This window comes from Lysinibacillus sp. FSL M8-0134 (assembly GCF_038069745.1).
Taxonomy (GTDB): Bacteria; Bacillota; Bacilli; order Bacillales_A; family Planococcaceae; genus Lysinibacillus; species Lysinibacillus irui.
Map to the genome: position 1 here is coordinate 2,075,062 of NZ_JBBPAJ010000001.1, position 55,552 is coordinate 2,130,613.

The following is a 55,552-nucleotide window of genomic DNA, read 5'->3' on the forward strand; positions in this document are numbered from 1 at the left end:
CAAAATAATTCATTTTACTAAAATAGCTATGAATTAAACCTGGCATTGTGACATGCTCTACGGTAACACCAGCGTCCATTAGTTTTTGTGCATAGCTTTGGCCTTCATCAAAGAGCACATCTGCCTCGGCCGCAATAATCATTGTCTTGGGCATACTACGAACATCCTCTAGCTGGAGCGGAGATACAAATGGGTTTGTAAAATTGGATTCATCTGTATAATGCTGTGAGAACCACTTCATGCCTTGAATATCTAAGCCAAAATTTTCACCATATAAGTGATAAGAATCCGTAGTAAAATTCACATTTGTCACGGGGTAAATAAGTACTTGGGCTTGTAGTGTTGGGCCTCTCATTGTAGAAGCTAAGTAAGCAACAACTGTCGCTAAATTACCGCCAGCACTATCCCCAGCAACAGTCAATTGACTAACATCTCCACCAAACGATTCCATATGGTCATGCACCCATAGTAAGCTATCATAGGCATCATGCAATGGAATTGGGAAGGCGAACTCAGGTGCTAAACGATAATCAACGGAAACGACAATAGCCTGTGCCCGATCTGCTAATAGCTGACAGCCTGCATCAGCCGAATCTAAATTGCCGTAAACCCAACCACCGCCGTGGTAATAAACAATTACAGGTAATGGTTGATCGTGGAAAGGAGTATAAATTCGAAGCGTAATTTTCGCTCCATCTCGCACAGATATTTCTTGATCCTTAATCGACGCAAGCTGTGGTTTCTTTGGTGATTGCCACTGTGTCACCGTACGCGCTGCTCTTGCTTCCTGTGGCGTTACTTTGTAATAAGGCGTACCATGATGCTGATCTTCAATATAATGAACAGCTTCTTTTCGCAATGTAGTCATCTTTATCATTCCTTTATTGTGACATTTGTTAATTCTATTATAAACTATTCATATAATTTTACTAGGATTTAGGAGTAGAAAAAGAAAATTCTTTTAGAAATAAGGTGAAACAAGCGAAATGTGTTTATAATAAAAGAGATGAACGTATTTGGAGGGACAGTATGATTTCTTTAATTGTGGCACATGATGACAACCACGTCATCGGGTATAACAACGGCATGCCTTGGCATTTGCCAGGAGATTTGCAGTATTTTAAACAGAAAACAATGGGCAAGCCGATGATAATGGGACGAAAAACATTCGAATCCATTGGTCGACCGCTTCCTGGACGTCGCAATATTGTTATTACGCGTGATAAAAACTATCATGCCGATGGTATTGAAGTCGTGACAAGCTTGGAGGAAGCATTAGCACTAGCTAGAGATGTACCTGAGATTATGATAATTGGTGGCGAACAAATTTTTCGTTTAGTCATGGAGAAGGCTGATCGTTTATACATTACAAAAATCAATCATTCCTTCCAGGGAGATACCTATTTCCCAAGCTATGAGCAGGATTTTGTTCAAGTATCTTCAGAAGAGCCAGAAACAGCACCAGAAGGCTATACATTCCAATATCAAATTTTTGAACGTAAATAAATGAAAAAGCAATCGCTCATTGTGATCGGAGCGATTGCTTTTATTATAGATAAAAATATACACACGCATACATAGAGGCACAACCAGCTAATACAAAGAGATGCCAAATGGCGTGGTTGTAAGGCAGTGAGCGCCATGCATAAAAGATAGCACCAATTGTATAAAAAAGCCCACCTGCTAGCAATAAGGCAAAACCATAAAATCCTAAGAAAAGATAAACAGGCTTAATGGCGAAAATAATTAACCAACCCATACCGATATAAAAAATCAGTGAAAGAACTTCAAAGCGATTAATAAAGAAACATTTAAAAAGTACACCTAGAACAGCCAGTGTCCAAATAATGCATAGTAAAGTCAAACCTAAAGTGCCACCAACGGCAATTAATAAAAACGGCGTATAAGTGCCAGCAATTAAAATATAAATGGACGAGTGGTCTAAAATAGCGAAAAAGTGTTTATATTTTTCTGGCATACTGTGTAGCAATGTAGACATTAAAAACAGGATGATAACAGACGCACCAAAAATACTAAAAGTGGTAATATGTAGGGCATTTCCTGTTTGAATGGCTGCTAACAGTAAGACAACTAGTGCCGGAATACTGGCAATGAAACCAATACCGTGTGTAATGGCATTCCACAGCTCTTCCTTCCACGATTTATAGTCAAATGAATCGATCATTTGAAACACTCCTTTCGTTTATATGTTTACTATACTCCAATAATTTATACATGAACATTTACATTTGTCATATATTTCATCTCTAAAATGTCATAAGGCTGTCATATTCTCTGAGGGGCATTGATAGACAAGAGGTAGGCGAAAACGCTATAGTATCCAAGGTAGCGTTTACATGCTAGAGAAGACAAGGTTTTGCCTAATGACAAATGTCATGTTTACATAATGATTCATTAGTCTATATAATAAATTTTAATGAAGTAAAAGGATGTGTCAAAGTGGGACGAATTCATATAGTAACGGACTCAACTTGTGATTTAACGAAAGAAGAAGTAGCACAACATGGTATACATATCGTGCCTTTAACGATTCAAATTGATGGTGCAACCTATACAGATGGTGTGGATTTAGAACCGCAGCCATTTTTAGGCTTAATGAAAAATGCGAAAAATTTACCAAAAAGCTCTCAGCCAGCTCCAGGAAAATTTAAAGAATTGTATGATGAGCTTGGTAAAGATGGAGATCAAATTATCTCTATCCATATGACAGGTGGCATGAGTGGAACGGTTGAATCAGCGCGACAAGCCGCACAAATGACAGATGCGGATGTAACGGTAATTGACTCGCGTTTTATTGCCATTGGTCTTGCCATTCAGCTTCGAGAGGCGATTAAAATGCGAGATGCAGGTGCTACAGTAGCGGACATAGTGGCTCGCCTTGAAAAAGTACGCGAAAACACACATTTGTATGTTATTGTAGATACACTTGAAAACCTCATTAAAGGAGGTCGAATCGGTAAAGGAACGGGCTTTATCGGTTCACTCTTAAATATCAAAGTCATTGCCAACCTAGAAGGCGGCGTTTACAATCCGGTTTCCAAGGTACGTAGCCATAAGCAGGTAGTCAATTTCTTATTTAAACAATTCCAAGCAGACACTGCCGGAAAAACGGTCAAGGCAGTTGGTATCTCTCATGCAGATGGCCTAGTCACAATGGGGAATCCATTAAAAGAATTAATCGAAGGCACAGGCTTTACCGATGTAGAAATTGCCTTTACATCCCCAATCATCTCGACACACACGGGTCCAGGCGCCATCGGCTTTATTTATTTTGCAGAATAATAGCAAGGAGCCACTACATAAGTAATTGTAGTGGCTTTTTTCATGCTTTGCTTATTTTGCCATGATCATTTTAGTGGTAAGGAAGAGCGGTTTCGAAGCGATAATGATCACCTTAGTGTCAAGAAAGAGCGGTTTCGAAGTGATAATGATCACTTTAGTTTGAAAGAAGAGCGGTTTCGATATTAAGATGATCACCTTAGTGGTAAGGAAGAGCGGTTTCGAAGTCATGATGATCACTTTAGTGTCAAAGAAGAGCGGATTCGAAGCAAAGATATCACTTTAATGTCAAGAAAGATCGGTTTCAAAGTCATGATAATCACTTTAGTGGTAAGAAAGAGCGGTTTCGAAGCAAAGCTGATCACTTTAGTGTCAAAGAAGAGCGGCTTTAAAGCAAAGCTGATCACTTTAGTGTCAAGAAAGAACAGTTTCGAAGCGATGTTGATTACATCCTTAGTGAAGAAATTTGGCAAGAACACAAAATTATGGAGAACTGAGGGTAAGTCACTTTTCATTGCGGTATGAACTATTCTATAATAGAAGTAATAGAAAGGGATGGAAGGTGGTCAAATGGACATTTGGCGATTTATGTTGTCATGTTTGACCGTCTTAGTACTAAGTGGTTGTGCAATATCAATCGATGAACCGAATCCGCAAGCAGAGCCAGACGGTGAGCAAGCAGGAACGGAGCAAGATATGACGCAGGATGAGCAACAAACAGAAGATGAGGAAAAAGCCTCTAAGAATATGTTGACGCAAATTTTTGAACATTTTTTTGAGCCATCAGCAGAGGATTTATCGCAAATTGATGAAGAAAACGCAAAGCAACTACATTACTTGGCACTGGGAGATTCGTTAACAGATGGTGTCGGTGATGAGTATAGTCAAGACGGTTATGTTGGAAGATTAGCAGATTCATTGCTGGCGTGGCCCTCGATTTCGGACGTAGATGTCGATAATCGTGGAAAACGTGGTAGGCGCAGTGATCAACTTCTAAAATTAGTGAAAAAAGGGCATTATGATGAAGAGTTGCAACAAGCGCAGCTCATTTCATTAACAATGGGCGGCAATGATGTCATGAAAGTTGTCAAGCAGGATTTGTTTAATTTGAAGCGTGACGCATTCGACAAGGAATTGAAGGCCTATAAGGAGCGCTACAGCAAAATCGTAGCAGGCATTCGCGCAAAAAATCCAACAGTGCCTATTCTACTCATTGGCTTCTATAATCCATTTTCGATTGTGACCAATGAGGCGAATGAATTTGATACAATTATTACAGAATGGAATAATGTAATTGAAGAAGTAGCGAGTGAAGATTCAAATGCTTGCTACGTTTCAGTAGAAGATTTATTCGATTCAAATGAAGAGCTCGTCTATCATACAGATTTTTTCCACCCGAATGCAAAGGGATATGAAAAAATGACCGAGCGAATACTAGCAGCAATGGAGCAGTGTGGCATGGAAAAGAAGATTAACAAGGCAATAGGCTTCGAGGAGTGACAAAATGAATAAATGGAAAGTCGCATTTTTCGCCTTAGCGGGCACAGTGCTTTTTGCAATCCTCCTCGTCGTTTTTTTAGCAACTAGACCAGTGGATGACGTCAATGTTGCGAAGAGTTCTGCAGGTGAAAGTGAAAGCAAAGGAAATGTACTCGTTGTGCAAACCACAACAAAGGAATTAGAATCGATATCGAAAAAATATTTAAAGGATGCAGCGAAGGGCTCTCCTTTACCGCTTGATTTTACAATCGGTGATGATATTCAATTAAGAAGCACATTAACCGTGTTTTATACGGAAATCCCAATTTCGATGAATTTTGATCCGATTGTGGATGAAAAGGGTAATATTATTTTAAAACAAACGGGCATGAATGTTGGACTATTGAATATTCCACCGGAGACGACAATGAAAATTATGCGTGATTCGGTGGAATTTCCCTCATGGATTACAGTGAATCCGAATAAAGCAGAAATCTATATTGATTTATCGCGTATTAACATCGCTTCAGGATCACGTGTTCGTGCCAAAGAGTTAGACTTACCAAAGGATAAAATATTATTAGAAATTATTGTTCCTGGTGAATAAGGAGTGAGATGAATGGCAAAGCAATATGCAACATTTGCGGGAGGCTGTTTTTGGTGTATGGTCAAGCCCTTTGACGAAACACCTGGTATTGACTCGGTGATTTCTGGCTATACGGGTGGACATGTTGTCAACCCCACATACGAACAAGTATGCTCAGAAACGACAGGACATGTAGAGGCTGTTCAAATCGTATTTGATGATGAATTATATAGCTACGAGCAATTACTTGCAATTTATTGGACATTGATCGATCCAACAGATGCAGGGGGTCAGTTTTATGACCGTGGAGAATCTTACACAACGGCCATTTTTTATCATAACGAAGAACAACGTGAATTAGCCGAACGTTCGAAGGCAGATTTAGAAGCATCTAAGAAGTTCGATAAGCCGATTATGGTCAAAATCTTACCAGCTAGCACGTTTTATCCAGCTGAAGATTATCATCAACAGTATTATAAGAAAAATCCAATGCACTATGAGCGCTATTCGATTGGCTCAGGTCGTCGAGCGTTCCAGGAGCATCACTGGGGGAATAAACATGAATAAAGAACAACGTTTAAAAGAACTAACAGATATGCAATATTATGTCACGCAGGAAAATGGCACAGAGCCACCATTCCGCAATGAATATGACGAGCATTTTGAGGAAGGCATCTATGTAGATATTGTTTCTGGAAAACCATTATTCAGCTCGTTGGACAAATACAACTCTGGCTGTGGTTGGCCAGCATTTACAAAACCGATTGAAAAAGAACAAGTCACAGAGCACTTCGATACATCTCACGGCATGCGTCGTGTAGAGGTTCGCAGTAAAGAAGCAGACTCTCATCTCGGACATGTCTTCCCAGATGGTCCAAGTGAATTAGGAGGCCTGCGCTACTGCATTAATTCAGCAGCCCTACGATTTGTCCCAAAAGAGGACCTAGAAAAAGAAGGCTACGGCGAATATCTTTCATTATTTAAATAACGGCACCTAGCAGGAGCAATCTTGCTAGGTTTTTTTGTTGATCATCGGGATGGATATCCGGAGCGAAAGCTGCTATTGGAAATGGAGGATAGCAATGTCAAAATTGAAGGAAAGCCGTACAAAGCGAGGAGTTTAAAACTCTTGTTGATGGATAAAATCAAGAAAGTGGTGGATAGAACGCGCAAAGTGAAGGATAGCGCATAAATCGGTGGATACAACGCGCAAAGTGAAGGAGTGCCGCATAAAGCGGAGGATAAAATCCTCTAATCGAAGGATAAAGCCAGGAAAGTGGTGGATACAACGTGTAAAGTGAAGGATAGCGCATAAAGCGGTGATAGAATCCTCTAATCGAAGGATAAAACCAAGAAATTGGTGGATAGAACGCGCAAAGTGAAGGATAGCCGCATAAAGCGGTGATAGAAACCTCTTATCGAAGGATAAAGCCAGGAAAGTAGTGGATAGAACGAGCAAAGTGAAGGATAGCCGCATAAAGCGGAGGATAGAATCCTCTAATCGAAGGATAAAACCAAGAAAGTGGTGGATAGAACGCCAAAAGTGAAGGATAGCTGCATAAAGCGGAGGATAGAACCCTCTTATCGAAGGATAAAAAAGAAAGTGGTGGATAAAACGCCCAAAGTGAAGGATAGCCGCATAAAGCGATGGATAGAACTCTCTAATCGAAGGATAAAACCAAGAAAGTGGTGGATAGAACGCGTAAAGTGAAGGATAGCCGCATAAAGCGGAGGATAGAATCCTCTAATCGAAGGATAAAGCCAGGAAAGTAGTGGATAGAACGCCCAAAGTGAAGGATAGCCGCATAAAAAGGTGGATAGAATCCTCTAATCGAAGGATAAAACCAAGAAAGTAGTGGATAGAACGCGCAAAGTGAAGGATAGCCGCATAAAGCGGAGGATAGAATCCTCTAATCGAAGGATAAAGCCAGGAAAGTAGTGGATAGAACGCGCAAAGTGAAGGATAGCCGCATAAAGCGGTGGATAGAACTCTCTAATTGAAGGATAAAACCAAGAAAGTGGTGGATAGAACGCCCAAAGTGAAGAATAGCCATCCATATTTGAAGAATAGCCACACAAAGCAATCAGCGAGTACTACTAGGAAACTCAAAAATAAGAGGGAATCCCAAAACGAAAGGATTCCCTGGAAAGCTTAAAGTATATTTAAACTTTAAACTCACTCACTAAATTTCGGAGGCTGTCTGCTTGTTGGGCCAGTTCAGTGGCTGCTGCGTTGATTTCCTGCATGGATGCAGAGCCTTGTGTTGCTGCTGCAGCAGATGTTACGGTGTTGGCTGCGGATTGTTCTGCATAGGCATTGACGTGAACAAAGTCATTTGCCACGGCATTGCTAAAGTCTAGTGTCGTCGCAATTTTATCTACCATGGCTGCGATAATGGATGTTGTTTCTTCTGTATGCATTAAAATATTGGCTAATGATTGGTTCGTTTCATTGGTTACTTCCACGCCTCGGATGACAGTAGTGACGCCTTCATGATTTTGGGCGATGATTGACATGACTTCATTTTGAATAGAAGTGACAATGGCAGTTACTTCTTTCGCTGCACTTTGTGATTGTTCAGCTAATTTGCGAACCTCATCAGCCACCACTGCGAAGCCTCGACCATGCTCGCCAGCTCGTGCTGCTTCTATGGCCGCATTTAAAGCGAGAAGATTGGTTTGCTCGGAAATGGCCGTGATGGTCCCAATGATGGAAGTAATGTCGGCAGATTTACGACCTAATGCCTCCACAGTTGATGTTGTGGAAGCCATTGTTTCTTCAATGGACTGCATAACGAGCGAGGATTGTTCCACTGAACGGCTCCCTTCATCGGCTGCTTGCTGCATGGCAACAGAGGCGCGATGGACGGCACTAGCTTGTTCTGTAAGCTGATGCATAGAATGCTCCAGATCACTCATTTTTTGCTGGGCACTATGCATACTGGAAATGGTATTATCACTATCACTCGCAATATCAGCTGTTGCATCCGCAATATCCTGAATCGTACGGGCATTTTCATCTGCTAGCGACATTAGCTCCTGGCTACTACTTGATACATGATCAGCTAATTCACTCACACGACGTATTAAATTGGAAATCGATTCGATTAATGTGTTCGTCGAAGCGGCAATAATCGAGAATTCATCATGATTACGAACTTTTACACGTCTCGTCAAATCGCCTCCTGCTTGTGCTATATCAAGGATAGAATCGTTAATCGTCAGGGTATTACGTTTTAAAGATTTAAAAAGCATGAAGCCAAAAATGATAATAGCTAAAAAGCCTATGATAGATACGATAAAGAATGTAGTAATCGAAATATTGACCTGTTGATTAAGCTTGTCCAATTTGGTTTTATTGGCATCATCCATGACCACATTAATGGATTCAATATTATTATCAATATGTGTTTTCATCGTTTCCCCAGCAGCACCCATCATCAGCTTACGAGCCTGCTCAAGACCTAGCTCGTCGCGCATCGTCATCACTTTTTCGGAGTAATCAAGATAATTTTTATAATATTGTTCGATGGCCTGCATATGACCAAGCTCTAATTGCCGATCTTTAAATTGTTCTTTTAATGCAGCTAACTTTTTATTAATGGTATCAATTTTTAAATGATAAGAAGTAGAATAAATGCCATTACCTGTAATTAAATAGGATTGTTCTAAGTTTGTCAGTCTAGCAATTTCATAGGCAAGTTGATTAACGGTTAGTTGTTCCTGGACATTTTTCTTAGTGAAATCTTCCATTTGCTGCTGCAAATTCTGTATATTGACATACGACAATATACCCATAACACCGTTAATCACAATAAGTAGTGCAAACATAATAAGCACTTTGCCCCGAATTAAATGATAAAAACGTTGTCGTTTCTCTTTAATAGGAGGGAGATCGTTCCCAAGTGTCTCTTGTGTTGAAGCTTTCTTTCTTTTAAAGAGAGACGGGCGTTTTTTCACTGTATTTCGCGCTTTTTTAGTCTTTTTCATCGCCATCACCTTCCTATTTTTTTCAATAGTCGATTTCAATTTTATCTTATTTTACTAGATATTTCTATTGTTATTTCTAAAAATTAAAATTTTTCAGATAAAAAGAGACTATGACAAAAGTCAGGGTAGTCCAAGAATATAGTGCTAAAATGCTGGATAGGTAAAATATCTTAGTAGTAGGAATTATGACGAATCCTTATTTTTTTGATACACTAGCAAAAGCTAATGTATAAAAGGGGAAATGTTTGATGAAAAAAAGTTTCTATTTGTATGTCCTCACATATCGTGGTGGTGATTGGACTGACCCTAAAGTACGCTTTGCAGAGGAAATGTTCCATGAGCATAATTTTCCAAAACAAAGCACAGACTTTCATGAGCTGTCCGACTATATTGAGTCCTATGCTACGGAAAACTTAACAATTGAAACATTTGATACTTTATGGGCACTCTATGAAGAGCATGCCTAATTGTATGAATACTATAAATAATTTTTCAGTTGCTAGACGTCTAGCATTGCGTAAATGACAGAAACACAGTATTATTTATAGTGATAACTGACAGAAAAGAGGGATTGCAGTATGAGTGTTCATATTAATGCAAAAAAAGGTGAAATTGCTGACACAATTTTACTTCCAGGAGATCCATTACGTGCAAAATACATCGCGGAAACATTTTTAGAAGATGTAACTTGCTACAATGAAGTACGAAATATGTTTGGTTATACAGGTACGTATAAAGGTAAACGTATTTCTGTACAAGGGACAGGTATGGGTGTGCCATCTATTTCCATCTATGTAACAGAATTAATGCAAGAATATGATGTTCAAAAATTAATCCGTGTAGGTACTTGTGGTGCAATTCAAAAAGATGTAAAAGTACGTGACGTTATTTTAGCGCAAGCAGCAACATCGGATACACGTATGAACCAAATCATTTGGGGCGGCGCTATTGATTTCGCACCAATCGCAGACTTTGATTTATTATTAAAAGCATACAATGCAGGAAAAGATGCTGGTCTTAACTTACAAGTAGGGAATATCTTCACAGCTGATATGTTCTACTCAGACGAGCACCAAAATGAAAAATTAGCTCAATACGGTGTACTTGCTGTAGAAATGGAATCAGCAGCTCTTTACACATTAGCTGCAAAATTCGGTCGTAAAGCACTTTCTGTACTAACAGTAAGTGACCACATTTTAACTGGCGAAGTAACAACAGCAGAAGAACGTCAAACAACATTCAATGACATGATTGTTGTAGCGTTAGACGCAGCAATTCAAGACTAATCTAATAATTCATCAAAGCAACCGACCAACAGCCGACCATTTTTATGGAAAGGCTAGGTCGGTTGCTTTTTTTCTGGAGAAATTAAAAGGACTTTTCATAATTCCAAGAGAATAGGTAATTATAAAAATCGTTAGGGGTGTATACAAGTGGCATACCAAATTCTTTCTAGAACGTTTAAAGTAGTTGGGTTAACTGGGAAAGGAGCATTTGAAAATTTTGATAAGGAAGTTCCTGCTCTTGCAAAACAATTATTAAAGCGATCTCAAGAAATAAAAAATCATACAGGAATTGAAATGGCTTTGTTTGAGCCTAAAAGAGATAAGAACCATCGCGTAGGGGAGTATTATGTAGGATTAATGGTGGATCAGGCATCTAGTGATGTGCCCCAAGGGATGGCGTTTATGGAAACAACTCATCAATATGTTACAACAAGAGGGAAAGTATCGAAAATCGGTACGCTCCATTTAAATTTATTACAGTGGGCTAATGAAAAAAATTATACAAGAAATCTAGATTCATATATTGTGGAGACGTATCACCCAATGGAGGATGGGGAAGAAGAGGTGCAAATTTATTTACCGATTCATTAAAGAAGAAGCGTGTTTTGTCAAACACGCAAGATTATAGATTTTTTTTGAATATTCCTATTAGAAGTGTAACCAGTCCGCTTAAAAATAGTATGGGAAACAAAATTATCAGTAGTCCTACTGCCGCAAACCCATCTCCTTCCGATATTCCATAGGGTATAGCAATAAGCCATGACAGTAAAGGAGCTATTACAATCATAATTGTTATTCCCCAAATGATACATTTCGTTTTTTTAGATTTACCAAGCCCAATCATAAATACAATAGACATTACCAACAATAAAGTCACAATAACCATTCCAATTGCCAACTTAAACCCTCCTATTCTTTAAAAATAAAAGATAGTCGTGTTTTCAGTGTAACATATTCCCATGTAAACATAACGATGAAAAAAGGGACAATGGTTATTATGGTATTATTTTCTATTGTTGTTAATAATCATCAACAACAACCAAAAAATAAATTTTAACTAAAAAGTGGTCTGAATCAGTATCTAAATAGTTGAGAAAAAGACTACTCCATAAGGGTAGTCTTCATCTAATTAATCAGAAAGTAATGCGACAACCTTATTTACATCATTCCACTCATAAACTAATTCTTCTAAAACTTTCCCACCAATAGTAACCTGCAGAGATGTATTGAGCGTTGCACCAAAATGTTCGTAGAAATATTTAGTATTATTTTCAGCCAGTACTTCTACAAATATAGTTTGATCATTTTTCAGACGAAAATAGACGAATAAATCTTTCAATAATTGCTTTCCAATTCCTTTTCCTTGGTACTCTTCTAATAGATAGAGCGTTTCTACATAATTTGAATTTGGAAGGGGATTGGTGTCTCTTTTACTCGCAGATGCAAAGCCAATGATGTCACCCAAGTCATTTTCTGCGACAACTATATACTTATTACTATCTGCAAGCTGTTGTGCCCATAATTCTGTTCTTTGTTCATAGGATAAATTATTTAAATAGTCATGTGGCACGATATGTTTATAGGTAGTCCGCCAACTATCCACATGGACTTTCCCAATGCCCGTTGCATCCTTCAAGGTAGCCTTTCGAATGATCATTTTATCACCCCATAGTAAATCTTATTAAACCAGATTATAACATAGTATACAGTTTATTTACTTAATAGGGTAAAATATGAAAAATGACTACGATTGTTGAGATTGATGTAGGATGATACTGGAGGAGGGTTCTAAATGCAATTAGGCAGTGCAAACTATCAACTAACAGATAGCTATTTTTTTATTATCGATCCATTGACAGTCATACTTTTAGGATTCCTTTTATTCTTTACTATGGTCGTTGGTTTTGTTTTATGGAAGAAAAGAAAAAAGCCCCGTTTGAACGATAGGTCTCACAAAGGGCTTATGTAGATAAGAGCTTATTGGATTCTTTTTTTATCCATAAAATGAATAATGGCCAGTTGCATGAGTTGGAAAAGTATAACAAACAGGAATACTACGGCTAAAATACCGAATGACAGCATTTTGATTTCAGGCGTTTGAACGGCTCCTGCTCCATCGACTTTCCTCACGCCAATAAAAACTGCGCCAGCAGCAAAAATAATGAGCCAAACGATATTTAGTAACCACCATATTTTCATCTTCAATTGAATCAGCTTCTTTCGCTAGAATTTACATTAATTACAATTATATCATATAATATGGAATTTTAATTAGTTTAGAATAACTTTTTGGGAAGGTGACAAGATGAAAAAGTTGGGTATACTGGTTGCGCTACTTTCAGTTGGTGCAATCATTATCTTTAGTAATAAGATCTATTATCCGTCACTGCCCATAGACTCTATTACACAGAAGGAAGCTATTCGAAAAATAAATACGTCATCGAATGATCTAGTAGAACTTTCTAAAGATCATAATGCTACTTGGTACATCACAGCGATTTCCACTATGGGCATACAAAAGGTTGATGCGGATATTCAACAACTGATGGAGAATGAGGGCTGGGTATTTCTTGAGAAGGAAGGGAGCGGGTTATTTTTCGAAAAAAATGAAGAACGGACGATTATCACGACAGAAATGTGGACGAAGCAATATGTGCTTATTCAAGTTCCTGCACCAATAAAACAATAGCGTATGAGGTGTCAAGAAAATGGCATAATTCCTTTTCAACAGGACAACATATACTAAAAAAGATAGAGGAGCGTTTAAATGAACAGGCGTATGCTTATAGGACTACTGCTCTCTGTTGGATGTCTGTATATTGCATCAACGGACTACGTTTATGCCAATGAAAGTGATTCTCCACAACCTCTTGAAGAGTTTCTGCCTACAATCGGCTATAAAACGGTAGAGGCTGCTTTAAAAGAGTTCGAACAGTATAATAAAACAGAGCTGAAGCTACCTTTAAAGGTTCCACCAATTAGTTTTACACACCGCTTTGGACGATTTAATCAAATGAATGGCCATACTAATCTGGAAATAGTAATGATGAATGATCAATTGCCACAAAATCATTTTAAAATTGATATTCGACCTGTTCAGGATAAAATGCCTTTTGAAAAGTATGTGACCGATGTCTTTCTTTTAAAGAATGGTAGGGAGGCAGCCTATATTGAAAATCCGCGAATTGGTTTTCATTTGTTGGTGTTTGAAAGAGATAATTGGCAGTATGTCTTCAGTATTGACAGTGATGTCGCAGATCAGGTACCAGTAGATGTGCTTCTCGATCTAGCTAATTCAATTAATGATCCAAAAAGTAATTAGTACGCAAGATCACTTTGCAGAAGTGGTCTTAATTTTTTTGCTTTCCTGTATCTCCTCCCGTAACCGTTTTATTTCTTCAGTTTGCGCCAAAATATTTTTATTAACTTGTCTAATGGAATCATAGATCGCAATAATTCCAGCAATGATAAGAATGACAAATAATAAACCCATGATGACACTCCTTTCTTTTTTACATTTTATTGTATCATATAGAGGATTTTCCAAATATATGAAGAATTATAAGGTCGGAGGTGTTTTTTATGCAGAGATATTTATATCATATGGTTCCGCGAGAAATGGTCGGTCAAGAGCTGATGCCATTACATCAGCTTAGGGAAATATCCCCGCATTTATATGAGCGATACACAAGAAAGTATTCTGATCATCCCGAGCGAATGAAACTGTTAACGAGGAAAATCCCTCACTTAAACTGCTTGTGGAACGATGTTGTACATTTCTTACCAATCCACCCTTTTCACATCTATAGCTTGTTAACTAAGCTAGCAATTGACATCAAAGAAAATTTAACGTTTTATCGAATTCCAATACAAAAACTAGCGCCTAATCAAAATGTCATATACCTGTATTCAAAAGACAACTATCAAGGGCCAGCGGGAGAAATAAAGGCAGAGGATATAAAAATATTGATGACGGATGATTATAGAGAGCTGACACAACTGCCAACTGCAACCATTGACTATTTTATAACGGAGAAGGAAAAAGGCAAGAACTTTGGGCTGTTTGCATATATTCCACATATTTTAAGCTTAGGCAAAGTGCGCGTGGATGATGTGGAAATCATAACATGGAATCAGATGATAAACTAGGAGAGTCGTATAGGCTTTTATGTCTTGTTAAATACTTTTTGAAGCAAATACACAATCAGTCGGATAATAAGTACGTAAATAAATGCCTCAATTAAGCTTGTTACTAGTACCAGTACATATCGACCGAAATCCTCTAATTCATTAAATGAAAAATTTTGTATATGCCAATCAAAAAATAATGCTTTGTAACTTATCAGTAAAAAGGTTGGTATTAAAAGTAACCAGTAAAATAGCGGTAGCTTAAATTGATATCCTTTTACTAGCATACTACTTCCTCCTAAATTTTCCTTTAACATCTATAGTATAGGTCAAGTATTTGACAATCACAAGAAAGGAGAAATTCTATGAAAGTTATTCAATCAAAGACCATTCAACCAGAAGTAAAAACATTATTATTCTATGCCACAAAAAAAGTGGATAGCGAATATGGTCTTTATATCGAATGTCCCGAAAGAGTGCTATATGGCTATTTCATTGAAGAAAATATTGTTGGATGTATAGGAATAGCAAAAATAGACCAAAAACAATGTGAACTGAAACATATTGCCGTATCCCCAGCTTATCGTGACAAAGGAATTGGCCGTGAAATGGTCCAGTATATTAGAGATCGCTATTCCTTTTCTTCAATTTGTGCTGAAACAGATCAAGATGCTGTGAATTTTTATAAAAATATAGGCTTTCAAATTACCAGCTTAGGAGAAAAATATCCAGGTGTCGAACGTTTTACTTGTCTAATGAATTGTTGTGAATAGCTCACATGTGAAAATTGCCCACTTGTTTACTTTGTACAACCACTTGTTTGTTTATGTAAAAAAGTCATTCATTTCAATGGTACGCTAGGAATGAAAGGAGCTACAAATATGAAAAAGAACATGTGGATGATCAGCATTCTGGCATTTTTTATAGCGGGCTATTCAATCATTCAATATTTTCTATTCGATGCACAACAAGCAGGCTTTGTTCAATTAAAGCGTATGTTCAATGCTACTCTGAATTCAATGTGGTATATCATGCTATATATACATATTCTTTTTAGTGTATTCGCCTTAGTAATCGGCCCATTTACACTATCTTCAAAGATAAGAGAGAAAAATGTGCAGCGTCATAGAAGATGGGGGACGATTTATATCGTCAGTATTTTATTTGGTGGGGTTGCTGGCCTTTATCTAGCCTATTACGCCACAGGGGGATGGTTAGCGCAGCTAGGCTTTGCTATATTATCAATATCTTGGTTAATCACGGTATGTCTTGCACTAACAAAAATTAAACAAAGAAACATTCAGGAACATCAAAAATGGATGCTAAGAAATTATGCCTTAACTTTTGCAGCGGTGACATTACGAATATGGCTCCCTTTATTCACGGTAGTATTTGGCTTTGATCATTTTGAAACTAGCTATGCTATCATTGCCTGGCTATGTTGGGTGCCTAATTTAGTCGTAATGGAATGGTTCATCCAGCGGAATAGAAGGTGTAAAGCTTTACACAACGTATATTAATAAAGAAATACATGTAATTTATTATGTTGATCAATTGTAGCTAATAGGACATCCTTTAAATCAACTTGATAAGTTGACGTTAATTGATCTGTTAACCAATCTTCTGTAATTGTTGTTTGATCTAATTCATGGTAATCAATCTTTCCTTCTTTAATAAGGATTTTTGGTAGAAAAAAGGGTTCAGGTTGTAATTTCAAATCAGCTCGCGTGGGTGCTTGATATTGTGTGTTTAAAAAGCAAGAAATCGATCCATCTGGTTCCCATAATGCCAGCGCTACATTTTGAATCTCTTCGATTTTTTCCTTTCTTAATTCAGATAAAAGAAAATCAACAGAAATCCTAGCCTTCCGTAAGTTGTTATTAATAATTTCTCCATTTTTAATTAGTGCAATGGGAGGAGAGTCAATAAAATGTCGAAACGATATCCATTTTAGGCTCAAATAAACACCTATGAGGTATAAAAAAACTAAAACTGCCATGGTGATCATGGAACCCTTCATTCCTAATCCTTCATCAGATAAGGGATGGGCAATAATATTCCCAAGCGTAATGGCCATAGCAAAGTCCAATAATCTTAGCTGGGAAATAGAACGCTGCCCCATAACTTTTGTAGCAAAGAGTAAGAAGAAAAAGGCGACAATTGCACGAAGTATCCATTGAATGGCAGTAAGTGATTCTTGACTATGTAGGAAATCCACGATGACACATCCTCTTTTTTCTTATTGTTCCCTTACCTTACATGATTATGCGAATCTGCACGATAAATTAAGCTGTAGGAAACTAAATAGACTTGTGAAAATGCAAGTAAATGGCTATTGTTTTAATAGGAGTTGCTTTTAGAAATTTAAGGAATAAGGAGGAAATTTATGCAGACAAAATTACAAAACATCGTTATGGAAATTCACCAGAAGAATGAATTCTCGGGTACGGTACTGGTGGAAAATCAAGAGAAGGTTGCTTTGCTCAATCAAAGTTTTGGCTATGCTAATCGCTCAGAACAAATCAAAAATCACGCAAACACTCGTTTTGGGATTGCCTCTGGTTGTAAAATTTTTACGGCAATCGCTATTTGTCAGCTTATTGAAAAAGGAATGCTTTCTTTTGACACGAGATTAAGTGAATGTCTACATCATGATGTTAAAAATTTTGATGCAAAAGTTACCATTCATCATCTACTAACCCATACTTCGGGGATACCGGATTATTTTGATGAGGAAGAAATGGAGGATTTTGAAGCATTATGGGTTGAAAATCCAATGTATCAACTTCGAGAATTGAGTGATTTCCTACCTTTATTTCAGAATAAGCCTATGAAAAATGAAGTAGGTGAAAGATTTCATTACAACAATGCTGGATATATTTTATTAGGATTAATTGTTGAGCGTAGATCAGGAATGGTTTTCTCTGATTACATTCAACAAAATATATTTAATCAATTAAATATGACGGAATCTGGCTATTTCTCATTAGATTCTCTTCCAGCTAATACGGCATTAGGATACTTAGACAATCCAGACGGTTCGTGGAAGACAAATATTTACTCATTACCGGTAAAGGGAGGTTCTGATGGGGGAGCATTTGTAACAGCAACAGACATGGCGACATTTTGGCATGCGCTCATGAACTTTGAACTTTTAAGTGAAGATTTAACAAAGCTTTTACTTTCGCCTCATATTGAAATTAATGAAAGCGATTGTTATGGGTATGGTGTATGGATTAAGCGTAATAGTGAACGTGCTATTATAAAATATCATGTTATGGGGTACGATCCGGGAGTTTGCTTTCACTCAGCATTTTATCCAGACAGCTCAGTCAAGGCGGTTATTTGCTCAAATCAATCAAATGGGGCTTTTGACATCATGAAAGGAATAGAAGCGGAATTGTTTGCGAGCAAAATCTTGTAAAGGAAAGAGAGCTTGTGAGTACACAATGTTATACACAAGCTCTTCCTTAATTTCTCCTTATCGTCACAATGGAACAAATCCATGAGTTTGCTAATAGCTTGCATGCAGAAGTTATGAATTTGGAAGACGCCTAGTAGAGGATAGTCATTCAGTCTCGGTTTCTATCACAATACTATGGGAAATATTGAGTCGATCACTGACCCAATTCTTAAATATATAATCAATTTGTTTTTTCATTTCAATGTCCGATAATTGTTCATCAATCCCTAATTGCTCAAACGTAAAAGTTTCTTGTATTGGATCGTTATATTTCGTATCAACTGCAAAAGTAATTGTTTTATACATGACAGTTACCTCCGATTTTAAAAGTGATTACTGCCTAGGAATAATAGTGAATTTCCTACAAAAAAGGCATATTTTATACTAAAAATATTCGTATTTAGTATATGGTTATGTGGGAAAAGGTGCAAGTTTAGAACTAGATCCTGTCTGCATGCACATATAAACTCACACACAAAAAGGACAGGGTCGCATGGCCTTGTCCTTTATTCTTGTATAGTCTCACTAAATGTTTTTCGACCCGGATTGATTTTTGCTACTTCCACATTAATTTTACTAATAGAATGCTCATCTAATGGAATTTTCCCATCCTTCTCAAGCCTTTTCCATGTCTTTACATTGTCTCGATACAGAAACTCAGACAAACGAAAGATATCAACATCCAATGTTAAGCCCTCATGAAAAGTTTGTTGGATTTCTTTTTTGATCTCTGTCGAAATTTGATGTTTCAGTTCTTGTTCGGATATTTTTCCTCTAAATCCATTGATTGTTGCATTGATTTTTAGTTCAACCTCAAATGTCACAATCTCTTTTTTGACAAGTGGTTTCACATCGATATGAATCTTTTCTATACTAGCTGTTAATGCTTCGTCACTATTTGCGTTTATTTGAACAGTGATTTCACCTCTTTTTGTTCTATTATGCATCCATTGATTGCCTCTTGCCGCATTGTCCTGCAAAAAGCCTTTAAAGCCGTCTTTCGAGAGAATTCCGACCCCTGAAAAATAAGTTTCCTCCAACTGTTCTTCAGCTGTTTGCCAATCTTCTTTAATGGACACATAGGGGATGGTTACTTCATGACTTGGTTCATTTAACCCGATGATAATATCTCTTAAATCTTTCGGCTCAATAAAGGTTTCCTGTTCAGTTGGATTGATGGGGTTACTTAACTTAGATGAGGATAGCGAATTTCTTAGGATGGGTGTGACAAGCAGCACTTCATTAACAGGATTTTTTGTACAGTACACCCAAATTTGGTATCTGGTATCCCGAAAACGGATAAATGTATCAATAACAGGAATAATATGTTCATTTTCCATAACCCGCTCTGAAAAAACTAAATAGCGCATATGACCCCAAAAAACCTCCTGATCCAACGAACGATACAATTTATAAATAGCTTCTTCTATTGTTTTTCCTGTGGCACGCCCCACTTCAGCAGGCGCTACATCTGTACTGGTTTGAATAGATTTTGCAACGTCAGCAAAATTAATGATTTGTAAATACACTACGTATTCATTATCTTCAAAGTCTACGCCTACTGCATTGATATAGTACATTCTTTGTGGTTCGGTCATATCCAAGCACCCAGCGAGTAAGGTCGTCAATCCAATAATAGTTAACAATTTGATATATATTTTCATCGTTTCTCCACTCGAATAGCTTTGACATTGTATTTTATATTGATATTGTTAGCTTAGACAAAAGACGGCTTTTTTATAGTATTGGGTTTGTAGAAGATGGCAAAAAAATGAAGGGGGTCACTGGATAACTTTTTCTTCAAAATTCATTTAGGTATGCTTGGTATACAGGGGGAGATGTATTGAAGGCTACAAAACTAGTTTTACTCGCTGTTCAGTTAATAGTATTGGTTCTATTCATGGGCATTCATTTAATGACGGCAACACCAGGCAGTTCCTCTGGCAATGGGAATCCTGCCTTGCTGCTCCTTATGATCGTCGTTCCATTATTTATCATTATGGTTTTGTTATGGCAAAGGATTTTTCGCTATTATAAGCTAACAAAACAGGTGGTTATCATTGGGCTCCTTTTCACATCTCTTCATATTATTGCTGGCATTATGTATCAAAGAATGGAGCTTGCTAATTATCGAGGGGTAATAGAGAAGGCGTTGATAAAGCAATACGGGTATGCAGATCAACAATATTTATTGGATATCACGTCTGGGCTAACGATTCATGTTAACAATCAATATTTTAATCTTAACACCTTCTTCATGCTAGTAAGTTTTTCTGTTTTTATCGCCTTATTGTGGTTAGTAGTACTAGAAGAAAAAAACTAGAAAAATTTTTTTAGTTTTTTGTAACCTTTTGAAACATCAAGCGACTACTCTATTAGTAGAATACAAAAAACTAAAGCAATATAGTAACATTCACTTTTCACAAAATGACCAGGGCTCAATTGTTGAGTACCTGGTCATTTTGTTGGTTTAAAAAGATATTATTCGCTTAGCATAGCTTTTAATGTTCGTTTTTGCCAGCCTAACTTGAAGTACGCATATTGCATGATGAAATGTACGCAGAAGGTAATTGGATAGGCTAACCAAACACCATTTAATGCCAGTGACGTATGGTGGGATAGCAGGAATGCTAAAGGCACTTGAACTACCCAAATCGTAATAACTAAAAAGATAGTTGGCCATAACACCACACCAGTAGCACGCATTGTAGCAGAAACAGTTTGTGTATGTCCGAAAATTAAGTAGCTCCAAAAGGCGATATATAAATAATCCTTGGCGATGAGCACCGTATCATGTGAATCAATAAAGAAAGCCAAAATCGGCTCTGCAAAGAGATACATCAAAATAATGATGGCGCCACCTAGAAGATAATTAATACGCACACCCATTTGACGAATTTTTTTGATCATTTCCGTAGAATTCGCACCTAATGCCTGTGCCACGAAGACAGAAGTAGCAATGGCAATACTCATTGCAGGTACTTGTGCATAGCTAGCTACCTGATTGACCACGCCATAAGCGGCAGTGGCATCAGAACCATAGACGTTGACAAACCCAATAACAGCAATTTCCGCAACAGAGATGGCAACCATACTAATGCTTGATGGAATCGCGAGCTTTAATAGGGAAGCTAAAATATCTTTCTTTAATTTAAAATGCTGTAAGATCGATTTGTCTAAACGCAGTAAATGCTTTGTCTTATGCAAATAAGCCAGTAACAAGATCATCGTTACAAGGTTGGATAACACAGAAGCATAGGCAGCGCCATTTAAGCCGAATGCTGGCAAGCCAAACCATCCGAAAAGTAGCGGTGGAAGGAAGGCGATATTTAACACGACACTGATGACTAAAAATAAAAATGGTGTTTTCGAATCACCGACGCCACGCATAAAGGTTGTATACACCATATACCAAAACATAATTGGTAAGGTGAAGAATAAAATTTGTGCATAGCTTATACTCATGTCTAAAATATTAGCTGGTGTTTGCATAAAGCGTAATATCCATTCAATAAAGAAGCCACCAAAGATTGCCACGACAATGGATAAAATGGTTGTAAAGGCTAAGGTTACCCCAACGACTTCCTTCATTTTCTCATGTTGGCCAGCGCCAAATGTTTGCCCAACTAAAATTGAGCTACCTGACCCAATACCTATCGCAAAAGCCATTAAAAAGAAGAAGAATGGGAAAAATGCAGAAATGGCAGCGAGCGCATCGACTCCTAAATTGCGACCAACTAAAAACATGGCAAAAACTTGACCAACCGACTGTAGCACATTCGCTAACATAACGGGAATTAAAAAATTAAAAAAAGCTTTTCTCAGTTTTGTATCTTCCTGTAACATTTGTTCATTCATTTTAAAGTTCCTCTTGAGTTTTAATAACCCATTTCTTTTAAGATTCGAGATAGTGTGCGAAGGCGCTCACCAATCAGCTCACCATCATTATTTAATGCCTGTTGAAAAAGCTGTATATCCTCTTTAATTTGTTCATTTTCAGTACAAACCTCTACAGTCATAGCGTCTCCTTGTAAGCCTACACGATTAATAATAGGGTTTTCTTCATCATATAGATGCTCGTGACGATACGCCTCCTTAAAATAAAGTTGTGTTTCACATACTAAAATAGCCAGGTCAAGAACACGATGCAATGGAAGCTCCTCTGATTGACGCGACCATTTGCCACCTGTATGTCGCCAAACCTTCGCAGAAATATCAACCTTTCCTCGATCATTCCATTGCGCCAAGCCAAGAGAAAGCCCTTGAGCATCTGTTTGATAAGCTGTACGCCCGTCAATATTAGCGTAGTTTTCAGCAACGATAACAGGTTTATGTTTTAAATGTGTTGGGATTTTCATTTTCCGTACTCCTCGTCATGCAGATTTAGTAATTTAGTAAATTACTGCTTTAGTAAATTTAGCATCCAATGAAATAGAAGTCAAATCAAAAAAATGTAACGTTTTCTTCAATTGTCAGTCTAATAAGTAAAATGATGGAAAGGGGGGTATGCATGAAGCCTTATCTACGTATGGTTTCCTTCTGCTTATTAATAATGATAATAATACCTGCCAACGCTGTTGCAACAAGCTGGGTTTATCCCTTTGTTGTTTGGGATGGTTATATGTATGAAGTGACTGATGAAAAAGTAACAACGATTGAAAATAAAATTGGAGCGGTCACGAAGTATTCAGATATGAAGGAATATGGAGGGAATTTTTCAAATGCTTATCCAAAAGGAACAAAATATTTTTCTATAAAGGGGATAGATACGGAGATTGCCATTGCGGTACAGGTTGATAAAGGGACCTACCTGAAAGCCATTAGAGACGGAGAGTATACGTATCATCAATTCAACATTGCCCACAATTTATTTAAAGCTTTAGTAGTAATCGGCCTTTTTCTTATTCTTTTCCTATTGTTCAATGCTTTGCGTAAGAGGTAAGGAGTCTAGTTATACCTCCCGATCTGCTGTATTTGTATTTTTCAATTAGTGTTTGAACGGGCTACCTTAAAACGGTACAACGTCTAACAGGAAAATGGTAAACAGGATGATTAACATTTTTTAAAATTCTTTCGAGAAACCTGTAACCTTTGCAAAGCTGATACGACTAATGTAATAGTAGAATACAAAAAACTAAAGCAACCTAGTAAGTTTCACTTTTCACAAAAAGACCAGGACTCTAAATATTTGAAGAGCTCCTGGTCTTTTTGTGTTCTGGAATCAAATGGGAAGTGATGTTAAAATAAGATCAATACTTTCGAATTTTCTTGAAATGATATCAAGTCACCTATAAATGAAAAAATAACGTCCCCCATTGTTTTTTCAAATAGGCATATAAAGGAGTTAGCCAATGCAAAACGGTCCAATTTAAACATCCCCATAAAAAGCTAAAATTTTTTTATGGGGGATAAAAAGTGAATAAAAAAAACCGTTCTTTTTCAATTTTACTGACAGGTCAATCTCTTGCGGATATAGGAGATATCCTCTATATCGTAAGTGTTATTAGTATCATTTATCGTCTAACCAATTCCGCTATTTCAACGGCATTGGTGCCATTTATTATTACTTCCAGTATGTTGATTTCAAGCCTACTGACACCAATCTTTACTACGAAGTGTCCTTTGAATCGTTTGCTAACTATTTCTCAAGGCTGTAAAACAGCTGTCCTCGTTGGTCTTGCATCCTATGTAGAATGGGTAGGTGCTAAGCCAATCGTTGTCTATATTTATGTCATGATTGCGATAATTGCCTTACTGGATGGGTGTGCCAATCCCATTCGTCAATCCTTGTTACCTCATTATGTGGAGGAAAAGGATTTGTTGCGAGCAAATAGTATAGCTGAATCGGTTATTCAATCCATTCAAGTGGGTTCTTGGTTCGTTGGAAGTTCCTTGCTTATTCTTTTTACTCCATCTCAACTTTTATGGGTTGTTGTCTTTCTTTTTTTCTTGGCAACAGTTCTTTTAAATCTTTTACCAGATGTCCCTTGGAAACAAAGTCAGCAGACAAAAAAGCGGCAATTACTAGTCGAAGGCTGGCAAACCATTCTGCAAAGCCCTGTGCTAAAAATAGCGGCACGTATGGATTTACTAGAATCTATTGCAGGTGCAGCGTGGGTCGCAGCTATTTTGCTTGTCTTTGTTGAGGAGGCTTTGCAGGTTTCCTCTCAATGGTGGGGTTATCTCAATGGCATTTTTTTCATTGGGATGATTATAGGGAGTATGATATGTCTAAAATGGACTTCAGTTGTCGATCGTAAAAAAGCAGTGTTCATTTGTGGAGGTGCTTTGTTATCAGCTATTTTCACATTGTTCTTTGCCTTTAGTCCGACAGCACTTTTGGCGTTACTTTGCTCGTTTATGATTGGCATTTGTGGACAATTAAAAAACATCCCACAACAGACCATCGTTCAAATAAGTGTCACCAAGGAAAAATTACCAACCGTTTATACCTCTTTAAATGTCATTGTTACTGGGGTATTTGGCATTTCTTCGTTCATTTTGGGCATCTTATCGGAATGGTATGGAGTAAGAATGGTTTTTGTCGTGTCTTCCATGATGCTACTTGTCGTTAGCCTCATAGCTTATAAAAATAAAAAGTTTTTCACGTAAATTAGTGGCCCCTCCTTTCACGGTTGGGGCTATTTTTATAATTTTTATTATGGTTATGAATCACTAGAGGACGGTACGAAATAAATTAATTATGAGACAGCTTTAACACAATTGGACCAATCATCGACAATTTTTGAAGCCTATAATGGGGTAAAATATTAATTTTTGGGCATTGTGGTGTGGCCCATGTCAACAGGAGAGTACCTAATTTAGAGGTATTCTATCAACGCAATTAATGCCACAGCCTATGATAGTCTTGCGAAGGCCGTAGTATGCGATTTTTATAGACAAAGAGGGGATACTACAAAAAAGCTTTGTAGTGATGAATTATCCAAGTACTTTTATTTTTGATGAAGAAGGAAAACTACAATTCAGCAAGAAGGTGAAATCAATCAACAGAAACGAATACAATTAGAGGATGGCATTTAAATATCGAAAAAAGACCGATAGAAATGACAATAAATTCAGAAAAAACGAAACTTTTCCCATATATACGACGTAGAAGTAGTAATTAACGGGAAAGGGGCCCTTAGAATGCGTAGGAAACACGTCATTATTATGGTCATTGCATGGATTGTGGAAATAGTGTTAACGTATTTGATTGCCACTATGTTCACGGTACGATTTATTGAAGTGATGTTTTTCACTGGTGTTGCCTTTACTCTAGGGACATTCTACTTTTCTAGTAGTGGTGGAGCTATGTCTAGACTTTTTGCATCCCAAGTGAGTGCACAAACAGGTATCATTCATGAGCGAGAACGGTTCCAGGTTCAACTTGGTCCGACCTTTTTGGCGTCTCTGCTATTTTTCCTTATTGGATTGGTTTTCTTTATCTTACTTGTAATGGGTATCATTCCACCACAAAATATGTAAAAACTACTTAGTTACGGTGGAGTGCCTTGTTAAAGTCATTCAAACATTCACCCATAAAGAATCAGCTATTCTCAAGAAGGAATAGCTGATTTTTTATGTTAAAATGAATAATTTTTAATTGATACAAGCTTACCTTTATACAGGAGGAACATTTTGGTGGACGTAGTTGATTTCTATCTCTTTCAAGAAATTGACACGGAAGAATTTGTTAGAATCGCAAAGTATTATTTTAACCTAGAAGATGCGACTGAATTTGAAAGTTAGTTGGATATATAATGATGATATCTTATTCAACTAACACCAGTTAGTTGAATAAGAGTTCTTTATGTTATACCGGAGAAGCCTGTGGTATTTTTGTTTTAAAATGAGTGAATAAATAGCAGCCGATAATAACGATCAGTCCTCCAGCTCCTTGCAACCAAGACAGCTTTTCTCCGATAAACAAAAAGGCAAGCAGGGCAGTGAAAATAGGATTAAAGTTTAAAAAAATACCAGAGGCTGTTGCCCCTAAATTCTGTACCCCAATATTCCAAAATACCATACACAAAACAGTAGAGATAATGCCTGTATAGAGGAGTGAAAGAATGAAAGCCGAATCCATATTAGAGATGGTAAAATCCATCCTTGTAAACGGTACAAGCATGAGCACACCGAATATACCTGCGTATAATGTCGCCATTAACGGAGAAGTAGTTTTCATAGCCCATTTACTACAAACCGAATAAAGTCCCCATACACAGACTGCTGCAACCATCCATAAGTCCCCAGTATTCAATTGGAAATCCAGTAATAGCTGCCATTCTCCTTTCGAAAGAACAAGAACCACACCGAATAAAGAGATTGTCATTGCCACAAGTTGCATGCTATTTATTTTTTCTTTTAGCAAAACAAACGAAAAGAGGGCAATTGAGATTGTATTCATCGTTGAAATTAGACCTGCATTAGTGGATGTTGTCCGTTCTAAAGCTAAAAATTGAAAAATATTAAATAAGGCCACACCTGTTATGCCCATTAAGAATAAGGGCACAAGAGCTTGTTTTGCAGGCACTAATTTCTTTTCTTTCCACCAGACGAATGGTACAAGGACGACGACTGCTATTAACCATCTTGCTGTGGTTAATGTCATAGGAGAAGCGTGTGCGACAAGCGTTTTAGCCACGACAAAATTTCCTCCCCAAAGTAGACTCGTGATGAGCATTAAGCCCATATAAAACTTAATCAAGGCATGTAACACTCCTTTCAATAATATGTATACTAAGAATCATAGCATTATTGGATATTTAGCTGTATAATATTTTGTTGAATTGAGTAAATTCAAAATAATTAAAAGTTATTGTAGTTTTTACAAAAAAATCTTCTGTATTTAAGCGTTATATGTCAGTTGTAAGAAATTATCGAAAGGGGGGAAATTGTGGAGGAGATTAAAAATAAGGCGTTAGATAGCGTGGACCTTCAATTATTAGATATTTTGCAGAGAGAGGTTCAACTCAGTAATGCAGAATTGGCTAGACGAGTCAATCTATCCCCGCCAGCAACACATACGAGGGTCAAACGTTTAGAAAATGAAGGATATATCGATCAGCAAGTCGCGATTTTAAATCAGGAGAAATTAGGTTTTGATTTACTGTGCTATGTTTTTATGAGTACAAATATTCATCAAGCAAAGGAACTAGAGGAATTGGAGAACAGCTTGAAAACAATGACCGAAATATTAGAATGTCATTGTTTAACAGGTGCCTATGATTATCTGTTGAAGGTTGTTATACGAGATCGCAAGGAATTGGATTTATTTATTCGAAAATTAAATAAGCTCGGGATTTCTAGAATTCAAACGAACTTATCCTTACGTGAAATTAAATCTTCTACAATATTACCAATATAAAAAAACAGCAAGTTTGAGCAGCGAACGCTCACTTGCTGTTTTTCAGTTATCATGATGACCTTTATTCACTTCATCTATATAACGGTATAAGGTAGATTTACTTATGCCTGTTTCGTTTTTAATGTCCATAAGTGAATAATTTTTACTTTGATACATCGCAAATGCTTTTCGTAAATTATCATCTGATTTTTTGGGTCGTCCAATCGTTTTTCCCGCTTTTTTTGCTTCAACCAGACCAAATGTTGTGGCATGGCTCTTCAGCTGAGTTTGTAGATTAGTAAAGAGGGTGACGGACTCTAATAAATCTAGCTGGAGCAATGATGTATTGGAAATCTGCTCCTCTAGGAACGTAATCCTGACACGGTCTTTTGCAAGGACGTGAAGGACATCTAATAATTGATGAAAGGAGTCTGCTAGCACCACTAGATTTTCAACAACAATTTCATCGCCTGGTTGGATTGTCATTAATAGATCCTCTAGGACATGCCTTTTTTTCGCAAAGGGATGTGCTTCTACAAATAATTGATCTACTTGTCTATCTACTAGCTGTTGTTCTCCTGATTCATCACCAATTATTGGCCGCTTATAGCCGTAAATCATCATTAATCCTCCCAAAATCATTCCTTTTTGGGAATGAGTATGTTATGCTACTTCTTGCTCGTCCCAAATAGGTATCTTTTGGTACGATTTATTCTACTATAACTAAGGGAGTTTATTTATGCAAACGTTAAAAGAACAATGGTTTGGCAATGTCCGTGCTGATCTATTATCAGGTATAGTTGTTGCCCTTGCACTTATTCCCGAAGCCATCGCATTTTCTATTATTGCTGGCGTTGACCCGATGGTAGGTTTGTATGCTTCATTTTGTATCGCGACCATCATCGCCTTTGTAGGGGGAAGACCGGCCATGATTTCCGCTGCTACAGGTGCGATGGCATTGGTGATGACGAGCCTTGTAAAAGATCATGGTCTTCAATATTTATTAGCAGCAACGATTTTAACAGGTATTTTCCAATTGTTATTTGGGGTACTAGGTATTGCTAAGCTAATGCGTTTTATACCTAATGCCGTTATGATTGGCTTTGTCAATGCGCTGGCTATCTTAATTTTTATGGCACAAGTCCCTCACTTTTTAAAAGAAGGGCTTTGGACATATGTATTTATTGGCATAACATTGTTGATCGTGTATATTGTACCTAGATTTTTCAAAGCAATCCCAGCACCATTAATTGCTATCGTTGTCTTAACAATTGTGGCCTTCTCAACAGGTGTGGAATTAAAAACGATTGGAGACTTAGGTTCCATTGAGCGTGCATTACCGTCATTCTTCATTCCAAACGTGCCATTTACAATGGAAACGCTAATAATTATTTTGCCTTATTCATTAGCTCTCTCTATCGTTGGATTACTAGAATCCCTGTTAACCTCGCAAATTGTCGATGATATGACAAGTACGAAAAGTGATAAAAACCGAGAAGCACGTGGGCAAGGTATTGCCAATATTGTCAATGGCTTTTTTGGTGGCATGGCCGGCTGTGCGATGATCGGTCAATCAGTCATTAATGTTAAATCTGGAGGGCGAGGACGTCTATCAACACTAGTGGCAGGGGTCTTTTTAATGTTCCTCATCATTGTCCTTGGCGATTTAGTGGTAGATATTCCAATGCCGGTTTTGGTTGGTATCATGATTATGGTAAGTATTGGTACATTTGACTGGGATTCATTCCGTTATATTGTGACAGCTCCTCGGGCAGATGCATTTGTCATGATTGCTACGGTGCTCATTGTTGTATATACCGATAACTTAGCTATTGGTGTTGTCATCGGTGTTATTTTAAGCGCCCTCTTCTTTGTAGCGAAGGTATCGAAGGTTTCCATCCAGCAAGCAGGTACGACCTTTATCATCGAAGGGCCCTTATTTTTTGCCTCAACGAAAAGCTTTATGCAGGCATTTGAACATATTAAAGCTTCCAGTATTACTATTGATTTATCAAGTAGTCATCTATGGGATGAATCGGCCGTTGGAGCACTCACGAAAGTCAAAGCCCGTCTAGAAGCACAACAAATTGATGTAAACCTAGTAGGCTTAAATCCTGCAAGCCAAGCGTTATATTATCAATTAAATGGCATCACAACCAACCATTAGGAGGTAAGCGTGTATCAGCGTATTTTATTAACAGTAGATGGCTCTGATAATGCGTTTCGAGCAGCACAGGAAGCTATAAAATTAGCCAAGCTGTCCGAAACCTCCACAATCGATATTGTGTATGTGGTGAATGTAGATAAAATAAAGAATGAACTGCTAATCGCTGGCACTATCGACAACGTGGAGCTAGCCCGTCAGCGCAAAATCGCCCCAGTTGAACAGGCATTACAAGAAGCAAACATTTCTTATCAAACAACATTTTTAAAAGGAGACTCTGGTCCCGAAATTGTACGCTATGCCAATGAACAACAAGTAGATCTTGTGGTCATCGGTAGCAGAGGATTAAATAGCTTACAGGAAATGGTCCTTGGCAGTGTTAGCCATAAAGTCATGAAACGTGTACAATGTCCAGCCTTAATCGTAAAATAAAACCAGTTGTCCCAACACCTTGTCAGAAACGACAACACGGTTGGGACAGCTTTTTTTATGCAAGGTTTTTTTGAACTGCTCAACAAAACGTCGGACCCTTTTCCGCGATGAGGAGGAAGAGTCCAGGAAAAGTGATGGATCTCCTTTAAGTGATGAGATAAGTGTTCAAAAAAGTGAAGGATCCGCTCCAAACAATAAGGGAAGCGCTCAAAAAAGAGAAGCCTCCGCTCCAAATGATGGGAAAAGCGCTCAAAAAGTAAGGAACCCGCTCCAAACGATGAGAAAAGCGCTCAAAAAAGAGAAGCTCCCATTCCAAGCGGTGCGAGAAGAAGCGGCTATTTATAATATAATAATGTTTGAAAAAATCAACTCGTTAGTTAGTCTTGAGGTGATTATTTTTTTGGATATTTATGTTAAAATTAATTTTAAGTAAATCATCGAATTCCCCTTTATGCTATGTTGATATGTATCATCGACAAGCGGTGTTTCCTTATTGAGCTAGCTGCGTATTTTGGTAGAAAAGAGTGATGTGGAATGACTAAAGATAAAAAACAATCTAAGAAAAGAGGTAGTAAAGTCATATACGGTACGACGCCTGAAGAACGATTTAAAGAAGTACACGGAATGACAATAGAGGAATGGCAAGCAAAAGAAGTAGAAATGTTTAAAGCTAAAACAGGTATGAGTTCCGACGAATGGTATAGACAACAGGTTAATTCTTCAACACCAATTGATTATTTAATAAAAAGTAATGGCGGTGTTTCTCAGGATGATATCGAACTGGTGCGAGATTTACAAGAGTTGGGATTAAACGATAGCGTTATAAATGTATTGTTAGATTATGTAAAAATTGTTAATAGAATTGGTTTTATTCACCCGTTAGTAAGAGAAATGGGGGAATGTTGGCTCAAAAAAAATATCGTAACTATGGAAAGTGCAATAGCTTTTGTCAGAGAAGAGTGGGATAAATAAGGTTCGCGGACCCTTATTAAACTAATGGTGCAAAATTGTCCACCTATAGTTTTTATAATAAAAATATAAGGAGAGCTAAATGGATTATTTCTTCATAATTCTAATGGGCTTTTTTATCGTTATTGCAAATATTATTGGGTTTATCTCATACAGAAAAAAGAAGAATCTCTATTTTTCTGCTTTTACAATATTACTACTAGCAATCTTTTTTGGTGCGCTCGGTGGAACATTAGCAATAATAATTATTCGAGATCCTTTCGCGCTGTTTTATGGCATGCAACTTGGGTATTATTTAATGATAAATAGTGCTATCGTTTTTATTATTGCCATTTTAGCAACTGTTGTAAAAAAATATAACAGCAAAAACATTTGATTCGCTACTTTACTTTAAAAAGAGTTTTGCGAAATGATATGTTAATGAAAAAAGAGGGATGACCATATTCATTTTATTTGGATTATTCATTTCATTTATTACGGTTATTTTATTTCTGATGTTATGTGCGAACATAATGATTTCTACCATTACAAAGAAAGCTTTTCCTAAAAAAATGCTCATTGCAACATTGTTAGGCATTGTTCTGACATCTTCAATCTTTGTATATAAAATGTACTTTTTTTCATTCAGTAATATTGATAGAGAATTTATTCAAAAAGGACCTGGACCTGTAACATCCCCTACAGAAAAGTATGATGCTAATGCTTATTACGAACCATATGGTGGAGCTGCAGGTGGTGTAAATGTATGGGTTGAAATTACAAATAATATGGAGAAAAGTAAGGTCAAAACAGTTTATTATAGTGATGCTAAGAGTAATTTTGCGATGGAATGGCTGGATGAGGATACGCTGTACATAGTAAATGATGACCCCAGCTATCCAAATTCAAATAGAAGCATCCAATTAATAATTGATAAAGAGATTTATCATGAAAATGGATTGGCTTGTAAAAGTTTGTTAATGAAAGATGAATATGAAACTTGCTATCAAAACTTCAGGAAAGACCCTTGATTCTCAGTGTTGTAGGGTGGTTTTGCATTACCTATACTTAAATCAAAAAAATAATTCAATTTTGAACTTTTTTTAAAGTGGAGTTTTTTTGTTTGCTATAAATTATTTATTAATATTAGGTATTGATTTAAAGAGATAAGAACGTATGGCAATGTGTGAAAACAGCTCAATAAGTATAGAACCCGCTCCAAATGAAGGGCAAGCGCTCTATAATGTAAGGAACCCGCTCCAAATGAAGGGAGAAGCGCTCGAAAAACAGAAGTCTCCGCTCCCCAAATGATGGGAAAAGCGCTCAAAAAAGTAAGGAACCCGCTCCAAATGAAGGGAGAAGCGCTCAAAAAAGAGAAGCCCCCGCTCCAATGGATGGGAAAAGCGCTCAATAAAGTAAGGAAGCTGCTCCAAACGATGAGAGAAGCGCTCAAAAAAGAGAAGCCTCCGCTCCAAACGATGATAGAAGCGCTCAAAAAAGAGAAGCCTCCGCTCCAAACGATGATAGAAGCGCTCGAAAAAGAGAAGCCTCCGCTCCAAACAATGAGAGAACCGCTCATAAAAGAGTTATCCCCGCTCAAACTAATAAGGCAACCGCTCAAAAAAACTAAAACCCGCTCCAAAATGTAAGAAGCAATCCCCACAAAAACAAATCGTTCCATCCTATCCTATACATGCAACTGATTAGTTGCTTCTAATTGACGTGCAACCAAATAGTTGCATATAATCGATGTATGAATTGGGATAAAGACGCTATTTTTAAAGCACTTGGGGATTCGACACGGAGACTTATATTAGACGAACTAGCCGAACGTGACGAGATGACGTTGTATGAATTGACGGTTCGCCTTCTCATGAAGTATGAACTTTCTATTTCGAGACAGGGGATTGCCAAACATCTTTCAGTGTTAGAAAATGCAGGACTCGTCACATCACAACGTAAGGGAAAATATCGAGTGATGATCTTCAATAAAGAACCACTTCAAGATTTGCTGAAAGGATGGGTAGAGTAAAGGAAGAGACGGCACTGGCACTACACCACAAAGACAAGGAGGAAAATATATTGAATATCATAGTAAGCAGTATATTTGTACAAGATCAGGCGAAGGCACTGGCATTTTATACGGAGAAGCTAGGGTTTGTAAAAAAGGAGGATGTTCCTATAGGTAAATATAGATGGTTAACGCTTGTTGCGCCTAATGATCAAGAGGGTCCGGAGCTTTTGCTCGAACCAGATGAGCACCCTGCAGCAAAAGATTATCAAAAGAGGATTTTCGCAGAAGGGATTCCCGCAACGATGTTTGGTGTTGCAGATATAGAAAAAGAGTACGCGAGTTTGCTGGAGAAGGATGTAAAGTTTACTATGCACCGACCAAAACAGGGGATGTCACAATAGCAGTTTTCGACGACACTTGTGGGAATCTTATACAGATTATACAAAGATAGTCCAAAATAGAAGCGTGTTTTGATGGTATTTCATCAAAACACGCTTTTCCTATTAGTCATCAAGTACCAAAACACTTTGATGTTCTTTTGGCTCTGCATTGACGGTCTGTTCTTTGGCTTCGGCTTCCTCACTAGGCGGAGCTTGTTCCGCGGAGCAGGCAGCCAGGAAAAGTAGCACAATACTTAGTAACAGTAATTTCTGCATGTGACAAACCTCCATCGAGCAAACGTTGATAGGAATAGTTTGCGCAAATTCATACAGAATATGTTAAGCATAAAAAATTTAAGCTACTGTATTACTAATAACGGTACTAAAGCCATTTTCTGATGCATTGTTGATAAGCTGTTGGATCGAATTCACGGCTTGCTCTGAGAAGATATACCAGCTATTTTCGGAAACATCATGTAGAAGTACCTTAGGATAGCCTTCTAGTAGTTCTTCTGGGAACGGACCGTTTAATGAATAAATATCAAATTGCTTGATACTCTTATTGTCATGAGTCATAAAATCATACTGGCCAAGCTTGTAGTAAGACCCAGGTTCATCTAAATTAAAGTGCCAATAATATTCCTTTGGAGCTTCTACTTTGTCGCCTTTCTTTTCTTGGAAAATTTTATAAATAGCGTTGTGATAGGCATTGCCCTTTATCTCCTGAATGATACCACCCATTGTCATATGGTATTCATATTGTAGGGCCTTTATTTTTTCATTTTCAATCAGCAATGGTTTAGTGGCAATAGACACTGTTCCTTGCTTGTAATCTACTTGGCTGCCAAATGTTTCGGCAATAAAGCGGAGCGGTACATAGGTACGGTTATTTTTAATGTAAGGTTTTACATCTAATTGCTCCTTTTTGCCATTTTTAATGACTGTTTGATTGTTGACATTTAAAGAAACCGTTGTTTGATTCATCGATAGGGTAATTTTCGAATCTTTCCAATCAACTTGGGCACCAAGGTTTTCGCTGATTACACGTAAAGGTACCATTGTTCGATTGTTTTTTTGCTCGGGTGCTGTATCCGTTTTTACTACAACATCGTCAATCTTAATTTGAGTCGTGGCAGCTTCAGCCGGTGAAGCCATCCATAACATTGATGTTATACAAAGTCCTGTGAAAATTTTCTTCATGGTAATAAACCTCCTATATATAAAAAATTGCCACATATACAATTTTACCATAATATTCTTCTGTTTTTAATAAAATTTTTGTATAAATACCGTAGCGTATAATCCGATTATGTTATCTAATACTAAAACTGAAAGGAGGTTATTCTGTGAAATTTTTAACTTGGGGCATTGTAGGTGTGGCGCTTTTTGCAGCCATGAAAGGCTATGGGAAATCAAACCAAGGACAGAAGGAAAGCTTTCAGCAAACGACAACACCTGTTCAATTAGTTGCAAATGCTAATCCACTGACAGCCAATACACCGAAACAATAACATGAAATATAGGCTTATAGATTGATTTTAATCTATAAGCTTACTAAATTTTACATAAATATCCCATTGGTATAATAGATTGCGAGAAAATGGGTGTAGATGCTTCATTTTAAAAATTATCATGATGACGATTTAGAAGTAATCAATTATTTTATGTACATAATGTCAACGCTCAAGATTATTCAGAGGCACAATTGGGGGCTTGAGCACCTTCAGAAATGCAGCAACAAAGTTTATTGGTTAGAAGTTGAAGACGTTCGGACAAGAATATATCGAGCCTTAGAAATAAATAAAGGTGGAAATTGTCTACCGCAACAAAATGGTTAAATCTTATTTTGATTTGCATCTGATAAAGGTAACTTAATAATTAGCAATGAATAATGAAGCAAAAGACCCGAATTAGTTCAGGAATCGATGAATGGTTAAAATCGCTTGGAAATGCAACCCTTCATGAAAGATAGTGCGTAGCAGTACTTGTTCAATGGTTTGCATGCCCATGTCAATAGGGGGAAATTCTTCAGCCAATCGTTCACCATATCGTTCCTTGACTTGGTCAGGCTGCCGAGCCAAGTACTTTTTTAATTCCTCAAAGGTTGGCGTTTCTTTGTCAAAATGATTCGGCGATGTGCCAAAACCAAACCATTTCATGAAAACGTCTAGCTCCGCATCCTTTTCTTTTGTTAATGCTTCTATCCATAAATATTGATCGAGAAAGAGATGGCCCAAATTCCAGCGAATATTATTATGAAAACCAGTTGGAATGATATTTGCCTCTTCTTCAGACACATGCTCTAGGAAGTGGAGCAACTCGCTACGGTAATGAGCTAATTGCTCAAATAAATTTTCTTGACGTTGATTCAAGTTAAACCCTCCTTTTTAGTATGTATTGGCTAACATTCTTCATTTTCCTGCAAAAAAAGAAGAACACATATCGTGTTCTTCTTCAAATTATCTACTTTGTGTCTGTAACGCTAAACGGACGCCGAGACCGATATAAACGAAGCCAACAGTCTTTTCAAGCCAACGTGAGCTACCACTCGTTTTCGTAAAGATTTTCTCACCGATGAAGCTTGTAATAATTGCTAGTAGGATAGTATACAAGGCACTCATTACGACAAATGTAATCCCCAGCGTTAGCAATTGGCTTGTGACAGATTGTTCATTGTGCTGAATAAATTGTGGTAGGAAGGCAAGGAAAAATAATGCCGTCTTCGGGTTTAAAATTTCTGCCAAAAACCCTTGGCGGAATGACGTACTAGCAGGGCTTTGTTCCACAGTTGGTTGTTCGATTTTCTTTGGTTTTGTGAGGAGCATTTGAATACCTAAATACACAAGGTAGGCTACCCCTATATATTTCACCACTTCAAAGGCAGTGGCTGATTTCATTAAAATAGCAGAAAGACCTAAAACAGCCGCTAATGTATGCACTAAATCTCCAAGACCAATGCCTAAAGCTGTATAGATCCCATTCTTTTTACCACTTTTTAATGTTTGTGTAATCGTGATAATGACAGCAGGACCTGGAATTAAAAATAATAAAAGAACTATTGCAATAAAAGATAACATGCTAAACCATCCTATTCTAATAAACTAATCATTCTAGGGTGAATGCATGGAATATTATATTCTAGCTACAGTGCGGCTGTCGATAAAGAAATATTGAAAAAGTAATGAAAAAATATTCAGAAAAGTAATTTAACGGGGGAGTGATTGCAATGAGCAGATCTTTAGGCTTACAACTACTATTTGCTGTGGTCATTATTATGATTAGCGTTTATGGTCTCGTAACAAAGGATTTTACGTTTTTACCTGTTACGTTTACCTTATTAGGCTTAACATTTGTACTTATCGGGGTGAGAGAGTGGCGAAAGGAGAAAAAATCGGCAATGAGCATCGTATCATTTGGCACAGCTTGTTTTCTATTTTTGGTTGTAGCACTGTCATTTTTTCCTTAAGCTCTATTTTTAATACCAACTACTAATAATTAGTGTTAGAATAAGGCTATAAAAAGCTGTGGAGGGATTACGTATGTTAACTGGTCAACAAATTCAAGAAATTTTACCACACTGTTATCCATTTCTTTTAGTAGATCGTGTGTTGGAATTAGAGGAAGGAAAGCGAGCAGTGGGGCTAAAAAATGTGACCATCAATGAGGAGTTCTTTAACGGTCATTTTTCACATTACCCTGTAATGCCTGGTGTGCTAATTGTAGAAGCACTAGCACAAGTCAGTGCAGTCATTATGCTAACAAAGGAGGGGAATGAGGGACGCTTAGGTTTATTGGCAGGTATTGATCATTGTCGCTTTAAAAAAGAAGTAAAACCTGGTGATCAACTACGCCTTGAGGTGACCATTACACGAGTTAAGGGAGCAATAGGAAAAGGGACAGGAATAGCGACTGTAGATGGAGAAATCGTATGTGAAACGGATCTTGTTTTTGCGTTTGGTAATTAAAAAAATTTCGCAAATGGAGGTGCTAGTATGAAGTATACCATCATGCTGTATATCGCTATTTGTATGATGCAAATTATCATTTTAACGAACATTACTATTGCTAAAGGTGCTTATAATGGACTGGCAATGTGGCTCTGTACGACGGTTTTTGTCTTTGCTTCTACCATGTTTGGGCTAAGCTGGCAACAGAAAAGCACTAAAAAATAGTAACTTTACTTTCTGACGTACTACTTCTCCATCTTTCTATCATATAGTATAAGGTCTAATTGTTTTTATCATGAGCGAATGAGGAGGTTTAAGGGTCGCCTTCATTAACATTAAAGATGAGCTATTAAAGCCTGAGAAAGCGCTGGCGAATGATTTTGGGGATCAATTTGTGCTTAAGTTTCATAAAAATATACTTCATAAAAAGCTAAACGATGAGGTATATAGGTCTTATTTTGTTATTTTTCAACAGCAATATACAATTCAAGAGGTTCAATATATCATCCGAATTTTAAAATTACAGGCGGATGAAATTATGCGTTATAAGCCTATTTTTATCACGTTAAGTGGGGTTATTCTGTCCGTATTGATGTTCATTGCTGCGACGATGAATAACATGTTCTTAGTGGGGATGTCGCTTGTCCAGCTTGTGTCAATAACGGTATTAAGCTTTACGATCACTGTTTTAATGATTTCCTTTAAAATTGAAAAAGAGTATAAACGAGTGCAAGATGTCATTGCGTTGTTAGATTATTATGTTCAGATTAATCAGGTAGGGAGTGACCATCATGCAAAAGACGATTGATCAATTACATTATTGGATCATAAAAGTGCCCGAATTATTTCATGTGATGACAGCAGAAGAAATAGCGCATCGACCTGCGGAAAAAAAGTGGTCTAAAAAAGAAATAGTTGGTCATTTATGTGATTCGGCTATAGTTAATCTTGAAAGACTAATAAACATCCAGTATAAGGCTTCACCATACGTAGTGACTACATACGACCAAGTGCGATGGGTCGAGTTACAGGGTTATCAAGAAATGCCAATAGAAGCTATTTTACAGCTATGGACGAGCTTAAACAAAAAAATCATCTATGTGCTGGAAAACATACCTGAAAAATCGTTAGAACTACCGATTGTTATGAATCAGCAACATTTGACACTAGCATCGCTTATTCAAGATTATGTGCAACATTTGGAACATCATATACAACATCAAATTTGCGAAACGTAAGCATTTTTTTATGAAATCCTCAAATAATAAAGTACGAAAAAATTATTTGGGGACGTGAAAATGTGAAAAAGCTTTTACTGTTTTTACTACCACTTTGTCTAATTACCGTGTCATTTTTTTATATGAAAGTGAGTTCTTCTGAGAATAAAGGAAGAAAGTATTATGAAGAAGCGGGACAAATTCTTTGGGAAATCCAAACAGATGAAAAAATCATTGCCTTAACTTTTGATGATGGCCCGCATCGTAAATATACAGCAGAAATTCTCGATGTCTTGGAGCAATATAATGCGAAAGCTACCTTTTTTATTGTCGGTCAAAATGCAGAAAAAAATCCAGAACTCCTTTCAAGAATGTATGAAGAGGGGCATGAATTAGCCAATCACACATTTACGCACCCTTTAAAAACAAATGTGCCGAACTTAATGAAAGAAATTCAACAAACCGATGAAGTAATTGTTGGTATTACGGGCTATCAGCCAACATTATTCCGGCCGGTCGAGGGACAATATACCGATGCAATGATTGAAGCAATTGCCAAGGAAGGCTATAAAGTCGTGATGTGGTCCTGGCATTTGGATACGCTAGATTGGAAAAGCCCTGGAGTCCATCGTATCGTTAACACGGTACTGAAAGGTGTGAAGGCTGGTAATATTGTTCTCTTTCATGATGGTGGTGGAAACCGAGCCCAAACAGTCAAAGCACTGGAGCAGATTCTACCTGAGCTGGAAAAACAGGGTTATCAATTTGTAACAGTTTCTGAATTGATGGAAATACAGGGGACGCCGAAGAAAATGGAAAAAAAACAGTAGTGTTGAAGCAAAACGTCTTCAACACTTTTTCTTTATGTAAAGGGTTATTTTAACATTTTTTTAATTTGTTTAAGCTCAGTAATTAAATAATCAATTTGTTTCTGCATATTATCTATTTTCACTGTTTGATTGCCATTCCCGTTGCCATTATTATTTTGAGAAGAATCATTGTTCGCGTTTTGGAGCGCTTCTAGTACAAGACCAGCTGCAATGGTCTGTAAGCCATCCCCTAGTGTTGAAATGGCTGTACCAATATAAGATAGCTTAGCCGCGTAAATTTCTATGGATTCATTGCCTTGGTTTTGTTTATTATTTCTCCCCATTGTTTTTCCTCCTTACATGTGTCATTACTAGCATCATATGCGTAAGCTTAAGAAAAGGCGATTCACGTTCACGATAATGCTATTTGAATCATTCACCAATAATGGTAAAATTAGCAGAAATCATTATTGGAGGAAATGCCATGTCACAGGTAGAAATGCTTGAAATGAACGGAGAATGGTTAGAGGGAATGGGCAGTTTCTGTTTACGGAGCAAAAAGAATTCGCCAGGCTATCTAAACAAAAACAAATGGCTCAATCAACAATTTGAAAAAGGTTTACACTACATACAGCTACTTGAAAATGGTAAACAAGTAGGTTTTATTGAGTATGCAGATGCGGAGTACTCGTCGAGGGTCGTTTATGCTGATGGCTTTGTAGTTATTCATTGTCTCTGGGTGAGTGCAGTGGGCAAGGGTTACGGAACACAATTACTGAAAAAATGTTTAGAGGATGCCAAAAAGAGAGGGAAAAAAGGAGTAGTCGTCCTATCGAATGATCAAACATCCTGGACACCGAGCAAGGATTTATTTTTACAGCACCAATTTCAATGTATTGCAACAGCACCTTATGATTTCGAATTATTAATGTTTGCATTACAAGAAAATATTGATTTGCCCTACTTTCCTAATAACTGGAAGGAACGATTGGCGAAATTTCAAAACCTAACTATTTTGCGTTCGTTTCAATGCCCCTATGTTGAAGTAGCTACAGATAACATTCAAGTAGCGGCGAATAAATTAGGATTGATACCAGATCTGATTGACCTTCAAAATAGAGAGGATCTGATGGAAAAATCGCCTACTCCATATGGCATTTTTTCTGTCGTTTATAAAGGGCAACTTATTACCTTTCATCGATTAACCGTCCATTCGGTCTATAAAAAACTGCAAAAATTAATGAATAGTTAATGAGGTGCAACTTTTTTGCTCTCTTGCACGTTATATTCTTATAGCATTTCTATGTTTCTTTTAGTTTTTTGTTGACTGCTACTAGGAAATGAGTAAAATTAAAAGGCAGTACCATTATATGTCTAAACTTAGGTGAATAGGTGCTAGATTACTAGATAGGATGAAGCATGATTGGACATGGTCTGTCATGAAATTTTGACAGTCTTTTTCTTTTCGTCTTCTGTATAACCTGTTAAGATGGTAGTAGTGTGACAACAAGTTAGTGTAAATGAGAGTGGTGACAATCAAGATGGATGAACAGAAAAAAGAAAGTACAGAACAGCAGCAGGAATCGACACCAGCTGAAATAAAGCCGGCAGGACAATTTATTCAACTGAAACCGTTTAAATTTATCATGCTCATGTTCTTTACTATTCTTATCACGGCAGGTTTAACGATTTTTGCGTTAACATTTGGTGATAAGAAAGTAGTGGAAGTGAAAGTTCCGGTTGAACGTGCGGAATTTACAAAATTATATGAAGCATTTGATTTACTGAAAAATAACTATTACCAAGATATTGATGATGAAAAAGTAGTCGACGGTGCGATCAATGGTATGTTTGATGCATTAGGAGATCCATATTCTGACTTTATGGTGAAGGAAGAGGCCGACCAATTTAATTCTGGCTTATCTTCTAGCTTCCAAGGAATTGGTGCTGAAATTCAAGAACGTAATGGTTATATTACAGTTGTGTCACCTATCAAAAATTCTCCTGCTGAAAAGGCAGGCTTATTACCAAAAGATATCATCTTAACGGTTGATGGGAAAAGCATTCAAGGCTTCAGTGCAACGGAAGCAGTGGCACTCATTCGCGGGGAAAAAGGAACACCTGTGAAATTAACAGTGAAACGCGGAGAAAATACGGAGCCTATTCACATGACAATTGTTCGTGATGATATCCCAGTGGAAACAGTGTATGGCGAAATGCTTGATGGCAATATTGCCCATATTCAAATTACATCATTTAGTGAACAAACTGCCCAAGAGCTTGACAAAATCCTTGCTGAATACGAAGGTAAAGGCATGAAGGGCATTGTCTTAGATTTACGTCAAAATCCTGGTGGCTACTTAAAAGCTGCAGTAGATATTTCTAACTTCTTTGTACCAGAGGGCAAGGCGATTGTTCAGGTTCAAGAAAAAAATGCAGAGCCACAAATCACAAACGCTATTGCAGGGAAGAAATATAATCTACCAATCACAGTGCTTGTCGATAATGGTAGTGCTTCTGCTTCAGAGATTTTAGCAGGTGCTTTAAAAGAATCTGTTGGTGCCAAAGTTGTAGGTGAAACATCCTTCGGTAAAGGTACTGTTCAAAATGTGACACCATTAAAAGATGGCTCTAATCTGAAATTTACAACAGGCAAATGGTTAACGCCTAAAGGTAACTGGATTAATGAAAAAGGGATTGAGCCTGATGTCAAAGTGGCTTACCCATCTTATGCCTCTTTACCATACTTGAATGCCTCTATTGAAATGAAGGCAGGTTTACAATCTGACTCTGTGAAAGCAGCAGAGGAGATGCTTCAAGTATTAGGGTATGAGCCTGGTGAGGTCGATGGCATTTTTGATGACAATACAGAGCGTGCTGTAGAAGAACTACAAGCAGCGAATAACCTTGAACAAACAGGTATTTTAACTGGTAATACAACGTACGCATTAATGGATGCTTTACGTGCGAAAATGAAAGCGGATGATCCACAGTTATTAAAAGCCAAAGAGCTTCTTTTAGGAACAGCTGAAAAAACTGAGGAATCAACAAACTAACAGTGTAGCTGTCGCAGCAGTCGTCTTTCACGGCATCTGCGACAGCTTTTTTTATAGGAGGACGAATAAGATGAAAGATGTATACCTTTTTAGTGGCTTTTTAGGGAGTGGCAAAACGTCAATGCTCACAGATGTCATTCGCCAACTAAAAGAAAAAAACTTAAAGCCAGCAGTCATTATGAATGAGCTTGGGAAGTTACCATTTGACTCACAGGCAGTAGAAAAAGATATTCCTCTTAAAGAGATGCTAGAAGGCTGTATTTGCTGTTCAGGTGCTGAAAAAACGGAGGCGCAAATTCAATCTCTTCTATTAGATAGTGATTTTGATGTGTTAATTATTGAAACAACAGGTGCAGCACATCCCGTGGAAGCATTAGATGCTGTGTATTCACCCCTTTTTGCTGATAAGCTTAATGTCAAAGGCATTGTCACAGTAGCTGATTCTAAGCTTTGGCTCCATCGTGAAACGCTAACACCGCAAGTACGTTCTTTATTTATGGAACAAATTCGCCATGCACATCTCTTATTGGCAAATAAAACAGATTTATTAACAGAGGTGGAGCAAGGTCAGGTCGTCTACGAGCTCCAGGGCTTAAACCCACATGCCTTTATTTTGCAAACAACAAATGGGCGTGTACCACTACATTTATTAGAGGGATTAAAGGCAACGACACAGGCTGATAAAGCGGACATTGTCAAAGCACCTATTGCCTCCATGCAGCTTGGCTCACGCTTAGTAGAATTCACGGATGTGGAATTTTCTCAGGAGCAGTTTGAAGATTGGATTCGAACATTACCTGAAACGATTTACCGTATGAAAGGCTATGTACCAATTGAGGGCATCAAAAATCCGATGCTGTTCCAATACGCTTATGGGATGGTACAATGGCTGCCCGAGTATATTAAAATGCCAGCAAAACTTGTCATCATTGGAGAGAATGTTGGTTCACTACCTGTTATTGGGATGAATTAAATAAAATGTTAACCTGCGCATTTTTACACATATAGGTCATGTGTAGTTTTACGCAGGTTCTTTTATTTTTATGTAAATGAAATGTAACGCCTTTGTAACATAACTGTAATATTAGAATGGCTATCAGCTATCAATGCTAGCCATCTCTAGCTCTATTCAACAATTGAAATGAAAAAATGAGGAATAGGATCGGTTGCATAAAACATACATTTTTTATTCATTTTAAATGCTGTTTTTCGAAAATATTTACTAGTTTAAGAGGAGTGTCAACCCTCTTTCAAACGTAAGTATTTCATAGATTGGAGAAACCTACTAAAAAGTAGGGTAAAAAAAACCCGATTTTTCGCGCATTTCTTTCCTTGTTGGCGTAGTTAGCAAATGATGGTAGGAATTTAAAGAAAATCATCCCTTACGATTAATGGCAGAGAAGGAGGAATTGCAAACATGAAAAAAACACTCACTGCAATTTGTGCAACATTTCTATTAGCAGCTCCAATTCAAATAGCTTCTGCTGCTACTAATACAACAGAAGGGAATTCCGTAAAGCAGTCAACGAACTGTAATGTTTATTATTATAAATGGTCAAACAATCATAAGTGGAACATTCAATTACCACAGGCATCTACACCATCTAAAGAGACGCCAACTACAAATGATAATACACAACCGACACCAAATAATAATCAACCATCACAAAATGAAAAACCAGCAACAACACCATTTACAACAACACCATCTACAACAACTTCAGATGTAAACGCATTTGAACAAGAAGTAGTTAAATTAACAAATGCAGAACGTACAAAAGCAGGTTTATCACCACTTCAAACTGATGCAAAATTAATGGCTGCAGCTCGTGAAAAATCACAAGATATGCAAAGTAAAAACTATTTCTCACATACAAGTCCAACATTCGGTTCACCATTTGATCGTATGAAAGCTTTAGGTATCACTTACAAAGCTGCTGGTGAGAACATTGCCCAAGGTCAACGTTCACCACAAGAGGTAGTACAAGCATGGATGGACTCACCAGGTCACCGTGCGAATATCTTAAACGGTAACTTTACACATATCGGGGTAGGTTACGTGAAATCAGGTAACTACTGGACACAACAATTTATCCAAAAATAATCAACCGTTTAAAGAAAGATGCTCTATAAGTCTGCCGAGGCTTATAGAGCATTTTTTTTGTTGATTTAATGGGGAGCTACCTTCTAGAAAAGTAGCATATGGCAAAGTAATTAGAACGGATTTCTTCAAATAGGAGCGGGTAGCAATGTAAAAGGAGCGCCTATCCTCTAAATAGGAGCGGGTATTAGGTTAATAAGAGCGCTTTTCGACCAAATAGGAGCGGGAACCAAGGAAATAAGAGCGGTATTCCCGCAAAAAGGAGCGGGTAGCAAAGTAAAAGGAGCACCTTTCATCAAAATAGGAGCGGGTAGCAAAGTAAAAGGAGCGCCTATCCTCTAAATAGGAGCAGGAACCAAGGTAATCGAGCATCTTTCAACTAAATAGGAGCTAATACTAACGTATTAAGAGCGCTTTTCGTCCAAATAGGAGCGTATATCAAGGAAAAATGCGCGCTTCTCTTGACACAAGAGGGTGAGAAGAAATTAGCCTTGCATAACCAACATGAAAAAATGGAAGGGACGCCATTTCTGTATGAGGATCTCGAGACTTATTTTAAAAAATAAAACACCATCAAGATGCTCCTTTTTCCTTAAGGGCATCTTTTTTTATGTCTCTGTTCCCTTATAAGAGTGGCGTTTGAAAACTGCTAAAAATGCTTATACTCTCCATAGAGGAGGCGTTTTATGGATAAAGTGGAATATATGATGAAAAGCCTGCAAAAAGCATTCTACCATTCATCTGATTTGACAGTCAGACAGGTAGATTGGCATGAAGGAAACCCAGCTATTTTATGCTTTTACGCTTCTCTTGTTGATGCGAAGGAAGTACAAAAAGTATTAGATACGATTTATGCACGATTAGATACAGAAAAGCCTTTTTGGAGTGAAACCTTAATTACGACATTAGAAGATTTTGACCTCCCTCTAGCGATTGAGCGGGTATGCCAGGGCGAAACAATTGTTATATTGCCTGAAATAGGGAAAATGCTGACACTTTCTATTATCAACGATGTCCACCGAAATCTTGAAGAACCTATTAATGAACATATTCTACGTGGCTCCCATGAAGGTTTTATTGAAAGAATCGATACGAATTTAACCTTGTTACGCAAACGGGTGAATAATCCAGCGCTTGTCGTTAAATCTTTTCTGGTTGGCAAAGAAACCAAAACAAAAGCGTATTATCTCTACATGGATGGGGTGATCCAACCAGAGACACTGCGTGAGATAGAGAAGCGTATTAGGTCTCTCGATATCGACTATTTTTATAGTATAGGTCAATTAAGTGATGCATTGGAGGATTCTGTGTTGTCTCCATTTCCTCAATTGCTAAATACAGAACATCCTGATCGGGTTGTTGCCAATTTAGTGGAGGGTAAGGTTGTCGTGATGACGAATATTTCACCAACCGCTTTTATTGCACCCGTCACGTTTTTCTCTTTCTATCAAACACCAGACGACTACAATGGTCGAGTAATCGTTGGATCCTTTTATAAAATTGTCCGATTGCTGTCGTTTATAACTGCTGTTTTTTTACCAGCTTTTTATATTGCCGTGATTAGCTTTCACTTTGAGGTATTGCCTTTGGAATTAAGTAATCAAGTGAAAAATGATGTAAAGGATATCCCTTATCGTCCATTAATCGAAGCCCTTATTCTTGAAATTATTATGGAATTAATTCGAGAATCGAGCATTCGTTTACCACAATCCGTAGGGCAAACCATCGGGATTGTTGGAGGCTTAGTTATAGGGGATGCAATTGTAAGTGCGGGCCTAGTATCCAATTTAATGGTCATCGTTGTCGCTCTAACGGCTATTTCCAGCTATGTGGTGCCATCCGTTGAATTGAATAGTACAATTCGTATGCTACGATTTCCGTTTATGGTACTAGCCTCTATGTTTGGTTTTTTAGGGATTGTTGTGGGGATTGTTATTTTACTCATTCATCTCCTCAATTTAACGTCCTTAAAACAGCCGTATTTTTCACCGATCATTCCATTTCAACCAAAAGCGGTCTTTAAAATCTTTTTACGCTGGCCGTTTATTAAGCCATCCGTTCAAGTTACTAGCTTTCAGCCGCCAAAGGATGCACAGGCAAAAAATGAGGATACACCATGAATGTTTCTCTTTCAAAAGCTCAATTTTTTCTTTTATTATTTATCATACAGACAGGTGTTGTTTATATTGCCTTCCAAACACCATTAATCATTGGCAGTCAGACGAATGCTTGGTGGATCTTTATGGTAGGTAGTGTCATACATTATGGTCTACTCCTATTTTTCAAACGTAATTATCAATATTTCTATTTAAATGCATTCTTTCGATGGATCTATCAAATTTATTGGCTGCTGCTAACAGCTATTTTAATTGCCTATATGGGCTATGTATTAGCCTCATGGGTACTCCCGCAGACACCTGAATGGATTGTTGTAGTCATTATTGCTGCACTATCTCTTTATGCCAATGTGAGTAGACCTGAAACAGTCATTAATATGAGTGTCATGCTACTGCCGATTATTTTGCTATTTGTGATTTTTTTAATGCTAGCGCTACCTGACTTAACGTGGAGTAACCTTTTCCCAGTTGAGTGGAATAATAAACAAATCATAGCGGGGATCATTCATAGCACTTACGCTTATTTTGGAATTGAAATGTACCTCATCTATCGACCGTATGTACAGAAGGAATTACAGGTCAAAGGGAAACCATTGTTCATCTATCAACTGGTCATTTTTATTTTTTTCTTTATGTCGATTGTTTTTACGCAAATGTTTTTTGGTTTGGAGGAGATCAAGCTTATTCCAGAGCCAATTATGTATATTTTGAAATCACAGGAAGTCACATTCGTGAAGCGGCTTGATATTTTTTTCGTTTATATATGGCTTTCTTGGTCGATTGTTACGGTCATGATTTTCGGACTGTCTTTTCGTTTGCTGTATTTGAAGAAAAATAGGAAGAAACCGATTGGAAGTATAGTTGTCTATCACATATTGCTAGCTGTTCTTCCGCTCTTTGTTATTAAATTCCGGAGCATAGAAATAATCAAAAACTCTTTACATTATCTATTTTTAGTCTTTACGTTTTTGTTACCCATTGTCATTATCTATTGGAATAAATGGAGGGGAAAAGGTGTATCGTAAGGGGATTCTACTGATGTTGTCCGTCTTGCTGCTTGTCGCTTGTTGGGATGAACGCCTCTATAAAAATGCTTCCGTTGTGACGCTTGTTGGTGTGGAAGGGCGTGTGGGGGAATATAAAGGTTATTATGCCTATCCCAACAATACTGCTCAGCAAACAGAGATTATTATGGCTGAGGGAATTTCACCAAGGGATGTTCGTAGTAAAGCCAATTTGAATGTCGAGCAGACACTTGATTTATCAGAACTATCAACTATTCTTGTTTCGGATCAAACGGTAAAAGAGCCCCTTTATGATATTTTAGATATTTATTTTCGTGATCCCCATAACCCCATTTCCATTAAAATTGCAATAACAGATGGGGATGTTCAACCGTTTATTGACTTAACAAAAGATTTATCGGGTAGTGCAGGAGGCTATTATCAACGGTTTATTGAAAGTTCAGAAGAAAATACCTATTTTCCGAAGCTGGATTTACAGACCGTTGGCTCAATGTTATTTGAACAGACAATCGATATTGCTCTTCCATATATCAAGCTAAGTGAGGATAAAAAGCATGCGGTTGCAGCTGGTTTAGCCTTGTTTTCAGGTCAAACCTTTACGGGTACAGTCTTAACGCCAGATCAATCATTAATGATGCTGCTTTTAATGAATCAATCTAGTAAACAAGCACGAATGAGCTATATGTGGAAGCATGATGGAAAAGAAATGCCGATTACAGCAAATGTTATTCATGTGAAAAGGAAATGGACAGTGAATGAGGAATTACGAAGAATCACGATGGACTATCAAATAGACATGGAAATTGAGGAATTTGCCCAAAATCATTTATATAAAGATTCCATTTTCAAAGATGTTCAACAATTGTTTCAAGATCGTGTGCAGGCTGAATTTGAGGAGGTTTTACGCATTCTTCAAAATCAAAAGTCAGATACATTAGGGATAGGTCGTCATATTCGGGCTTACCACCCAAACATGTTTCAAGAAAACTGGCGTGATGAATTTGCATCATTACAGCTTGTGCCGACAGTTCAAGTAAAAATCATTCGTACAGGAGTTATACGATAAAAATCGCCTTTCTCAACAGGAAAAGGCGATTTTTAATCGTTAGACGGTCACTCTTTTTTGTACGATAAGTAAGCGAATGAGAAGGGTAATAGCACCCATTGTAAGGCCTGCAACAAGTCCAATCCAATAGCCGAATGGGCCAAAATCAGTATGCGTAGCAAGGACATAGCCTACAGGCAAGCCGATTACCCAGTAAGAGATAATGGCCATTATAAATGTTATCATCACATCTTTATATCCTCTTAAAGCTCCCTGTACAGGTGCTTGGATCGCATCAGATAGCTGGAAAATCGCCGCATAGACTAAAAACTGTACGGCATATTCGAGCACCATGCTGTCTGCTGTATACATATGAGCTACTGGTTCACGTAAAATGAATAGGATACAAGCAGAAATAAAGCTAAACAAAATGGCTGTTCCTACACATAGATAACTATAAATGCGGGCATCACGCATGCGTCCAGCGCCAATTTCAAAGCCTACTAATATCGTAACGCCCATGGAAATACTAAGCGGTACCATATATAAAAGGGAAGTGAAATTTAAGGCAATCTGGTGGGCTGCAATTATTTCAGTGCTAAAGTTACTCATCATCATCGTCACGGCAGAGAAAATACTTGTTTCTGCAAATAAGGAAATGCCAATCGGTACACCAATGAGTAATATTTCCTTCCAGCGCAGCCATTCTAGTTTAGGCCATTGGTGAAACAGACGGAAACGTTCGAACGGTACTCGTTTCGCGATAATCCATACCGTAATCATGAAAATGAGCCAATATGTAATGGCTGTTGCGACACCAGCACCAATCCCACCAAGCTCAGGTGCGCCGAATTTACCGAAAATAAACATATAGTTAAGGGCAATATTAATCGGCGTTGTCATTAAAGTAATAATCATCGTGACACGTGTCTGTCCGAGTGCGTCAATAAAGCAACGCATAACAAAGAATAAGAATAGTGGTAATAGACCAGCACACATTGCATAAATGTAGCCCTTGGCAATATTATGTACAGCGGATTCTAAGCTCATCTTGCTAAGTATCCAGTCAATGCCAAAAAAGAGTCCTGAGAAAATAATAATAGCTAGCATGATGGCTACATAAATGCCTTGCTGGACAGCCTTTTTAGCATCCATCTCTTTTTTTGCACCGACAAGATGTGAGACAATCGGTGTAATGGCAAGAAGAATCCCTGACAGGCCAGTATAAATAGGCATCCATATAGAGGAGCCAATCGATACACCTGCTAAATCCGCCGTCCCATAGCGACTGGACATTAAAATATCAAAAAATGAAATGAGATAAATAGCTACTTGTGTCACTAGTATAGGGACAATCATTTTTAAGAGTAATGCGTATTTTTCCTTGATTGTAGATGTTTGGTACATGTTTTATACTTCCTTCATGAACATAATGAACAAGTATAGCATATGTAAAGAGAGAAAAGCTGAATTTTTCATGCTTCATCTATATCTTTTCGTCAGCATATAGTAAAATAGAACACTGTAAACAAAAAGTAGTGCTGACTACAATGGTTTTTAAGGAATAGGAGAATTCATGTGAAACAACAAACAATCATTTTAACCGGTGGTGGGACAGCTGGCCATGTATCGTTAAACCAAGCGATACTCCCGTCTTTACTCGAACTTGGTTATGATGTCCACTATATTGGCTCAGAACAGGGTATTGAAAAAGAATTAATAGGCGAGGCATTTCCCAATGTTCCGTTTTATGGCATTGCGAGTGGTAAATTGCGTCGTTATTTTTCAATGAAAAATTTTACAGATCCATTTAAAGTGCTTGCTGGAATGATGCAGGCTTTTCGTATTATGAAAAAAGTGAAGCCTCAAGTTGTCTTTTCCAAAGGAGGTTTCGTTTCTGTCCCTGTTGTCATGGCAGCGAAACTCGCGGGTGTTCCTGTCGTTATTCATGAATCCGATGTGACGCCAGGTCTTGCTAATAAAATTGCTTTGCCTTTTGCCTCACATGTGTTCACGATTTTTGAAGAAACGCTGAAGCATTTACCACAAGAAAAGGCAACTTGCACGGGCTCTATTATCCGTCCAGAGCTGTTTCAAGGGGATAGAGCAAAAGGTTTATCTTTCTGTGGCTTTTCTACTTTAAAGCCAGTGTTACTTGTCATGGGAGGAAGTTTGGGCTCAGTGGTCCTCAATGAGGCCTTGCGTAAAAACTTGCCAGAGCTTTTAAAGCAATTTCATATTATCCATTTATGTGGTAAAGGGAATTACGATGAAGCGTTAGCAGAGATGCCAGGCTACAAGCAATTTGAATATGTGACTACTGAATTACCTGATTTATTGCATGCAGCTGATTTTATTGTGTCGCGAGCAGGCTCTAACTCCATCTTTGAATTTTTGGCGCTTCATAAGCCAATGCTTTTAGTGCCGCTTTCTGCACAAAAAAGCCGCGGAGATCAAATATTAAATGCCAATTTATTTAAAAAACAAGGCTATGCAGAAGTGTTACAGGAAGAAGAGCTAACAAAGGAATCATTTATGAAATCTGTTCATACTCTAACAGAGCGTAAGGCAGAAATGGTGGAGACGATGGCGAAAACGCAAAAGCCAAAAACACCAGATGAAATGGCGTCATTAATTTTACAATATAAAAAATAAAGGCTATAAAAAGAAGCTATAGGGCATGTCATGTGACAAAACCTATAGCTTCTTCTTATATAAGAGCGTTACATTGCTTGCTCTTCGCCTTCTTGTATTTGATGTGCTGTTGTTAGATAGAATAAATCTTTTGGAATTTTAAATAAATTAAATTGTGCCTCGCCGCTATTGACCTGTGCTAGTAGAGTAGGATGGCTTTCGTTTGCACTCATCACATAAGGGAGTTTTAACGCAGCACGCTGTGATTTTATATTTTCAACCCGTATACGGAGAAAAACCGTATGGAAATTGTATTCAAAAAATAACTCGTTTAAAAATAACATTTTCGCTTTTTGATTATAACCTTTACCTTGGTAAGGGAGTCCAATCCACGTTCCTAAAAAGCCTGCACCGTCCTCAACATCGTGTATACTAATGGTGCCGATTGGTTGACCCCAGTCATCAGTAATGGTCCTCGAGATAGCGAGTCCTCTCGCCTCCTCCTCAATCAGTTGTTTTGTCATAAACCAATATTCATCAGCTGATGTGGCTTTCTGACGGACAAAAGGGAATACAGAAGGGTGTGATAATAGCTCATAAAGCTCTGTACATTCATGCAGGTCTCGATGTTTAAGCATACGAAACGCCTCCTTTACTAGGGTAGTTAAAACAATTCCGTTGAAGCATAAAGAAGAAAACTAAAATTCGTACTGGAATTAAAACCCAAAGAACTAGACGTTATAACTATGATATTCCATAATCTCCCGCTGTCTTACTGATTTCGACCATACCGAAAAAAGGCTAGTTTTTTAAATATAATATAACACAGAAACTGTTTGATGCAATCATTTTGCTCGTAAAAAACAAAATTCAAGTTTAATAGTCAGTAAATTCTGACAAAGGAGATGGTAATATCAATTTTATTGTTGTTTTTTAACATTAAGTCTATCCTATCACTTTTAACTAATATTAATCATTTATCCATTTCTTTAGTAGGATTTAAGTTTTGCTAGAATAGGTAATATATCAAATATTACCCTAAAAAGGATATATTATTTCTGATTCTAGAAAGGTAATTATTTATTTTTATGTTATAATAGTAGTATTATTTTAATTCTACATACGGATACATACTAACATTTTTATCATGATTGCAAGGGTTTTCTGGAGGTGACAGCATGGAGTATCTTTTAAGCGAAGATTTTTTTAATCAATTGTTTATTGGCAAGGATTTTGTTTTTCTCATGAAAAAAATAGGAGACGATTATCAATATATTCGCTTAAACCAAGCAGCTCGAGATCTGTTATCCAATGAGGCGATTGGAAAAATGCTTTCGACTGTTACCTCAAAACGAAATTTCTCGATCATTCAGAAAAAGTATCATCAGGCAATTAGCGAGCATAATCTGGTTGACTATGTAGATTATGCATATGTTCAGTCGGAGGTGCGTAAATACGAAACGTCCGTCAGACCATTGACATATAATAATGAAGACTATATTTTGGCCATCACGAAGGAAATTCTTTATGACCGCAGTATTGAAGATAAATTTTTATTTATGCGGTCCATGTTTGATCATGCCTTTTTCTCTACGGTTATTTTATCTGCTGAAGGCATGATTTACGAAGTGAATGCAAGCTTTATGGAAGGTTTCCAACTAGATAATGACAGCGTCAAGCAAAAAAGGTTTGTTGATCTACCAATCGTTCCAAAAGAAGAAGTGGAAGAAATAAATTTATGCTTACAAATGGCGGCAAGAGGGGAAAACGTTGCAGAAAAGATCATTAGATTGTACACGCTGGACCAACAGGAACGAATGTATTTAGTATCATTATCACCTGTGATGCAGGATGATAATTCTTTTGCTATATTTCTTATCATGCAAGACTTTACCCAATTCACGGTTCAAAAAGCAGAACTACGTTCGAAATCTCACGGGCTTGATGTATTTAAATCTGCATTAAACTCTGCCACGGCCATTGCCGTATTAGATCATGAAGGCAATATTTCTGAAGTAAGTGAAATGTTTTTACAGGCTTGTGGCTATAGTGCAGAGGAGCTAATTGGCCAGCCGTATGCATTAATCGAACCACGGATCCATGGGCAGGATTTTTTGCAGAGCATAAATGACAAGCTTAATGCAGGGGAGATTTGGCAGGGGGAGCTATGCTATCGGACGAAATATCATGCCGATTATTGGGTTGAAGCCACCATTGTTCCATTAAAAAACGAGTTTGGTGACATCGAACAAATTTTAACCATTAACTATGATATTACGGACAAGAAAAGAATGTTCACGGAATTAAAAAATATCGAACGAACTTTCCGCCTCATTACGGAAAATACGAACGATTTAATTGTCATCACGAATGAGGATGGCATCATTATTTATACATCCCCATCCTATAATATGTATTTAGGCTATGACAATGTAGAGCTGCAAGGACAGTTTTACAGTGACATTATTGATGGAGAAAGTAAGAGTGAGTGGCAATCATTCATTAATAATTATTCTGGTCAGACTGATACACAGTTTGAGCTACTACTGAGGGCGAAAGATGGTACGCCGATTTGGACGGAGGGCAATGTCACAGTTGTCCATGACCCTGAACGGGAGAAGGTGTCACAAATCATGATGGTGTCTCGTGAAATTACCCATCGTAAAGAACGGGAAAATGATTTGCTGTATCTAGCTTATCATGATGCTTTAACTCAGCTACCTAATCGACGTTATTTACAAAAGGAGTTTCCGAATTTACTGGTGGAAGCAAACGACAATCAGACATGTGTAGCTATGCTTTATCTAGATGGTGACGATTTTAAAGAGGTAAATGATCGCTTTGGCCATGACACAGGTGATGCATTTATTCAACGATTTGGCGATGCCTTAAACAAGACGATTCGTAGTCATGATATGGTTATTCGTCTAGGTGGCGATGAATTTATTGTCATCTTAACGGGGTTAACGAGAGATATAGAAAAAAGACATAGCCAAATGATGCATATTATTCGTCGGATTCGAGATGAATTAGCATTAGGCTGGATCATTGAAGATCATCATTTTTCACCAACAGCCTCCATAGGAATTGCTTATTATCCCGATCATGGCCAAACACTAGATGAGTTATTGGATTTAGCTGACCAAGCTTTATATAAATCAAAAGAATTGGGGAAAAATAAGCTCTCTATTTCTGGCAGCCATTAAAAAAGTCTGTCCACAAGGTAAACTTGTGAGACAGACTTTTTAATTGGTGTTATGCTAGTACCGTAAATGGATTAAAATCCTTCATACGCTATTTTGGAATAGAAGGTGATACGATGCCTAAAAAGATATTATTAGTAGAAGATGAAAAGCATATTGCTCGTTTTGTCGAACTAGAATTACAGCATGAAGGCTACGAGGTGAAAGCTGCTTTCGATGGTCGAGAAGGACTTGCAATGGCAACAGCTGAAAATTTTGATGTCCTGTTACTGGATGTAATGCTACCTGGCATTAATGGGATAGAGATTTGTCGGCGTATACGTTCACAGTCACAGGTTCCTATTATTTTATTAACGGCTAGAGATGCTGTCATGGATCGTGTAGCGGGCTTAGATGCAGGTGCGGATGACTATATCGTCAAACCGTTTGCGATTGAAGAGCTACTTGCGAGAATACGGACGATTTTACGTCGTGTCACGCCAGCGGCAGCAAACAGTGAATCCCTCTGTTTTCGCGATATCGAAATAGATGTAGCAGCCTATGAAGTTTTTGTGCAAGGGAATAAACTTGACTTAACAAAGACAGAATACGATTTACTGAAACTATTAATCGAGCACAAAAATAGAGTATGTACACGGGAACATATTTTAACGTCAGTTTGGGGATATGATACAGATATTGAGACCAATGTAGTAGATGTTTATATAAGACATTTACGCACAAAACTACCTGGTGATATGAATGCTTATATTGAAACCGTTCGAGGTGTTGGATACGTGATGCGTGAATGAACAAATTAAAAGGATATCTACGCCACCAATCTTTGCAAACAAAATGGATGTTAACGTCGAGTATCGTCATCTTTATTAGTTATACCATTAT

69 protein-coding genes and 1 pseudogene (2 of these 70 running past the window's edge) are annotated in these 55,552 nt (G+C 37.5%); 48 read left to right on the forward strand and 22 right to left on the reverse strand.

From position 1 onward, the window contains the following. On the reverse strand, positions 1-868 hold the 5' portion of the coding sequence (locus MKY49_RS10480) for an alpha/beta hydrolase (protein WP_341386166.1). 50 nt of this gene lie to the left of the window's left edge; only the first 868 of its 918 coding nucleotides appear in the window; its start codon is at positions 866-868; the stop codon falls past the left edge of the window. 161 nt (positions 869-1,029) lie between these two features. Here MKY49_RS10480 and MKY49_RS10485 point away from each other — a divergent pair, with 161 nt between their 5' ends. Then, positions 1,030-1,506, forward strand: a complete 477-nt coding sequence (locus tag MKY49_RS10485; RefSeq protein ID WP_341386167.1) for a dihydrofolate reductase — start codon at positions 1,030-1,032, stop codon at positions 1,504-1,506. Positions 1,507-1,549: 43 nt separating this feature from the next. Here MKY49_RS10485 and trhA read toward each other — a convergent pair whose 3' ends face one another. After that, positions 1,550-2,185 carry a PAQR family membrane homeostasis protein TrhA gene (trhA, locus tag MKY49_RS10490; protein WP_274797077.1) on the reverse strand — a complete coding sequence of 212 codons (636 nt, stop codon included), beginning with the start codon at positions 2,183-2,185 and terminating at the stop codon, positions 1,550-1,552. A gap of 275 nt (positions 2,186-2,460) precedes the next feature. Here trhA and MKY49_RS10495 point away from each other — a divergent pair, with 275 nt between their 5' ends. From MKY49_RS10495 to msrB, 5 genes are all read left to right on the forward strand, one after another. Continuing rightward, entirely contained in the window at positions 2,461-3,303 is an 843-nt protein-coding gene (locus MKY49_RS10495; protein WP_274797078.1) for a DegV family protein, read from the forward strand. Positions 3,304-3,870: 567 nt separating this feature from the next. Then, entirely contained in the window at positions 3,871-4,800 is a 930-nt protein-coding gene (locus MKY49_RS10500; protein ID WP_274797079.1) for a GDSL-type esterase/lipase family protein, read from the forward strand. A gap of 4 nt (positions 4,801-4,804) precedes the next feature. Continuing rightward, positions 4,805-5,386, forward strand: coding sequence for a YpmS family protein (locus MKY49_RS10505; protein ID WP_274797080.1), 582 nt, complete (start codon positions 4,805-4,807; stop codon positions 5,384-5,386). A 12-nt stretch (positions 5,387-5,398) separates the two neighbouring features. Next, on the forward strand, positions 5,399-5,932 hold the full coding sequence (gene msrA, locus MKY49_RS10510; protein WP_274797081.1) for a peptide-methionine (S)-S-oxide reductase MsrA: 534 nt from the start codon (positions 5,399-5,401) through the stop codon (positions 5,930-5,932). Next, complete coding sequence (gene msrB, locus MKY49_RS10515) at positions 5,925-6,353, forward strand: peptide-methionine (R)-S-oxide reductase MsrB (protein ID WP_312506856.1); 429 nt, start codon at positions 5,925-5,927, stop codon at positions 6,351-6,353. The genes msrA and msrB overlap by 8 nt, the downstream gene beginning before the upstream one ends. A gap of 1,175 nt (positions 6,354-7,528) precedes the next feature. On the opposite strand, the gene MKY49_RS10520 is transcribed toward msrB, so the two are convergent. Beyond that, complete coding sequence (locus MKY49_RS10520; protein ID WP_341386169.1) at positions 7,529-9,355, reverse strand: methyl-accepting chemotaxis protein; 1,827 nt, start codon at positions 9,353-9,355, stop codon at positions 7,529-7,531. A gap of 248 nt (positions 9,356-9,603) precedes the next feature. Here MKY49_RS10520 and MKY49_RS10525 point away from each other — a divergent pair, with 248 nt between their 5' ends. The 3 genes from MKY49_RS10525 (at position 9,604) to MKY49_RS10535 (ending at position 11,232) form a co-directional block, all read left to right on the forward strand. After that, on the forward strand, positions 9,604-9,822 hold the full coding sequence (locus MKY49_RS10525; RefSeq protein ID WP_274797084.1) for a YozE family protein: 219 nt from the start codon (positions 9,604-9,606) through the stop codon (positions 9,820-9,822). Between the two features lie 111 nt (positions 9,823-9,933). Then, the gene (gene deoD / locus MKY49_RS10530) at positions 9,934-10,641 is read left to right on the forward strand and encodes a purine-nucleoside phosphorylase (RefSeq protein ID WP_274797086.1); all 708 of its coding nucleotides are present in this window, start codon (positions 9,934-9,936) and stop codon (positions 10,639-10,641) included. 147 nt (positions 10,642-10,788) lie between these two features. Further along, on the forward strand, positions 10,789-11,232 hold the full coding sequence (locus MKY49_RS10535) for a GyrI-like domain-containing protein (protein WP_341386170.1): 444 nt from the start codon (positions 10,789-10,791) through the stop codon (positions 11,230-11,232). A gap of 31 nt (positions 11,233-11,263) precedes the next feature. Here MKY49_RS10535 and MKY49_RS10540 read toward each other — a convergent pair whose 3' ends face one another. After that, positions 11,264-11,539, reverse strand: coding sequence for a hypothetical protein (locus tag MKY49_RS10540; protein WP_274797088.1), 276 nt, complete (start codon positions 11,537-11,539; stop codon positions 11,264-11,266). 231 nt (positions 11,540-11,770) lie between these two features. Continuing rightward, complete coding sequence (locus MKY49_RS10545; RefSeq protein WP_341386171.1) at positions 11,771-12,298, reverse strand: GNAT family N-acetyltransferase; 528 nt, start codon at positions 12,296-12,298, stop codon at positions 11,771-11,773. A gap of 135 nt (positions 12,299-12,433) precedes the next feature. On the opposite strand from MKY49_RS10545, the gene MKY49_RS10550 reads away from it, so the two are divergent. Further along, positions 12,434-12,610, forward strand: coding sequence for a hypothetical protein (locus MKY49_RS10550; protein WP_274797091.1), 177 nt, complete (start codon positions 12,434-12,436; stop codon positions 12,608-12,610). 8 nt (positions 12,611-12,618) lie between these two features. On the opposite strand, the gene MKY49_RS10555 is transcribed toward MKY49_RS10550, so the two are convergent. Beyond that, positions 12,619-12,840 carry a DUF3923 family protein gene (locus MKY49_RS10555; protein ID WP_274797318.1) on the reverse strand — a complete coding sequence of 74 codons (222 nt, stop codon included), beginning with the start codon at positions 12,838-12,840 and terminating at the stop codon, positions 12,619-12,621. A gap of 106 nt (positions 12,841-12,946) precedes the next feature. Between MKY49_RS10555 and MKY49_RS10560 the strand changes: the two genes are divergently transcribed. Continuing rightward, positions 12,947-13,330, forward strand: coding sequence for a hypothetical protein (locus MKY49_RS10560; protein ID WP_322610885.1), 384 nt, complete (start codon positions 12,947-12,949; stop codon positions 13,328-13,330). Positions 13,331-13,408: 78 nt separating this feature from the next. Continuing rightward, on the forward strand, positions 13,409-13,963 hold the full coding sequence (locus tag MKY49_RS10565; protein ID WP_341386172.1) for a hypothetical protein: 555 nt from the start codon (positions 13,409-13,411) through the stop codon (positions 13,961-13,963). Positions 13,964-13,972: 9 nt separating this feature from the next. On the opposite strand, the gene MKY49_RS10570 is transcribed toward MKY49_RS10565, so the two are convergent. Next, positions 13,973-14,134, reverse strand: a complete 162-nt coding sequence (locus tag MKY49_RS10570; RefSeq protein WP_274797095.1) for a hypothetical protein — start codon at positions 14,132-14,134, stop codon at positions 13,973-13,975. Positions 14,135-14,223: 89 nt separating this feature from the next. On the opposite strand from MKY49_RS10570, the gene MKY49_RS10575 reads away from it, so the two are divergent. Then, a complete protein-coding gene (locus tag MKY49_RS10575) occupies positions 14,224-14,790 on the forward strand; it encodes a group-specific protein (RefSeq protein ID WP_341386173.1) in 567 nt (188 codons plus the stop codon). Positions 14,791-14,807: 17 nt separating this feature from the next. Here MKY49_RS10575 and MKY49_RS10580 read toward each other — a convergent pair whose 3' ends face one another. Then, the gene (locus MKY49_RS10580; RefSeq protein ID WP_341386174.1) at positions 14,808-15,056 is read right to left on the reverse strand and encodes a hypothetical protein; all 249 of its coding nucleotides are present in this window, start codon (positions 15,054-15,056) and stop codon (positions 14,808-14,810) included. 78 nt (positions 15,057-15,134) lie between these two features. Between MKY49_RS10580 and MKY49_RS10585 the strand changes: the two genes are divergently transcribed. Together MKY49_RS10585 and MKY49_RS10590 are read left to right on the forward strand one after the other, a co-directional pair. Continuing rightward, on the forward strand, positions 15,135-15,542 hold the full coding sequence (locus tag MKY49_RS10585; protein WP_341386175.1) for a GNAT family N-acetyltransferase: 408 nt from the start codon (positions 15,135-15,137) through the stop codon (positions 15,540-15,542). Between the two features lie 108 nt (positions 15,543-15,650). Further along, positions 15,651-16,289 (forward strand): DUF2306 domain-containing protein, encoded by a 639-nt coding sequence (locus MKY49_RS10590; protein ID WP_341386176.1) that lies wholly within the window; start codon positions 15,651-15,653, stop codon positions 16,287-16,289. On the opposite strand, the gene MKY49_RS10595 is transcribed toward MKY49_RS10590, so the two are convergent. Beyond that, a complete protein-coding gene (locus MKY49_RS10595; protein WP_341386177.1) occupies positions 16,286-16,987 on the reverse strand; it encodes a DUF421 domain-containing protein in 702 nt (233 codons plus the stop codon). The two genes, MKY49_RS10590 and MKY49_RS10595, sit on opposite strands and share 4 nt — an antisense overlap. Before the next feature lie 168 nt (positions 16,988-17,155). Between MKY49_RS10595 and MKY49_RS10600 the strand changes: the two genes are divergently transcribed. Next, entirely contained in the window at positions 17,156-18,193 is a 1,038-nt protein-coding gene (locus MKY49_RS10600) for a serine hydrolase domain-containing protein (protein WP_341386178.1), read from the forward strand. 144 nt (positions 18,194-18,337) lie between these two features. On the opposite strand, the gene MKY49_RS10605 is transcribed toward MKY49_RS10600, so the two are convergent. Both MKY49_RS10605 and MKY49_RS10610 read right to left on the reverse strand, forming a co-directional pair. Further along, a complete protein-coding gene (locus MKY49_RS10605; RefSeq protein ID WP_322610878.1) occupies positions 18,338-18,538 on the reverse strand; it encodes a hypothetical protein in 201 nt (66 codons plus the stop codon). Between the two features lie 200 nt (positions 18,539-18,738). Beyond that, positions 18,739-19,896, reverse strand: a complete 1,158-nt coding sequence (locus MKY49_RS10610) for a Ger(x)C family spore germination protein (RefSeq protein WP_322610877.1) — start codon at positions 19,894-19,896, stop codon at positions 18,739-18,741. A 179-nt stretch (positions 19,897-20,075) separates the two neighbouring features. On the opposite strand from MKY49_RS10610, the gene MKY49_RS10615 reads away from it, so the two are divergent. Beyond that, complete coding sequence (locus tag MKY49_RS10615) at positions 20,076-20,555, forward strand: hypothetical protein (protein WP_274797105.1); 480 nt, start codon at positions 20,076-20,078, stop codon at positions 20,553-20,555. 158 nt (positions 20,556-20,713) lie between these two features. On the opposite strand, the gene MKY49_RS10620 is transcribed toward MKY49_RS10615, so the two are convergent. Then, complete coding sequence (locus MKY49_RS10620; protein WP_274797106.1) at positions 20,714-22,090, reverse strand: MATE family efflux transporter; 1,377 nt, start codon at positions 22,088-22,090, stop codon at positions 20,714-20,716. 20 nt (positions 22,091-22,110) lie between these two features. Then, positions 22,111-22,590 carry a DUF6530 family protein gene (locus tag MKY49_RS10625; RefSeq protein WP_274797107.1) on the reverse strand — a complete coding sequence of 160 codons (480 nt, stop codon included), beginning with the start codon at positions 22,588-22,590 and terminating at the stop codon, positions 22,111-22,113. 152 nt (positions 22,591-22,742) lie between these two features. On the opposite strand from MKY49_RS10625, the gene MKY49_RS10630 reads away from it, so the two are divergent. From MKY49_RS10630 to MKY49_RS10640, 3 genes are all read left to right on the forward strand, one after another. Then, entirely contained in the window at positions 22,743-23,174 is a 432-nt protein-coding gene (locus MKY49_RS10630; protein WP_274797108.1) for a hypothetical protein, read from the forward strand. A gap of 473 nt (positions 23,175-23,647) precedes the next feature. After that, positions 23,648-24,844: an MFS transporter gene (locus MKY49_RS10635; protein ID WP_341386179.1), complete on the forward strand. Its 1,197-nt coding sequence runs from the start codon at positions 23,648-23,650 to the stop codon at positions 24,842-24,844. A gap of 534 nt (positions 24,845-25,378) precedes the next feature. Next, complete coding sequence (locus MKY49_RS10640) at positions 25,379-25,717, forward strand: hypothetical protein (protein ID WP_322605078.1); 339 nt, start codon at positions 25,379-25,381, stop codon at positions 25,715-25,717. Positions 25,718-26,045: 328 nt separating this feature from the next. Here MKY49_RS10640 and MKY49_RS10645 read toward each other — a convergent pair whose 3' ends face one another. Further along, positions 26,046-26,924: a DMT family transporter gene (locus MKY49_RS10645; protein WP_274797319.1), complete on the reverse strand. Its 879-nt coding sequence runs from the start codon at positions 26,922-26,924 to the stop codon at positions 26,046-26,048. Positions 26,925-27,128: 204 nt separating this feature from the next. On the opposite strand from MKY49_RS10645, the gene MKY49_RS10650 reads away from it, so the two are divergent. Beyond that, entirely contained in the window at positions 27,129-27,599 is a 471-nt protein-coding gene (locus MKY49_RS10650; RefSeq protein WP_312506872.1) for an Lrp/AsnC family transcriptional regulator, read from the forward strand. 42 nt (positions 27,600-27,641) lie between these two features. Here the strand turns inward: MKY49_RS10650 and MKY49_RS10655 are convergent, their stop codons facing one another. Beyond that, positions 27,642-28,199 carry a recombinase family protein gene (locus MKY49_RS10655; protein ID WP_322605079.1) on the reverse strand — a complete coding sequence of 186 codons (558 nt, stop codon included), beginning with the start codon at positions 28,197-28,199 and terminating at the stop codon, positions 27,642-27,644. A 118-nt stretch (positions 28,200-28,317) separates the two neighbouring features. Here MKY49_RS10655 and MKY49_RS10660 point away from each other — a divergent pair, with 118 nt between their 5' ends. The 9 genes and pseudogenes from MKY49_RS10660 (at position 28,318) to MKY49_RS10700 (ending at position 33,587) form a co-directional block, all read left to right on the forward strand. Then, entirely contained in the window at positions 28,318-29,745 is a 1,428-nt protein-coding gene (locus MKY49_RS10660; protein WP_341386181.1) for a SulP family inorganic anion transporter, read from the forward strand. A gap of 9 nt (positions 29,746-29,754) precedes the next feature. Further along, a complete protein-coding gene (locus tag MKY49_RS10665; protein ID WP_274797116.1) occupies positions 29,755-30,174 on the forward strand; it encodes a universal stress protein in 420 nt (139 codons plus the stop codon). A 19-nt stretch (positions 30,175-30,193) separates the two neighbouring features. After that, entirely contained in the window at positions 30,194-30,607 is a 414-nt protein-coding gene (locus MKY49_RS10670; protein ID WP_341386182.1) for a hypothetical protein, read from the forward strand. A gap of 101 nt (positions 30,608-30,708) precedes the next feature. Then, the gene (locus MKY49_RS10675; protein ID WP_274797118.1) at positions 30,709-31,146 is read left to right on the forward strand and encodes a hypothetical protein; all 438 of its coding nucleotides are present in this window, start codon (positions 30,709-30,711) and stop codon (positions 31,144-31,146) included. A 79-nt stretch (positions 31,147-31,225) separates the two neighbouring features. Next, positions 31,226-31,519, forward strand: a complete 294-nt coding sequence (locus tag MKY49_RS10680) for a 3-isopropylmalate dehydrogenase (protein WP_313470511.1) — start codon at positions 31,226-31,228, stop codon at positions 31,517-31,519. Between the two features lie 136 nt (positions 31,520-31,655). Then, positions 31,656-32,153 (forward strand): DUF5412 family protein, encoded by a 498-nt coding sequence (locus tag MKY49_RS10685; protein ID WP_274797120.1) that lies wholly within the window; start codon positions 31,656-31,658, stop codon positions 32,151-32,153. A gap of 318 nt (positions 32,154-32,471) precedes the next feature. Further along, positions 32,472-32,771, forward strand: coding sequence for a hypothetical protein (locus MKY49_RS10690; RefSeq protein WP_341386184.1), 300 nt, complete (start codon positions 32,472-32,474; stop codon positions 32,769-32,771). A 104-nt stretch (positions 32,772-32,875) separates the two neighbouring features. Beyond that, a complete protein-coding gene (locus tag MKY49_RS10695) occupies positions 32,876-33,154 on the forward strand; it encodes an ArsR/SmtB family transcription factor (RefSeq protein ID WP_313470507.1) in 279 nt (92 codons plus the stop codon). 50 nt (positions 33,155-33,204) lie between these two features. Next, positions 33,205-33,587: pseudogene (locus MKY49_RS10700) on the forward strand (VOC family protein). Between the two features lie 52 nt (positions 33,588-33,639). On the opposite strand, the gene MKY49_RS10705 reads toward MKY49_RS10700, so the two are convergent. Both MKY49_RS10705 and MKY49_RS10710 read right to left on the reverse strand, forming a co-directional pair. Then, positions 33,640-33,792, reverse strand: a complete 153-nt coding sequence (locus MKY49_RS10705) for a hypothetical protein (protein ID WP_313470503.1) — start codon at positions 33,790-33,792, stop codon at positions 33,640-33,642. Between the two features lie 78 nt (positions 33,793-33,870). Next, positions 33,871-34,716 carry a copper amine oxidase N-terminal domain-containing protein gene (locus tag MKY49_RS10710; protein WP_341386185.1) on the reverse strand — a complete coding sequence of 282 codons (846 nt, stop codon included), beginning with the start codon at positions 34,714-34,716 and terminating at the stop codon, positions 33,871-33,873. A 146-nt stretch (positions 34,717-34,862) separates the two neighbouring features. Between MKY49_RS10710 and MKY49_RS10715 the strand changes: the two genes are divergently transcribed. Beyond that, positions 34,863-35,027 (forward strand): hypothetical protein, encoded by a 165-nt coding sequence (locus MKY49_RS10715; protein WP_274797126.1) that lies wholly within the window; start codon positions 34,863-34,865, stop codon positions 35,025-35,027. 399 nt (positions 35,028-35,426) lie between these two features. On the opposite strand, the gene MKY49_RS10720 is transcribed toward MKY49_RS10715, so the two are convergent. Next, positions 35,427-35,888 carry a DinB family protein gene (locus MKY49_RS10720; RefSeq protein ID WP_341386186.1) on the reverse strand — a complete coding sequence of 154 codons (462 nt, stop codon included), beginning with the start codon at positions 35,886-35,888 and terminating at the stop codon, positions 35,427-35,429. 87 nt (positions 35,889-35,975) lie between these two features. Next, entirely contained in the window at positions 35,976-36,593 is a 618-nt protein-coding gene (locus tag MKY49_RS10725) for a LysE family translocator (RefSeq protein WP_274797127.1), read from the reverse strand. 149 nt (positions 36,594-36,742) lie between these two features. On the opposite strand from MKY49_RS10725, the gene MKY49_RS10730 reads away from it, so the two are divergent. The 6 genes from MKY49_RS10730 to MKY49_RS10755 all read left to right on the forward strand — a co-directional run bounded on the left by MKY49_RS10730 (position 36,743) and on the right by MKY49_RS10755 (position 39,510). Further along, positions 36,743-36,982 (forward strand): DUF3953 domain-containing protein, encoded by a 240-nt coding sequence (locus tag MKY49_RS10730; RefSeq protein ID WP_341386187.1) that lies wholly within the window; start codon positions 36,743-36,745, stop codon positions 36,980-36,982. Between the two features lie 73 nt (positions 36,983-37,055). Beyond that, positions 37,056-37,481, forward strand: a complete 426-nt coding sequence (fabZ, locus tag MKY49_RS10735; protein WP_341386188.1) for a 3-hydroxyacyl-ACP dehydratase FabZ — start codon at positions 37,056-37,058, stop codon at positions 37,479-37,481. A gap of 27 nt (positions 37,482-37,508) precedes the next feature. Then, positions 37,509-37,688, forward strand: a complete 180-nt coding sequence (locus MKY49_RS10740; RefSeq protein WP_341386189.1) for a hypothetical protein — start codon at positions 37,509-37,511, stop codon at positions 37,686-37,688. A gap of 169 nt (positions 37,689-37,857) precedes the next feature. Continuing rightward, positions 37,858-38,271 (forward strand): hydroxymyristoyl-ACP dehydratase, encoded by a 414-nt coding sequence (locus tag MKY49_RS10745; RefSeq protein ID WP_322605086.1) that lies wholly within the window; start codon positions 37,858-37,860, stop codon positions 38,269-38,271. Then, the gene (locus tag MKY49_RS10750; RefSeq protein ID WP_322605087.1) at positions 38,255-38,701 is read left to right on the forward strand and encodes a DinB family protein; all 447 of its coding nucleotides are present in this window, start codon (positions 38,255-38,257) and stop codon (positions 38,699-38,701) included. Before MKY49_RS10745 ends, MKY49_RS10750 begins: the two co-directional genes overlap by 17 nt. Positions 38,702-38,763: 62 nt before the next feature. Continuing rightward, on the forward strand, positions 38,764-39,510 hold the full coding sequence (locus MKY49_RS10755) for a polysaccharide deacetylase family protein (protein ID WP_322605088.1): 747 nt from the start codon (positions 38,764-38,766) through the stop codon (positions 39,508-39,510). A 44-nt stretch (positions 39,511-39,554) separates the two neighbouring features. Here the strand turns inward: MKY49_RS10755 and MKY49_RS10760 are convergent, their stop codons facing one another. Further along, positions 39,555-39,833 (reverse strand): translation initiation factor 2, encoded by a 279-nt coding sequence (locus MKY49_RS10760; RefSeq protein WP_274797135.1) that lies wholly within the window; start codon positions 39,831-39,833, stop codon positions 39,555-39,557. A 140-nt stretch (positions 39,834-39,973) separates the two neighbouring features. On the opposite strand from MKY49_RS10760, the gene MKY49_RS10765 reads away from it, so the two are divergent. The 7 genes from MKY49_RS10765 to MKY49_RS10795 all read left to right on the forward strand — a co-directional run bounded on the left by MKY49_RS10765 (position 39,974) and on the right by MKY49_RS10795 (position 48,854). After that, positions 39,974-40,741: a GNAT family N-acetyltransferase gene (locus MKY49_RS10765; RefSeq protein ID WP_341386190.1), complete on the forward strand. Its 768-nt coding sequence runs from the start codon at positions 39,974-39,976 to the stop codon at positions 40,739-40,741. Positions 40,742-41,030: 289 nt separating this feature from the next. After that, positions 41,031-42,545 carry a lmo1851 family serine protease gene (locus tag MKY49_RS10770; protein WP_274797137.1) on the forward strand — a complete coding sequence of 505 codons (1,515 nt, stop codon included), beginning with the start codon at positions 41,031-41,033 and terminating at the stop codon, positions 42,543-42,545. Between the two features lie 70 nt (positions 42,546-42,615). Then, a complete protein-coding gene (locus MKY49_RS10775) occupies positions 42,616-43,518 on the forward strand; it encodes a CobW family GTP-binding protein (RefSeq protein WP_341386191.1) in 903 nt (300 codons plus the stop codon). A gap of 444 nt (positions 43,519-43,962) precedes the next feature. Then, entirely contained in the window at positions 43,963-44,649 is a 687-nt protein-coding gene (locus MKY49_RS10780) for a CAP domain-containing protein (RefSeq protein ID WP_341386192.1), read from the forward strand. 683 nt (positions 44,650-45,332) lie between these two features. Continuing rightward, positions 45,333-46,766, forward strand: a complete 1,434-nt coding sequence (locus MKY49_RS10785; RefSeq protein WP_341386193.1) for a spore germination protein — start codon at positions 45,333-45,335, stop codon at positions 46,764-46,766. Further along, positions 46,763-47,788, forward strand: a complete 1,026-nt coding sequence (locus tag MKY49_RS10790) for a GerAB/ArcD/ProY family transporter (RefSeq protein WP_341386194.1) — start codon at positions 46,763-46,765, stop codon at positions 47,786-47,788. Before MKY49_RS10785 ends, MKY49_RS10790 begins: the two co-directional genes overlap by 4 nt. Next, complete coding sequence (locus tag MKY49_RS10795) at positions 47,778-48,854, forward strand: Ger(x)C family spore germination protein (RefSeq protein ID WP_312506889.1); 1,077 nt, start codon at positions 47,778-47,780, stop codon at positions 48,852-48,854. Before MKY49_RS10790 ends, MKY49_RS10795 begins: the two co-directional genes overlap by 11 nt. Before the next feature lie 39 nt (positions 48,855-48,893). On the opposite strand, the gene MKY49_RS10800 is transcribed toward MKY49_RS10795, so the two are convergent. Beyond that, positions 48,894-50,240, reverse strand: coding sequence for an MATE family efflux transporter (locus tag MKY49_RS10800; protein WP_341386196.1), 1,347 nt, complete (start codon positions 50,238-50,240; stop codon positions 48,894-48,896). A gap of 171 nt (positions 50,241-50,411) precedes the next feature. Here MKY49_RS10800 and MKY49_RS10805 point away from each other — a divergent pair, with 171 nt between their 5' ends. Next, positions 50,412-51,488: an undecaprenyldiphospho-muramoylpentapeptide beta-N-acetylglucosaminyltransferase gene (locus MKY49_RS10805; RefSeq protein ID WP_274797145.1), complete on the forward strand. Its 1,077-nt coding sequence runs from the start codon at positions 50,412-50,414 to the stop codon at positions 51,486-51,488. Positions 51,489-51,556: 68 nt separating this feature from the next. On the opposite strand, the gene MKY49_RS10810 is transcribed toward MKY49_RS10805, so the two are convergent. After that, a complete protein-coding gene (locus tag MKY49_RS10810; RefSeq protein ID WP_274797147.1) occupies positions 51,557-52,105 on the reverse strand; it encodes a GNAT family N-acetyltransferase in 549 nt (182 codons plus the stop codon). Between the two features lie 540 nt (positions 52,106-52,645). On the opposite strand from MKY49_RS10810, the gene MKY49_RS10815 reads away from it, so the two are divergent. The 3 genes from MKY49_RS10815 to MKY49_RS10825 form a co-directional block, all read left to right on the forward strand. After that, positions 52,646-54,673 (forward strand): diguanylate cyclase domain-containing protein, encoded by a 2,028-nt coding sequence (locus MKY49_RS10815; RefSeq protein ID WP_274797149.1) that lies wholly within the window; start codon positions 52,646-52,648, stop codon positions 54,671-54,673. A 113-nt stretch (positions 54,674-54,786) separates the two neighbouring features. After that, positions 54,787-55,461 carry a response regulator transcription factor gene (locus tag MKY49_RS10820; RefSeq protein WP_274797150.1) on the forward strand — a complete coding sequence of 225 codons (675 nt, stop codon included), beginning with the start codon at positions 54,787-54,789 and terminating at the stop codon, positions 55,459-55,461. Then, positions 55,458-55,552, forward strand: the start of a protein-coding gene (locus MKY49_RS10825; protein ID WP_312506956.1) for a sensor histidine kinase. 1,291 nt of this gene lie beyond the right edge of the window; 95 of the gene's 1,386 nt are visible here — the first part of the coding sequence; it begins with the start codon at positions 55,458-55,460; the stop codon falls past the right edge of the window. Before MKY49_RS10820 ends, MKY49_RS10825 begins: the two co-directional genes overlap by 4 nt.

Excerpts from the sequence above, each read along its gene's own strand:
- MKY49_RS10485 (WP_341386167.1), top strand. The coding sequence starts at position 1,030 with ATGATTTCTTTAATTGTGGCACATGATGACAACCACGTCATCGGGTAT.
- trhA (WP_274797077.1), bottom strand. The coding sequence starts at position 2,185 with ATGATCGATTCATTTGACTATAAATCGTGGAAGGAAGAGCTGTGGAAT.
- MKY49_RS10500 (WP_274797079.1), top strand. The coding sequence starts at position 3,871 with ATGGACATTTGGCGATTTATGTTGTCATGTTTGACCGTCTTAGTACTA.
- MKY49_RS10505 (WP_274797080.1), top strand. The coding sequence starts at position 4,805 with ATGAATAAATGGAAAGTCGCATTTTTCGCCTTAGCGGGCACAGTGCTT.
- msrA (WP_274797081.1), top strand. The coding sequence starts at position 5,399 with ATGGCAAAGCAATATGCAACATTTGCGGGAGGCTGTTTTTGGTGTATG.
- msrB (WP_312506856.1), top strand. The coding sequence starts at position 5,925 with ATGAATAAAGAACAACGTTTAAAAGAACTAACAGATATGCAATATTAT.
- MKY49_RS10520 (WP_341386169.1), bottom strand. The coding sequence starts at position 9,355 with ATGAAAAAGACTAAAAAAGCGCGAAATACAGTGAAAAAACGCCCGTCT.
- MKY49_RS10525 (WP_274797084.1), top strand. The coding sequence starts at position 9,604 with ATGAAAAAAAGTTTCTATTTGTATGTCCTCACATATCGTGGTGGTGAT.
- deoD (WP_274797086.1), top strand. The coding sequence starts at position 9,934 with ATGAGTGTTCATATTAATGCAAAAAAAGGTGAAATTGCTGACACAATT.
- MKY49_RS10545 (WP_341386171.1), bottom strand. The coding sequence starts at position 12,298 with ATGATCATTCGAAAGGCTACCTTGAAGGATGCAACGGGCATTGGGAAA.
- MKY49_RS10550 (WP_274797091.1), top strand. The coding sequence starts at position 12,434 with ATGCAATTAGGCAGTGCAAACTATCAACTAACAGATAGCTATTTTTTT.
- MKY49_RS10555 (WP_274797318.1), bottom strand. The coding sequence starts at position 12,840 with ATGAAAATATGGTGGTTACTAAATATCGTTTGGCTCATTATTTTTGCT.
- MKY49_RS10560 (WP_322610885.1), top strand. The coding sequence starts at position 12,947 with ATGAAAAAGTTGGGTATACTGGTTGCGCTACTTTCAGTTGGTGCAATC.
- MKY49_RS10565 (WP_341386172.1), top strand. The coding sequence starts at position 13,409 with ATGAACAGGCGTATGCTTATAGGACTACTGCTCTCTGTTGGATGTCTG.
- MKY49_RS10570 (WP_274797095.1), bottom strand. The coding sequence starts at position 14,134 with ATGGGTTTATTATTTGTCATTCTTATCATTGCTGGAATTATTGCGATC.
- MKY49_RS10575 (WP_341386173.1), top strand. The coding sequence starts at position 14,224 with ATGCAGAGATATTTATATCATATGGTTCCGCGAGAAATGGTCGGTCAA.
- MKY49_RS10580 (WP_341386174.1), bottom strand. The coding sequence starts at position 15,056 with ATGCTAGTAAAAGGATATCAATTTAAGCTACCGCTATTTTACTGGTTA.
- MKY49_RS10585 (WP_341386175.1), top strand. The coding sequence starts at position 15,135 with ATGAAAGTTATTCAATCAAAGACCATTCAACCAGAAGTAAAAACATTA.
- MKY49_RS10590 (WP_341386176.1), top strand. The coding sequence starts at position 15,651 with ATGAAAAAGAACATGTGGATGATCAGCATTCTGGCATTTTTTATAGCG.
- MKY49_RS10600 (WP_341386178.1), top strand. The coding sequence starts at position 17,156 with ATGCAGACAAAATTACAAAACATCGTTATGGAAATTCACCAGAAGAAT.
- MKY49_RS10605 (WP_322610878.1), bottom strand. The coding sequence starts at position 18,538 with ATGTATAAAACAATTACTTTTGCAGTTGATACGAAATATAACGATCCA.
- MKY49_RS10610 (WP_322610877.1), bottom strand. The coding sequence starts at position 19,896 with ATGAAAATATATATCAAATTGTTAACTATTATTGGATTGACGACCTTA.
- MKY49_RS10620 (WP_274797106.1), bottom strand. The coding sequence starts at position 22,090 with ATGAATGAACAAATGTTACAGGAAGATACAAAACTGAGAAAAGCTTTT.
- MKY49_RS10625 (WP_274797107.1), bottom strand. The coding sequence starts at position 22,590 with ATGAAAATCCCAACACATTTAAAACATAAACCTGTTATCGTTGCTGAA.
- MKY49_RS10630 (WP_274797108.1), top strand. The coding sequence starts at position 22,743 with ATGAAGCCTTATCTACGTATGGTTTCCTTCTGCTTATTAATAATGATA.
- MKY49_RS10640 (WP_322605078.1), top strand. The coding sequence starts at position 25,379 with ATGCGTAGGAAACACGTCATTATTATGGTCATTGCATGGATTGTGGAA.
- MKY49_RS10645 (WP_274797319.1), bottom strand. The coding sequence starts at position 26,924 with ATGGGCTTAATGCTCATCACGAGTCTACTTTGGGGAGGAAATTTTGTC.
- MKY49_RS10655 (WP_322605079.1), bottom strand. The coding sequence starts at position 28,199 with ATGATTTACGGCTATAAGCGGCCAATAATTGGTGATGAATCAGGAGAA.
- MKY49_RS10660 (WP_341386181.1), top strand. The coding sequence starts at position 28,318 with ATGCAAACGTTAAAAGAACAATGGTTTGGCAATGTCCGTGCTGATCTA.
- MKY49_RS10675 (WP_274797118.1), top strand. The coding sequence starts at position 30,709 with ATGACTAAAGATAAAAAACAATCTAAGAAAAGAGGTAGTAAAGTCATA.
- MKY49_RS10680 (WP_313470511.1), top strand. The coding sequence starts at position 31,226 with ATGGATTATTTCTTCATAATTCTAATGGGCTTTTTTATCGTTATTGCA.
- MKY49_RS10685 (WP_274797120.1), top strand. The coding sequence starts at position 31,656 with ATGATTTCTACCATTACAAAGAAAGCTTTTCCTAAAAAAATGCTCATT.
- MKY49_RS10690 (WP_341386184.1), top strand. The coding sequence starts at position 32,472 with ATGAAGGGAGAAGCGCTCAAAAAAGAGAAGCCCCCGCTCCAATGGATG.
- MKY49_RS10695 (WP_313470507.1), top strand. The coding sequence starts at position 32,876 with ATGAATTGGGATAAAGACGCTATTTTTAAAGCACTTGGGGATTCGACA.
- MKY49_RS10705 (WP_313470503.1), bottom strand. The coding sequence starts at position 33,792 with ATGCAGAAATTACTGTTACTAAGTATTGTGCTACTTTTCCTGGCTGCC.
- MKY49_RS10710 (WP_341386185.1), bottom strand. The coding sequence starts at position 34,716 with ATGAAGAAAATTTTCACAGGACTTTGTATAACATCAATGTTATGGATG.
- MKY49_RS10725 (WP_274797127.1), bottom strand. The coding sequence starts at position 36,593 with ATGTTATCTTTTATTGCAATAGTTCTTTTATTATTTTTAATTCCAGGT.
- MKY49_RS10730 (WP_341386187.1), top strand. The coding sequence starts at position 36,743 with ATGAGCAGATCTTTAGGCTTACAACTACTATTTGCTGTGGTCATTATT.
- fabZ (WP_341386188.1), top strand. The coding sequence starts at position 37,056 with ATGTTAACTGGTCAACAAATTCAAGAAATTTTACCACACTGTTATCCA.
- MKY49_RS10740 (WP_341386189.1), top strand. The coding sequence starts at position 37,509 with ATGAAGTATACCATCATGCTGTATATCGCTATTTGTATGATGCAAATT.
- MKY49_RS10750 (WP_322605087.1), top strand. The coding sequence starts at position 38,255 with ATGCAAAAGACGATTGATCAATTACATTATTGGATCATAAAAGTGCCC.
- MKY49_RS10760 (WP_274797135.1), bottom strand. The coding sequence starts at position 39,833 with ATGGGGAGAAATAATAAACAAAACCAAGGCAATGAATCCATAGAAATT.
- MKY49_RS10765 (WP_341386190.1), top strand. The coding sequence starts at position 39,974 with ATGTCACAGGTAGAAATGCTTGAAATGAACGGAGAATGGTTAGAGGGA.
- MKY49_RS10770 (WP_274797137.1), top strand. The coding sequence starts at position 41,031 with ATGGATGAACAGAAAAAAGAAAGTACAGAACAGCAGCAGGAATCGACA.
- MKY49_RS10775 (WP_341386191.1), top strand. The coding sequence starts at position 42,616 with ATGAAAGATGTATACCTTTTTAGTGGCTTTTTAGGGAGTGGCAAAACG.
- MKY49_RS10780 (WP_341386192.1), top strand. The coding sequence starts at position 43,963 with ATGAAAAAAACACTCACTGCAATTTGTGCAACATTTCTATTAGCAGCT.
- MKY49_RS10785 (WP_341386193.1), top strand. The coding sequence starts at position 45,333 with ATGGATAAAGTGGAATATATGATGAAAAGCCTGCAAAAAGCATTCTAC.
- MKY49_RS10790 (WP_341386194.1), top strand. The coding sequence starts at position 46,763 with ATGAATGTTTCTCTTTCAAAAGCTCAATTTTTTCTTTTATTATTTATC.
- MKY49_RS10800 (WP_341386196.1), bottom strand. The coding sequence starts at position 50,240 with ATGTACCAAACATCTACAATCAAGGAAAAATACGCATTACTCTTAAAA.
- MKY49_RS10810 (WP_274797147.1), bottom strand. The coding sequence starts at position 52,105 with ATGCTTAAACATCGAGACCTGCATGAATGTACAGAGCTTTATGAGCTA.
- MKY49_RS10815 (WP_274797149.1), top strand. The coding sequence starts at position 52,646 with ATGGAGTATCTTTTAAGCGAAGATTTTTTTAATCAATTGTTTATTGGC.
- MKY49_RS10820 (WP_274797150.1), top strand. The coding sequence starts at position 54,787 with ATGCCTAAAAAGATATTATTAGTAGAAGATGAAAAGCATATTGCTCGT.